Origin of the sequence: Amycolatopsis ultiminotia (genome assembly GCF_039536925.1) — a bacterium.
Classification (GTDB): domain Bacteria; phylum Actinomycetota; class Actinomycetes; order Mycobacteriales; family Pseudonocardiaceae; genus Amycolatopsis; species Amycolatopsis ultiminotia.
Genome location: NZ_BAAAZN010000015.1, coordinates 121514 through 177724, shown reverse-complemented (window position 1 = coordinate 177724; position 56211 = coordinate 121514). Strand labels below are relative to the sequence as shown.

Here is a 56211-nt window from a genome sequence, read left to right as displayed (position 1 = left end):
GCGGCGAGGGCGAGAGCTACTTTCACCGGAAACCGGAAAGCGAAACCGGCCCCGGTGCGCGCCCGGACGGCGACCTGCCCAGGTCGCCGTCCGGGCGTTTTCCTGCGCTCGGCATTCCGGGCCCCTTCGCCGGTTCCCCTTTCCCGGCAGGTCAGGGCAGACCCGGCAGCCCCGGCCCCCTCGGCGAACCGCGGACGTGCTCGGCCGCATTGGTGTGCCGCGGAGGTGCTTGGTTCCGTGGGCAACTCGTGGAGGTGCTTGGTCCTGTCGGTGAGCCGTGGACGTGCTCGGCTGCCCGTGCGCGTCGGCGGGTGAGGTCGGCTCGAGGGTCCTCTTTGGACGGACAGTCGGCGAGCGAGGTGCGGGCGGAGTCCCGGCCGCTGGCGTGAGCTCCTCCGCCGGCTTCTGGTCCAGACCTCCTTTCGCGCGCCGGTCGACCCCGGTGCATTTCGGGAGACGGCCCGGCCGGGACGCGACCGGGCGGTGCTGGCAGACTCACCGCCCGTGAGCGGAACGGTGCTGGTACTCGGCGGGCGCAGTGAAATCGGCACGGCGGTGGCAGTGCGGCTGGCCCGCGCGGGTGCACCGTCCCGTGGGACACGGTCTGGCGGGGCGCAGCCCGGCGGGACGCAGCCCGGCGGGACCCGGTCCGGTGAGGGGCCGCCCGCCGCAGTGCAGCCCGGCGGGCAACAGCCCGGTGCAGTGCAGCCCGGCGGGGCCCGGCGGTTCGTGCTGGCCGCCCGGCCGGGGACGGATCTGACCGGGCCGGTCGCGCAGCTGCGCGAGGCCGGCGCGGAGACGGTGGTGACCGAGGACTTCGACGCCGACGACCTCGACGGGCACCGCAGGCTGCTCGACCGCGTCGTGGCGGAGCACGGTCCGCTGGAGGTGGTCGTGCTGGCCTTCGGGATTCTCGGTGACCAGGCCCGCGCGGAAACCGACGCCGCGCACGCCACCGCGATCGTGCACACCGACTACGTCGCCCAGGTCTCCGTGCTCACCCACACGGCGGAACTGCTGCGAGCACAGGGTTCGGGCAGCGTGGTGGTGTTCTCGTCGGTCGCCGGGATCCGGGTGCGCCGCGCGAACTACGTGTACGGCTCGGCGAAAGCCGGGCTCGACGGATTCGCCGGCGGGCTCGCCGACGCCCTGCACGGCACCGGGGCGCACCTGCTGCTGGTGCGGCCGGGATTCGTGATCGGCCGGATGACCGAAGGCATGTCGCCTGCGCCGTTCTCCAGCACCCCGGACCAGGTCGCGGACGCGACGGTGGCCGCCCTGCACCGCCGCCGCGCGGTGGTGTGGGTGCCCGCGGTGTTGCGCCCGGTGTTCACCGCACTGCGCTTCGTACCGCGCGCGCTCTGGCGCCGGATGCCCCGATAACCCGGACCGCTCGGCAATCCCGGCGGTGCGGTGGTCCCGGTGGCGCCGTCGTCCCCGGTGCGGTGGTCCCGGTCGTGCCAGGGCTCCAGGCTTTCGGTAGCTGCTCGTGTCCGCACTGGTACCTGGGGTCGCGGATCTGCGCCGGAGCCTCGGCCGAATGGGCGCCATGACATCTTCACGACAGGTTTCTCAGGCTTTTCCCAGCTAACGCGGTGATCCTCGGAAGAGGGGCATCGAGACTCCGGCGGGAAGCGAGGGGAAACGGTCGTGCTGCGCACATCCCGGATACGCCGCGTGAGCGGGCGGGTCGTGCTGGGCGTGCTTTCGACGCTGGTGGTCGGGATCACCGGATACGCCTGGACCCAGCTGCACCGGCTCGACACCGGGCTCGTCACGGCCGACGTCATCCCGCCGTCCGCGCAGCTGCCCGGGGTTGCCGGGCAGCCACTGCAGGTCCCGCAGAACATCCTGCTGGTGGGTCTCGACTCACGCACCGAGCCGAACGGCGAAGCACTGCCCCAGAACGTGCTCGACTCGTTGCACGCGGGCAGCGACGACGACGGCGGGGACACCACCGACACCATGATCGTGGTGCACGTGCCTGCCGGCGGGACGGCCGCCACCGCCGTCTCCATCCCGCGGGATTCCTATGTGGACGTTCCGGGGTTCGGGAAGCACAAGATCAACTCCGCGTACAGCCGGGCCCGCGCGCAAGCACGCGGGCAGTTGCAGGCAAGCGGACTGCGCGGGCCGCAGCTGGAGGTGGCCGCCGACGCGGCGGGCGCGAAGTCCTCGATCGCCACCGTGGAGAAACTGACCGGGCTCACCATCAACCACTACGCCGCGGTCAACCTCGCCGGGTTCGCCGCGCTGAGCCAGGCGGTCGGCGGCGTTCCGGTGTGCCTCGAGGCACCGGTGCACGATTCCTACTCCGGCGCGAACTTCCCGGCCGGGGAGCAGACGCTCACCGGTGCGCAGGCGCTCGCGTTCGTGCGCCAGCGGCACGGGCTGCCGAACGGCGACCTCGACCGCATCGCCCGGCAGCAGGCGTTCCTGTCCGGGATGGCGAAGAACGTGCTCGGCTCCGGCATGTTCACCGATCCGGGGCGGCTGTCCTCGCTCGTCGACGCACTGCAGGGTTCGGTCGTGCTCGACCACGGCTGGGACCTGCTGGCTTTCGCCCGGCAGCTGCAGGGACTCACCTCGGGCTCGATCGCGTTCGCGACCATTCCGGTGCAGAGCCTGTCCCTGGCCACCCCGGGCGACGGCGACGCGGTCCAGATCGATCCGGCACAGGTGAAGGAGTTCGTGCGGCACCAGCTCAACTCCGCAGCGTCGTCGGCTTCCGGGGACACCACGGCGGGCACCCCGGCGCGCGGCGGCGTCCGGCCGATCGCAGTCACGAAACCCGCGGCGCCGCCCTCGTCCGGAACGCCGGAACCGCCGGTGGCCTCCGGTGCCATCGGCTGCGTGCACTGACCGGCCGGCGGAACGCGGCAGGCCGCTGGATCAGGACGCACCGAGCCGGTGCAGCACGGCGGCCGCCAGCGCGGTCCGCTCCAGCATCCCGGTCACGCTGATGTGCTCGTGCCGGGCGTGCGCGCCGTCGCCGATCGCCCCGAAACCGTCGAGCACCGGATGGCCCAGTGCGGCCACGAAATTGCCGTCACTCGCGCCGCCGACCGAGCATTCCCGCAGTGTGCCGCCGAAGCCGGCGGCGAGGTCCCTGGCGACGCCGTACAGTTCGGCAATGGCCTCGGAGCGCTCCATCACCGGCCGGTTCCAGCCGCCTTCCACCCGGATCGTGGAGCGCGGGTCGTGCGCGGTGAGCGCGGCGAGTCCGGCATCGATGCGATCGGCCTCCTCGGAGCTGGACACGCGTACGTCGATTTCGCCGGAGGCCGCGCCGGCGATCACGTTTTGCCTGCTGCCACCGGAGATCACGCCCACGTTGACGGTCGTGCCCGCGTCGCGATCGGACAGTGCGTGCAGTGTCAGGATCGCCCGCGCCAGTTCGTCGATCGCGCTCGCGCCCTTGGCCGGATCCAGTCCGGCGTGCGCCTCGACGCCGGTGGTGTGGACCTGGAACAGGCCGACGCCCTTGCGTGCGGTCTTCACCGCACCGTCCGCGCTCGCTTCGAACACCAGCGTGGCCCGTGTCCCGGCAGCGGCCTCTTCGATCACCGGGCGGGAGGCCGGGCTGCCCAGCTCCTCGTCGCCGTTGAGGACCAGCCGCACCGGCGGACGGGGGAGCCCGGCGGCGTCGAGTGCGCGCAGTGCCCACACCGCGTGCACGAGGCCGGACTTCATGTCGAAGATGCCCGGCCCGGTTGCCCGGTCACCGTCCACAGTGAACGGCCGGCCGGCGAGCGTGCCCAGCGGCCACACCGTGTCGTAGTGGCAGAGCAGGAGGATGGGCCGCTCGCCGTTACCAGGGTAGTCGTAGACCTTGATGTCACCGTGCGGGCCGCCGTCGACGTGCCGGGTGCCCGCCGGTTCGCCCAGCCGTTCCCGCAGCCATCCGTCCAGCCAGTACAGTCCGCGATCGAGGCTTTCCTTGTCGTCGCTGGGAGTCTCGATCCCCACGTAGGCGGCGAGGTCGGCCAGCAGCTGCTCGCGGTGGGCCCGCACCCACTCGTGCAGCTCGCGGATCCCGGTCACAGTTCGCCCTCCAGTTCCCTCAGGTGGTGCTCGGACATCGGCACCGCACCGGTTTCGACCTCGTGCAGCCGGTTCAGCATCGCGCGCAGCAAGCGAACCGGGACACCGCGGGTGTCGGCGTCGGCCAGCACCGGCGCGTAGTGGTGGTGCACTTCGACCGGACGGTGCCGTACCGCGATGTCCCGCCAGATGCCGCTGCGGTCCTTCGGCTGGGTGCGCAGCCAGGCCACCAGCCGGTCGGTCGCCGACTCGCGATCGGCTGCGTCCGGCAGGTAGGCGGCCGGATCGAACTGGTCGAACGGTTCGAGGACCCGATCGCCCGCGGCGGCGAAAACCTCCGCGGCCAGCGCGTACATGAACCGGCGGTGCCGGTCGATCAGGTCGGCCATCGGTGCGTCGGCCAGTGCGGTGGCGGTGAGCATCGCACCGAACCCCAGCTTCGCCCACAGATAGCCCTCGACGTTGGCAGTCGCCTTGGCCGGGCCCCAGGCCTGGAGATCCGCGACGACTTCTTCGACCCGCCCGCTGATCCGGCCGTCCGGTTCCCCGACCACGAGCGCGCCCGGCCCGCCGTCGCGCACCACGCCGGGCTCGGCCACGTCGGCGAACAGATTCACGAAGGCGCCCACGGTGCGGCTCTCGCCGACGAACGAGGCGATCAGCTGCTCGTTCAGGCCGTTCTGCAGGGAGACCACGAATCCGTCCGGCGCGAGCCGGGATTCGAGCCAGGGTAAGACGTCCTCGGTCGTCTGCGCCTTCACCGCGAGCAGCACCCGGCCCAGTTCCGGGGGCGCTTCGCCGGGGACGAACGCGGGCAGCTGCACGCTTTCGTCGCCATCGGCACGGCGCAAAGTGATCCCTCGGTCGTTGATCGCGGCGACGTGTGCGGCGTCGGCGTCGACAATGGACACTGGATGGCCTGCCCGCGCGAGGTGGAAGGCGATCGTGCCACCGATCGCGCCGCCACCGACCACAGTGTAGGTACGGCGGGCTTCAGGCTCGGGCATCCGTTTCCTCTCCTTGCTGCACGGGGGTTTCGCCGGGCCAATGCAGCGGAAGGCCGGCCGCGCCCGCGGTGGACCCGCCGTCCACACGCAGCACAGCGCCGGTGATCCAGGCTGCTTCCGGTCCGGCGAGCCAGAACACCGCGTCGGCGATCTCGCGTGGCTCACCGCGACGGCCGAGCGGGTTCACCGACACTGCCGCTGCGTAGTCGTCGGTGACCGGGTTCGCGGAACTGTCCACTGTGACGAAACCCGGGCTGACGGCGTTCACCCGGATCCCGTGCGCGCCCAGCTCTACCGCGCACGCCTTGGTGACCATCTCCAGCGCGGCCTTCGACGTGGCGTAGTGCGAGGCACCGGGTCGCGCCCGGGTGGCCGCTCCCGAGGAGATGTTGACCACGGTGCCAGTGCTCCCGGCGCGCACGTGGGACCGTCCGAACGCGACAGTCGTGAGCATCGCCGCACGCACGTTCACGTCCTGCACCCGGTCCCAGACCGCCGCGGTCATCTCCAGCAACGGCGTCGCCGGGTAGATCCCGGCTGCGTTGACCAGCACGTCGACCGTTCCCGCGCGGGGGACCAGTTCCTCGGCGAACTGCGCGCCGGCCAGGTTTCCGGGCAGCTCGGTGACCTCGGTGCCGTGGTGGTCCCGGAGCCTTCCGGCCACAGTGGACAGCTCGGCCGAACGGAGATCGGAGAGCACCAGACGCTCGCCTGCCGCGGCGAACCGCTCCGCGATCGCCGCGCCGATACCGCCACCGGCACCGGTGACGAGGACAGTGCGCACTACAGTTCCTTCCCCTTCGTCTCGGGCATGGTGAGGTAGACCGCGACGCCGATCACCGCGGCGACCGCCACGTAAACCCACACGAGATTGCCGAGGTCGTTGGCATTGAGCCAGGTGGTGACGTAGGGTGCGGTGCCGCCGAAGATCGCCACGGCCAGCGCGTAGGGCAATCCGATTCCGGTGGTGCGCACCTCGGCCGGGAATTGCTCGGCCATGATTACCGCGCAGTTCGCGGAGTAGCCCACGATCAGCACCAGCCCGATCAACTCGATCACGAAGACGCTCCAGAACCCGTTCACCAGGAAATGGAACGCGGGCCAGGCGAACACCACGAAGCCGGCCGCGAACGCGGTCATCGTCGCCTTCCGCCCGATCCGGTCGGACAGCAGCCCGCCGAAGGGCAGCAGCACGATGAACACGACCATGGCCAGGGTGTTGGCCAGCAGTGCGGTCTTCAGCGGGATCCCGGTGGCAAGGTGCGCGTACGTCGGCATGTAGGTGACCCACACGTAGTAGATCAGCGTGCCCGCGATGGTCACCCCGGCCACCCGCAGCGCGGCACCCGGGTGGTCACGGACCATCGCGACCAGGGGGTTGCGCCGCGGCCCGGAACCGATCCTGCCGAACGCTTCGGTCTCGTGCACCGAACGGCGCAGCCACAGCCCGACCAGCCCGAGCAGTCCGGCGGCGCCGAAGGCCAGCCGCCAGCCCCAGCCCTGCAGAGCCGGCTCCGGCAGCGTGCTGTTCAGGATCGTGCCCAGCAGCGCCGCGATCAGCGAGCCGAGACCCACCGAAACCTGCTGCCACGAACCGGCGAACGCGCGGCGCCCGGCGGCCGCCGATTCGATCAGGAACGCCGAGGACGAGCCGAACTCGCCACCGGCGGAGAAGCCCTGCACGAGCCGGGCCAGCAGCAGGACGATCGGCGCGGCCACGCCGATCTGCGCATAGGTCGGGCACACCGCGATGACGATCGAAGCCCCGGCCATCAGCGAGATGGTGAGGGTGAGGCCCTTCTTGCGGCCGTAGCGGTCGGAGTACGCGCCGAGCACCGCACCGCCGATCGGCCGCATCACGAATCCGACCGCGAACACGGCCAAAGTGGACAGCAGCGCGGTGGTCTGCCCGCCGCTGGTGAAGAACTGACCCGCGAAGATCGGCGCAAAGGTGGCGTAGACGGCCCAGTCGACCCATTCCACCGTATTGCCGACCGCGCCGGCGACGATCGCCTTGCGCTGCTGCGCGGTGAGGCGGTGCGAGACGACAGGGTCCGAAGTGGACGATGCGGTGGTCATGGCTGCTCCGCGGAGGCGAGGACGTGGTCCACGACCTGGGCGTGGGTGGCGAACCACACGCCGTCGTGGCCGCTGATGTGGTCGAGCAGTTCGGTGAGCACGGCGATCCGCGACCGGTGCCCGATGATGTGCGGGTGCATGGTGAGCTGGAACAGCCCGCCCTCGGCGTAAGCCTGGTCGAACTCGTCCTGCCACACCGAAAGCACTCCGCGCGGCGGCGTGTAGGGCCGCAGCGAGGCGAACCGGTCCATCATGAAGTACGGTGCGTCGTCGCGGATCCACTCCACCGGCAGCTCCACGATGCCGGTCGGTTCGCCGTTCTCCAGCAGTTCGTAGCAGTCGTCGTCGGCCATCAGCGACGAGTCGTAGGTCAGCCCCAGTTCACGGGTGATGGCCAGGGTGTGCGCGGAGAAGTCCCAGGACGGCGTGCGGATGCCGACCGGGCGGGTGCCGGCCAGTCGCTCCAGGACCTCGGCCGCGCGGAAAGCCAGGTCACGTTCCTCGGTTTCGGTCAACGCGGTGTTGCGCTCGTGGATCCAGCCGTGCAGCGCCACCTCGTGCCCGGCGTCCACATACGATCTGACTTCGCCCTCGTGCAGCAACGCGGAGACGGCAGGCACGAAGAACGAAGCCGGAGCGCCGTAGCGGGACAGCAGCCGCAGCAGCCTCGGTACGCCGACGCGGGCGCCGTACTCGCCTTGCGCGAGCTTGCCGGGCAGTACCTCGCCGTCACGCAGCGCGGGCGTCTCGTGGTCGGAGTCGAAGGACAGCGCGACGGCGACTTTCGCGCCGCCGGGCCAGCCGGACGGCCGCAGCGGACGGCCGGCGCGGACGTGTTCCACGTGTCCGCGCCAGGTCGCTTCGTCCCACAGCCACGGTTGTCCGGTCATGGTTCCTCCCTGCTGGGTGCGGAGACGGGGGTCGGTGCCCATGCGCGCTTGAGCGTCGAAACCTGCAAGGTCACGTCGGCCTCCCGCAGTCCGGGCAGTGCGCCGACGACATCGGTGGTGTGCCGGTACAGCTCGCCGTAGTGCCGGAGCACGAGCTGGCCGACGAGGTTGAACCGGCCGGTGGTGGCGGACAGGTATTTGGTGCCGGGGTGCGCGGCCAGCTGCTGCCCGGCCCGGTCCAGCTCGGCGGGCAGCACCGACAGCCAGAGCATGAATTCGACGGCGTAGCCGAACATCGCCGGCTCGGCCAGCGTGCGGAAGCGCAGGCAGCCGCGCCGGACCAGGGAATCCACCCGGCGGGCCACAGTGGACTCACTGGTGCCGGTATGGCGCGAGACCTCCTTGAACGACAACCTGCCGTCCTCACCGAGCGCGGCGCAGATCGCCAGGTCCAGCTCGTCGAGCTGCTCCGGCGGGCGTTCCCAGTGCTGCTCCTCGAACGGCCGCACGTCACCACCGCGCAGCTGCGCCACGGCGTCCGCGGTCAGTTCGCCGGAATCCCAGTCGTGGTTGGAGGTGAACGTGCGCATCACCGCGAACGTCTCCACCTCGAGCACGTCCGGTGCGGACGGCAACCCGGCGACCTGCAGCCGGGCCAGCTCGCGGTAGGACGGGAGCACGAACTCGGCCGAACAGTCCGCGCTGCCGGACAGCACGCTCGCGTAGCGCACCTCCGGCCGGGCGGCCAGCGCGTCGGCGACCTCGGGCGCGGTACCCGGACGGCACCGCAACCGCGCGAGCACCGGCACGCCGAGGCCGCAGCGCAGCACGTCGACCACGCCGATCACCCGCAGCTGCCCGCTCTCGGTGAGCTGCCCGGCCCGGCGCAGGACGGTGGACTCGCTCGCGCCCACCTGCCGGGCGATGGCACCCCACGAGGCGCGCCCGTTGAGCTGCAACGCCGCGACAATCCGCCGGTCGAGGTCGCTGCTTCGACCCTCGTTCTGCATGCGGCTCATCTTTGGTGGCGGAAATCGTCATGTCAATGGTGTCTTTTGCAGGAAATCTGCATCGACACCGATTTCTCACTGCTGGGCGGGCCTGTTACTCTCTATCGGAAAGCGAGGAGGTCGCCGTGCTGGGAAATCCGTACGACCGGGACTGCCCGACCCGTCAGCTGCTCGACCGGATCGGCGACCAGTGGACGGTGCTGATCGTCGGCGCGCTGCGGGAGGGTCCGCTGCGGTTCACCCAGATCGGCAAGCAGGTGGAGGGGATCTCGCAGAAGGTCCTGACCCAGACCCTGCGCAGCCTGGTCCGCGACGGCATCCTCGTACGCACCGCGTACCCGGTGATCCCGCCGAAGGTGGAGTACACGCTCACGCCGCTGGGTCGCGATCTGGCGGAGCCACTGGACATGCTGGACCGCTGGGCCCGCCACCACATGGACCAGGTGACCACGGCGAGGGCCGCTTTCGACGCGGAGCACACCCCGGCCTCGGCCTGACCCGGTTCCGGCTGCGTCAGGCCTGCCGGCTGCGCAGCAGGTTCGTGAGTGCGTGTGCCTCCTTCAGCAGCAGTGCGCCGAGTTCCCGGCGGCGGTCCGGGCGGAAGCGGGATTCCACTCCGGTCAGGGTGAGCGCCCAGGCCGGTTCGCCCGCCGGGGTGAAGACCGCGGCGGCCATGCCCCAGCTGCCCTCCACGACCAGTCCGGGGTTCGTCGAGTAGCCGTCTTCCCTGGTGCGCGCCACCCGGGCGTGGATCTCCGTGGCGCGGTGCGCCGCACCCCATTCCCCGGTCAGATCCACTGTGGACAGATAACCGTGCACCTCGCGGTCGGGCAGCATGGCGAGCAGGACCAGGCCGGCGGACACGACGCCGAGCGGGAACCGGGCGCCTTCGTAGAGCACGAACGAGCGGATCGGGAAGTCGCCGTCCTCGCGGAGCAGGCACACCGTCTCGTTGCCACGGCGGGCGGAGAAGAACGCGCTCTCGCCGGTCGCGGCGGCGAGCCGGTGCACGCTCGCCCGCGCCTGCTGGGTCACGTCGTAGCGCGGCGCCGCGGCCTCGCCGAGCAGGTACAGCTCCGGCCCGAGGTACCAGCGTCCGGTGTGCCGGTCGCGGTCCACGTACCCCTCTTCCGCCAGCGCGGACAGCAACCGGTGGACGGTCGGCCGGGCCAGGCCGCACAGCCGGGAGATGTCCGACGTCGACGCACCGTCGCCGCGGGTGGACAACGCGCGCAGCACCGTCGAGACGCGGCCGACGACGTGGTCAGGAGGAGCGGAAGCCATTCCAAGACGATACGTCCATTCAGTGAACGCTGATCCCGAGAGTGTTCGATGTGCGAGAGGTTTGCCCCACATTTTCGCCCATTCGTTGACCGGTGTGCCGTCCGATGGTTGGGATTCCAGTACTGACCACTCAACGGACGAAAGGAGCGGATGTCGTGCCGGTGGCCTACCGCGGCGCTGCGGAAGCACTCGACGGGGTCCTCACGGACGGGCTGACGATCGCGGTCGGGGGGTTCGGTCTCACCGGAAACCCGTACGACCTGATCGAAGCCGTCCGGGATTCCGGAGTCCGCGAGCTGACGATCGTGTCGAACAACATGGGCGTGGACGGCCTCGGGCTCGGGATCCTGCTGGAAAGCCGGCAGGTGCGCCGGGTGGTGGCCTCCTATGTGGGGGAGAACAAGCTCTTCGCCAAGCAGTACCTGGACGGCACCGTCGAGGTCGAGTTCGCGCCGCAGGGCACGCTCGCCGAGCGGTTGCGTGCCGGTGGTGCGGGCATCCCGGCGTTCTACACCCGGGCCGGCGTGGGCACTCCGATCGCCGAAGGCAAACCGCACGCCGACTTCGACGGCGTGACCTACGTGCAGGAGCGCGGCATCGTCGCGGATCTCGCGCTGGTGCACGCGCACACCGCGGACCGGGCCGGCAACCTCGTCTACCGCTACGCCGCCCGCAACTTCAATCCGCTCGTGGCCACCAGCGGCCGGATCACCGTGGCGGAGGCCGAGATCGTATCGGCGGACTACCTCGATCCGGAACGGATCGTCACGCCCGGCGTCTACGTGCAGCGCCTGATCCAGGCCATCCCGCGGGAGAAGCCGATCGAGAAACGCACGGTCCGGGAACGGGAAGGGGCGAGCGCATGAGCTGGACCCGAGACGAGATGGCCGCACTCGGCGCCGGTGAGCTGCGCGACGGCGATTACGTGAACCTCGGCATCGGCATCCCGACCCAGGTGGCCAACCACCTGCCCGACGGCGTGGCGGTGACCTTGCACAGCGAGAACGGCATCCTCGGCCTCGGCCCGTTCCCGTGGGCAGGCGAGGAGGACGCCGATCTGGTCAATGCGGGCAAGCAGACCGTGACCCTGCGCCAGGGCGCCAGCTTCTTCGATTCCGCCGAGTCCTTCGCGATGATCCGCGGCGGGCACCTCGACCTGGCGCTGCTGGGTGCGCTGCAGGTCGGGGCGAACGGGGATCTGGCGAACTGGACCGTGCCGGGTGCGCTGGTCAAGGGCATGGGCGGTGCGATGGACCTGGTCGCCGGTGCCCGGCGGGTGGTGGTCCTCACCGAGCACACCGCGCGCGACGGCAGCCCGAAGATCGTCGAGCAGTGCACGCTGCCGCTGACCGGGGCGGGCGTGGTGAACCGGATCATCACCGACCTCGCGGTACTGGAGGTCACGCCGGACGGCCTCCGCCTGGTGCAGACCGCGCCCGGCGTCTCGGCCGACGATGTCCGGTCCCGGACGGGCGCGCCGGTCACCGGGTGATCCGGGTGCCGGGCCGGCCGGGCCCGGCACCCGGATCAGCGGGCGGGCAGGATCCGGCCGCGGACTTCCCCGAAGCCGAGCTTCGTCCCGGAGCCGGTGGTGGCCGTGCCCTCGACGACGACCTCGTCGCCGTCCTGCAGGAACGTGCGGGATTCACCGTTGACCGTGAGCGGGTCGCGCCCGCCCCAGGACAACTCCAGGAACGAACCCCGTTCCGCCGGTTCCGGGCCGGAAATCGTGCCGGAGCCGTAGAGGTCGCCGGTGCGCGCGGAGGCGCCGTTCACCGTGAGGTGCGCGAGCATCTGCGCCGGCGACCAGTACATCTCGCGGTACGGCGGGCGCGCGACCTGCTGGCCGTTCCACCGCACCGCCAGTTCGATGTCCAGCCCCCACGGCCGGCTCTCGCGCAGGTAGGGCAGTGGTTCCGGATCGTGCTGGCCCGGCAGCGGGATCCGGGCCTCCGCCAGCGCGAGGATCGGCACCACCCACGGCGAGACGGAGGTGGCGAAGCTCTTGCCGAGGTTCGGGCCGAGCGGCACGTACTCCCAGGCCTGGATGTCGCGGGCGGACCAGTCGTTGAGCAGCACCGCGCCGAACACGTGCCGGGGGAACTCGTCCGGCGAAACCGGGGTGTTCGCCGGCGTGCCGGTGCCGACCACGAAGCCCAGCTCCGCCTCGATGTCCAGCCGCGTGCTCGGGCCGAACACCGGTGCCGGACCGTCCGGGCCCTTGCGCTGCCCGCTCGGGCGCACCACGTCGGTGCCGGAGGGATACACCGTGCCCGCCCGGCCGTGGTAACCGACCGGGAGGTGTTTCCAGTTGGGCAGCAACGGTTCCGCGTCCGGCCGGAACAGCCTGCCCACGTTGGAAGCATGGTGTTCGGATGCGTAGAAGTCCACGTAGTCGGCGACCTCGAACGGCAGGTGCAGCGTGACCTCGCCGACCGCGTGCAGTGCTTCGGCCGGAACGTCGCCGGCGATCAGCTCCTGGATCCGGCCGCGCACGTCGACCCACCGGTCGTAGCCCTGCGCCATGAACGCGTTCAGCGACGGCTCGGCGAACCCGGCGTCGCCGAGCGCGACGGACAGGTCGAGCACCTGCTCGCCCACGCGCACGCCGATCCGCGGGCTGCCGCCGCCGGTGGAGAACACGCCGTAGGGCAGGTTTTCGGGGCCGAAGGGGGAATCGGCGGGCACGATCATGCGGGGGCTCCGATCAGGCCGAGGTCGGTGAGGTCGATGAGCGGGTCGGTGATGCTACAGGTGCCGAACGAGGTGAACCGGGACCGGGCGAGCGCCAGCCGGTCCGCTGCCAGCTCGCGTACCCGGGTGGCGACCGTCGAGGCATCGCGTTCGGCAAGCAGGGCAAGGACTTCCTCCTCGCCGGCGGTGCGTGCGACGGCCTCGGTGGCGAGCAGCAGGTTCAGGAAACCGTGTTGTTCGAAGCCGGTTTCCGGATCGGTGTTGCGGACCGGATGGTGCAGTCCGGCAGTCGCCTTGAACGCGACGCCCGCCTCTGCGGCCGCACGGATCGCCGCGGCGAGTTCCGGTTCGTCCGGATAGGACTCCGGGGACGTTCCGCCGGTACGGAACTTCGCGCGGTGCGTGGTGCCGGACAACGCCTGCAGCAATGGGACGCGCCGATCGTCGCGCGGGATTTCGACGGCAACCGGAACCGGGCAGCTGTCCACAACGGACCGGAGCTCCGGCACGCCGACCTCCGGCGGCACGGCGACTTCCAACGCCGCCACGGTGACCGGCAGTTCGGCGGCAGCCGCGAGCACGGCCGGGATGCCGGCCGGACCCGCGGGCAGGGTGACCACGATCGGCAGCGGTGTCTCCCGTCCGGCGAGTACCCCGGCGAGGTCCCCGAGCGCGGTCGCGGAGATCACCAGCGGTCCCACCATTTCGGCGTACCACGAGGCGAGGTGCCGGTCGTGTGCGGCAACGGCCTCGGGCAACGGAGCAAGCCCTGGTGGGAACACTGCCGCGTCGTCGAACAGGCCGCGGGTCAGCGTGGTGACTTCGCCGGTCACTGCGGGCCCCGCCCGGCCCAGGTCCAGGCGTAGCCGGGGTCCTCGCTCGCGAAGCCGCCTTCGCCGAGTGCCAGCGGGCGGAACGTGTCGACCATGACGGCGAGCTCGTCGAAGAACTCGGCGCCGAGCGAGCGTTCCACCGCGCCGGGCTGCGGTCCGTGGCTGTGCCCGCCGGGGTGCAGGCTGATCGAGCCCTGGCCGATCCCGGAGCCCTTGCGGGCCTCGTAGTTCCCGCCGCAGTAGAACATCACCTCGTCGGAGTCCACATTGGAATGGTAGTACGGCACGGGTACCGCGAGCGGGTGGTAATCGACCTTGCGGGGCACGAAGTTGCAGATCACGAAGTTGTCGCCGGCGAAGACCTGGTGTACCGGCGGCGGCTGGTGCACCCGCCCGGTGATCGGTTCGAAATCGGCGACGTTGAAGGTGTAGGGGTAGAGGTGCCCGTCCCAGCCGGCCACGTCGAACGGATGCGTCGGATAGACGTAGCGGGTGCCGGTCACGCCGTGCGTACCGCGGTGCTTCACCAGCACTTCCACGTCCGTGCCCTCGGCCAGCAGCGGCTCGGCCGGACCGTGCAGATCACGTTCGCAGTACGGCGCGTGCTCCAGCAGCTGGCCGTAGCGCGACAGGTAGCGCTTCGGCGGGGCGATATGCGAATTCGCCTCGATCACGTAGGCACGCAACGGTTCCGGCCCGGTCGGCACCCAGCGATGGGTCGTGGCACGGGGGAGGAGCACGTAGTCCCCGGCGCGCGCGGTCAGCGTGCCGAAGACGGTCTCCACGATCGCCTCGCCGGACTCGACGTACCCGCATTCGTCGCCGATCGCGTTGCGGTACAACGGCGATGCCTCACCGGCTGCGACGTAGGAGATGCGCACGTCGCCGTTGCCCAGCACCAGCCGGCGCCCGGTGACCACATCGGCGCTCTTCCAGTCCTGGCCCGGGAACAGCGTGTGCAGCTTCAGGTGCCGCGGCTTCAGCGGACGGTTCTCGGTGAGCGTCTGGTCCGGCAGCTCCCAAGGGGTCGCGTCGACGATGGCCGAGGGCACCCCGCGGTGGTAGAGCAGGGACGAATCGGAGGAGAACCCTTCCTCGCCCATCAGCTCCTCGGAGTACAGCCCGCCCTCCGGGGTGCGGTGCTGGGTGTGCCGTTTCGGCGGGACACTGCCGACACTGCGGTAGTAAGCCATGGATCGCCTCCGCACGGAGATCCGGCCCGGGTGGATCCGAGCCGTAAACTAGTTAAAGTATGTACTAATTTTCGGGTTCAGCGTAGCTCAGCCCGCCGGTGCAGGGAAGGGCCGCGGACGGCGCACCCGGGTGCCGGAGCTCAGTGCCGGGTCTCGAACCCCGCCCGCGCGGTGATGAGCTTGTCCAGCAGCAGCACCAGTACCCGCTGCTCGGCCTCGGTGAGCACCTCCACCCAGCCCGCCTCGCGCTCGTTCTGCGCGGCGAAGACCTCGACCATCTCGCGGTGTCCGGACCCGGTCAGCGACAGCTGCACGGACCGGCCGTCGTGCTCACCGGGGGTGCGGGCCAGCAGTCCGTCCGCGACCAGCGTCTTGGCCAGGTTCGACACCGCGGCACGGCTCATCCCGGCCAGCCGCGCCGCGGCCGACGGCTCGAGCGGGCCCGCCAGCCACACCACGAACAGCACCCGGAACGCCGACCACGACCGCCCGCGCGGCCGGTGCACGGCCGCCTCCAGGTCGTAGGTCACCACGTTCGACGCCCGGTTCAGCGTGAGCAGCACCTGGGTGGCCAGCTGGTGGCGGAAGCCGTACTCCTGCGACAGCCGGTGGTTGGCCAGTGCGATGAACGACCAGAAGTCGAGCGAATCCGGATCCGGCCGGGCGGGCTCCTGCATGATCGGCACCCTAAACCGGCGAGGCGGAAAGTCAAAGTCGAAACTACTTTACTGCACCTCGCGTGCCGGCCTCGCGCGGCACCTTCAGGAACGCCAGCATGATCGCGGACACGATCAGGCAGCCGATCGGGAAGTACAGCCCGATCGTGACGTCCGAATCGGTGGCCGCCAGCCCGATCGCGTACGGCCCGAAGAATCCGCCCAGCGCGGCGATGGAGTTGATTGCGGCCAGCCCGACCGCGGTGTGCTCCTTCGACAGCACGCGGGCCGCCATCGCCCAGTACGGCGCGAGGTAGCCGAGCACCCCGATCGCCGCGAGCGAAAGGCTGATCAGCGACATCACCGGCACCGACTTGAACTGGATCGCGCCGAAGAACCCGAGCGCGGCCACCAGCACCAGTGCGATGACGTGCCCCTTCCGTTCGCCGGTTCGATCGGAACTGCGGGCCAGCACCAGCATGCCGACCGCGCCCACCAGGTACGGGATTGCGCCGAGCAGGCCGATGTTGGTGGCCGAGTACTTCGGGTCCAGCTGCTTGACGATCAGCGGCAGGAAGAAGGTCAGCCCGTACAGCCCGCACGCGATGAACAGGTTCGACACCGCCAGGTGCAGCACCGTGCCGTTGCGGATCGCGCGCAGCTGGCCGAGGAAGGTCTCCTTCTCCTCCGGCACGTATTCGCGGTCGATCTCCGCCTGCAGCCACGCGCTCTCCTGCCGGCTGAGGAACTTCGCGTCCGCCGGTTTGTCCGGCAGCCACCGGAAGGCGGCGATGCCGATCAGTACCGCGGGCGCGCCCTGCAGGATGAACACCCACTGCCAGCTGCTCATCCCGAACCAGTGCACGTGGTCGAGGATCCAGCCGCCGAACAGGCTGCCCAGGATCAGCGCGATCGGCTGGGCGAGGGCGAGCGTGGCGATCGCCCGGCCGCGTTCGCGGCCGCGGAACCAGAACGTGAGGTACAGCAGCAGCCCCGGGAACAGCCCGGCCTCGGCGATGCCGAGCAGGATCCGCGCGATGATCAGGTGGGTCACGTTCGCCACGAACCCGGTCAGCACGGTCACGATGCCCCAGCTGACCGCGATCCGGCTGAGCCACAGCCGGGCGCCGACCTTCTTCATGATCATGTTGCTCGGTACTTCGAACACCACGTAGGCAAGGAAGAAGATCGCGGACGCGACGCCGAAGGTGGCTGCGGTGATGGTCAGTTCGGTGGCCATGCCGAGCTGGGCGTAGCCGATGTTGGCCCGGTCCATGTAGTTGAACACGTACAGCAGGCCGATCAGCGGCATGATGCGGGCCCCGACCTTGCCGACGATGCGGCGGGCCGGCGCCGGATCCGCCGTGCCGGCGGCCGGTACTCCGGTGGGAACGGACATGGGGTTCTCCTCGGGCGGTGGGTGAAGTCCGGGACGCGGGTCAGCCCGCGGCGGCGCGGCCGGCGATCCGGCCCATGGTGACAGCGTTCGCGACGGCGTTGCCGCCGCCCACATAGCGCAGCCCGAGCACTCCGGCGCCGGCCTCGCCGGCGGCGAACAGCCCTGGCACGCGGTCGCCGAGTGCGTCGAGCACCGCCGCGCCTGCGTCGATTTCGAGACCGGCGTGCGTGCAGACCAGTTCGGCGGGCAGGGTGCGCGCGGCGTAGAACGGCGCGGTGGCAATTTCGTCGGGTGGCTCGGTGACACCCTTGGCGGCAAGGGTTTCGTGCCGGAGGAACTCGGGATCTCCGCGGCCGGCCGGAAGTTGCGTGTTCCAGCGGTCCACAGTGGCCTGCAGCGCGGACGCGGGCACCGCCATCTTCCCGGCGAGTTCGTCCAGTGAGTCCGCACGCAGCGTGCGGCCGGCGTCCGCTTCGGACCGGACGTGCTCGGCATCCCAGTGCGCATAACCCGGCGGCAGACAACGCCGGGCCAGGTCGTCGAAGACCATCCACACCGGACCGTCCTGTGCGGAGATGATCCCGCTGGACACGGCGTAGGAGGCATCCTCGTCCATGAACCGGCGGCCGTGCGCGTTGACCAGCACCCGGGAGCGCGGCGGGAAGCCGGACTGCCAATGGTGCAGGCGCTGGAAGTACGCCGTGGGCAGCAGCAGACCCCGGCCGTCGCCGGTGATCGAGGCGTGCACCTGCGCGCCGAAGGCGAAATGGTCGCCTCGCGAACCCGGTGCGGCGACGACGAAGAGATCCTCGCCCGCCGCGTCGGCATCCGGGTAGTACCGGCTGCGCAGTGCCGGATCCCGGGCGAAACCGCCGCTGGTCACCACCACCGCGCCCGCGCGCACCTCGATACCGTCGGCGACCACGCCGGCCACCCGGCCCGGTTCGACCAGCAGCCGTTCGACGCGGGTGTTCAGCACGGTCTCCACCCCGGCTCGCCGCGCGGCGCGGCCGAGGACTTGCACCAGCCCGTAACCCTGGTCCTTGGGTACGTGCCCACGCCAGACGTCCTCGACGCCCGCGCGGGTCAGACCCGGGGTGTGCGCGTCGTGCGAGAGCTTCGCCGGGATTTCCGCACCGAGCCCGATCAGCCATTCCACGGCCGCACCCGCCTGCGTGCAGAAAGCCCGCACCAGACCGGGTTTCAGCTGCCAGTGGTTGAGATCGAGGTAGTGCTGGAAGAACCGTTGCGGGGTGTCCTCGACGCCGAGCGCGGCCTGCACGCTGGTCCCTGCGGCGGTCAGCATGCCGGCGGACAGTTGCGTGGAACCGCCGAGTTCCTGTTCCGCCTCGAACAGCAGCACCGAAGCACCGTGCTCGGCTGCGGACACCGCGGCGGCCAGTCCCGCGCCACCGCCGCCGATCACCACGACGTCGGCCTGTTCGTCGTCCGTGCTCATCCGAGGTCACCTCCGGCGTCCGCGACGATGCGGTGGTAGAGCCCGTTGGAGACGAGGCCGCCGTCGACGGTGACCTCGCTCCCGGTCAGGTAGCCGGAGCGGTCCGACAGCAGGAACAGCACTGCGTCGGTGATTTCCCGCGGGGTGGCCATCCGGCCCATCGGGACGCTGTCCATGCAGGACTGGACGAAGGCGTCGGCGCCGGCGAGCAACCCGGTGTCCACGAGTCCAGGGTGGACGGAGTTGACCCGGATGCCCCAGCGCGCGAAATTGCCGGCGGCGGACTTCGACAGCCCGGTCAATCCCCATTTGCCGGACGAGTAGGCGGGGGAGAAGTAGCCGATCTGCCCGGAGATCGAGGAGATGTTCACGATCGAACCACCGCCGGAGTCACGCATCAGCGGTGCGAGCACGCGCATCCCGTGAAACGGCCCGGACAGGTTGACCGCGAGCACCTGGTCCCAGACCTCGGTGGTGGTGTCGAGGAATTCCAGCCGCCGTGAGATGCCCGCGTTGTTCACCAGCCCGCCCAGCTGCCCGTGTGCCGAACGGATCCGATCGGCGACGTCCGTCCACTGTGCTGGGTCGGTGACGTCGAGCCGGTAGGCGGTCGCCCGGCCGCCTGCCGCGGTGATCTCGGCGGCGACCTCGTCGCCGCCGGCGAGATCCGCCACGCATACGTGCACTCCGCGTTCGCCGAGGGCGCGTGCGTGTTGCCTGCCCATCCCGTTCGCCGCCCCGGTGACGAGCACGACGCCGGGGTAGCGCACGGCTTCGACGGTTTCAGACATGCCGGGAACCGCCGTCGACGGCGAGACTGTGCCCGGTGACGTATCGCGCGCTGTCGGAAAGCAGGAACAGCAGGGCGCCGAACACCTCCTCCGGCGAGCCGATCCGGTGCAGCGGGACCGCGGCCAGCGCCGTTTCCAGTGCCGGTGCGTCGTCCTGGATCCAGCGCGTCATCTCGGTGTCGATGTAGCCCGGCGCGATGGCGTTGACCCGGATGCCCCGGTCGCCCAGTTCGACCGCGAGCGATTCGGTGAGGTGCGCGACGGCGGCCTTGGAACTGCAGTACGCCGCCCGTCCTTTCCGGACCCGGACTGCGGAAACCGACGCCATGTTCACGATCGCGCTGCCCGGTTGCATGTGCGCGGCGGCGGCCTGCGCGCCGAAGAGCACCCCTTCCACGTTCACCGAAAGCGTCGCGCGGATCTGCTCCGGCGTGATGTCCGGGACCTCGGCGAACGGGAAGATGCCGGCATTGTTGATCCAGAAGTCGATCCGGCCGAACTCGTCGATCGCCCGCCGCGCCAGCACTTCGTGGTCCTCGGCGCGGGTGACGTCGAGTGCGTACGCCGCGATCCGGCCGGGCTTGTCCGCGACCGATTCCGCGGCGAGTGCGGCGCCGAGCTCGTCCGCGGTGGCGCTCATCGCGGCGGAGTCGAGATCGCCTGCCACCACGTGTACCCCGCGGGTGGCGAGGCCGGCGGCGAACTGCGCGCCCATCCCGCGGGCCGCGCCGGTGACCACGGCGACCTTGCCCGGCAGTTCCGGGTAGTGCGCGGTCATCTGCCGGTGCAGCACCCGGCCGGGGCCGGTGGGCTCGGGATTGTTCATGGTGCTCCTCTTTCGGTGAATTCAGCCGTCGCGACGCACGGTGCGGCGGCGTACGCGCCAACCGCCGGTGGTGCGGGCCAGTTCGTCGTCCAGCACGGTGATCCGGTGCAGCCGCGGGACGCCCCCGGCAGGGGTTCCCACGATCTGCAGGTAGGCCCGTGCGTGCAGGGTGTCCTGCGACTGTCCGGTTCGGACTTCCACTGTGGACACCACATGCCGCAGCTGTTCCCCGGACTCGACACAGCCGGCGTGGAACCGCCCGGCGAACGCGGTGAGTTCGACGGCTCCGGTGGCCGGCTCCGGGTAGCTGGGCGAATGGAACTGCCCGTCCGGTGTAAAGGTGGCGGCCCAGGCGACGGCCCGGCCGGAGTCGATTGCGTGACTCTGTCGTCCGTACAGCTGGTGCACGGCCGCGATGTCCGCGACGGAAACCTCCGCGCCGTCCGCAGCCGGAACGTTCCCGGCGGAGTTGTCCACAGTGTCTTTGGCGGGGTGTGCGATCGCCTTGGCTGGAACTTTCCTTGCGGAGTTGTCCACAGTGTCTTTGGCGGGGTGTGCGATCGCCTTGGCTGGAACTTTCCTTGCGGAGTTGTCCACAGTGTCTTTGGCGGGGTGTGCGATGCCCGTGGTCGGAACGGTTCGGGCGGAGTTGTCCACAGTTTCCTCGGCCGCAGTGTCCCCGGCAGTGACCTTCGCGTCGTCGCGTGGGCTCTCCGCCATTTCCGGAACCTCCGTTGTCCCGTTCTGGTGCGCGTGCTATATTCGCACGCACCGTGCGATATAAAGAAACAGTAGGTCGCGCGTCGAGTCGTAGTCAAGGGAGTGGTGTGTCCGAGACCGAAGTGCCCGTGCCGTCCGGCGGTCAGTCGAAGACGTTGCACCACGGGTTGCAGGTGCTGGAGTTGCTCGTGGATCACCCGCGCGGGCTCACGCTCACCGAGATCGCCGAAGGCATCGGGGTGCACCGCACGGTCGCGCACCGGCTGGTGCGCACGCTGGAGGTGCACCATCTGTGCCGGCGCGACCGGTTCAAGCGGATTTCGCTCGGCACCGGGCTGGTGCGGCTGGCCGAGCCGGTGGAACAGGACCTGCGCACGCTCGCGCGGCCGGTGCTGGAAGAACTGTCCGACGCCGGGGGTGCGTCAGCGCACCTGGTCGTGCGCGAGAACGCCGAGCAGGTACGGATGCTGATGATCGTGGAACCGAGACAGGCGCGGATGCACGTGTCGTTCCGCAGCGGTCAGCTCGATCCGATCGGCCGCGGTTCGGCGGGTCTCGCGATGCTCGCCGCCGAACCGCCGTCAGCCGGGGAACGGGAGGAGGTCACCCGCGCCCGCGGCCGTGGTTATGCCGTGTCGAGCGGGGAAATCGCCCCGGGTATCACCGGGATCTCCGCAGTGGTCCCGGCCGGCCGCGAGGCACCGGCCACGAGCATCGGGCTGTCGCTGTTCGAGGCCACGGACGCGGCCGGGCTCGGCGCACTCGTGGTGGCTGCGGCCCAGCGGCTCGGGACCTTGCTCCGATAACCGGCGGTCAGACGGTCGGGAGGATTCCGCCGTCCACCCGGAATTGCGCCCCGGTCAGCCAGCCGGCGCGGGCGGAGGCGAGGAATGCGATGAGTTCGGCCGCGTCCTCCGGTGTGCCGGGGCGGGCCATCGGCACGTCGAGCGTGGTGGCCAGGTCGCGGTGCACCTGCTCCAGGCTGACGCCCCGGTTTTCGGCCATTTCCCGGTGGTGCGCGAGCGCGCCGGGGGTGGGGATGAACCCGGGCAGCACGCAGACCACCCGCACGCCTTGCGGGCCGACTTCTGCGGCCAGTGCACGGCTGTAGGCGTTGAGTGCGGCCTTGGCCGCTGCGTAGGACGTCTGGCCGGGCCGCGGGAAGTGCGAAGCGATCGAGGAAACGTGCACGACGACGCCGTCTCCGCGCTCGGTCATCCCGGGCACGAGGTGCTGGTCGAGCCGGACCGCGCTGAGCAGGTTGATCTCGAGATCGGCCGTCCAGGAGGAGCCGGGCCGTTCGAGTGTGCTCGCCGGAGCCGAGGCCGCACCGGCGTTGTCGACCAGGATGTCGATGCCGCCGACGCGCTCGGTGACCTCGCGGGCGAGGTGCGCGGCGCCTTCCTCGGTGGAGAGATCGGCCGGTACGAAGGTGGCAGGCAGGTCGTCGGGTGGCTCGGAGCGTGAGGCGGCCAGGACCGTGGCGCCCGCGGCGGCGAACCGGCGCACGGTGGCTTCGCCCAGTCCGCGGCTTCCGCCGGTCACCAGGACCCGGCGTCCGGAGAGTTGTTCGGTGTCCATACCGGCCAAAGTACCTTACTTACGTGTAAGTCAGCTATCCTGGGTGGCATGGCACCCACGGCGGACGGCAGGCGCACCGGCACCAGGGCCCGCATCCACGCGACCGCACTGGAGATGTTCACCACCCACGGCTACGAGCGGACCACCCTGGCCCAGGTCGCGGACCGGCTCGGCATCACCCGGCCCGCGCTCTACCACCACTTCCGCAGTAAGGAAGACCTGCTCACGAGCGCCTACGACCGGCTGGTGCCCGAACTCGACGACCTCACCGGGCGGCTCCGCCCGGCCCCGGCGCCGTGGCGGACCCGGCGTGCGGCGCTGGACCGATTCGCCACACTGCTGTCCGGTGCGGACGGTGCAGTGCTGGTGTGCGCGCGGGTGAACGAACACGCGCTGCAAGGCTTGCCCGCCGCGGCGGAGGTGCTGAGCCGGCTCGACGAGATCGCGCAGCTGCTTGCCCCGGGTGCGGACGTGGAAAGCCGCATGCGCGCCCGTCTGGCACTGAGCGCGCTGACCATGGCCGCCGCCAGAGCTCCCCAGCTGGGCGGCACCGACGAAACCCGGCACCTGGCCGCCAGGACCGTCGCCCGCGAACTGCTCGCCGCGAACCGGAAGCCCGATGACGGCTGAGCGCGGTCCCCGGATTCACCCGGGGACAGCTGCGTATTCGGCTTTGCCGCAGGGAAACCGACGAGTCCAAGGGCCGCTCGCCACCAACGACCAACGACCGACCACCGCCACCGACCACCACCGATCGCCACCGACGACCGACCGCCGCCACCGACGACCGATCACCACCACCGACCGCCAACGACGACCGACCACCGCCACCGATCGCCGCCACCGACCGCCAATCACCGCCACCGACCACCACCGACCGCCAACGTCGGCGGCCGCCGCCCCCGCCCGGCGGCCGGCGGGCGAGGGCGGGGTTCTACCCGCCGCCGGAGGTTCGCTGCCTCCCGCGCGATCCCGCGCCGGGTCGGCCGTGGTGTCCGTCTCGTTCAGCCGACCAGGCCGGCCTCGTGGGCGAGGAGGCCGGCCTGGGTGCGGTTGGTGCAGCCGAGTTTGACCAGCATCCGCGACACGTAGCTCTTCACCGTCGCCTCGGCCAGGTGCAGCTTGTTCGCGATGTCCGCATTGGACAGTCCTTCGCCGAGGCCGGACAGCACGTCTCGTTCGCGTTCGGTCAGGCAGGCGGTGCGGCGGCGGGCGTCGTCGCTGCGTTCACGGGTGTCCGAGGACAGCGTGACCAGCCGGCGGGCCGCCGAAGGCGACAGCACGGTGTGCCCGTCGGCGGCGACCCGGACCAGGCCGATCAGGTCCTCCGGCGGGGTCGACTTCACGAGGAAGCCCGAGGCTCCGGCACGCAGCGCGCGGATCACGTACGTATCCGCGTCGAACGTCGTCAGCGCGACCATCGCGGGCGGTTCCGGCAGTGCGGCGATGCGCTCGATTGCGGCCAGCCCGTCGACACCCGGCATCCGCAGATCCATCAGCACCACCGCGGGACGGTGCCGGACCACCGCCTCCACCGCTTCGGCACCGTCCTGGGCCTGCGCGACCACCTCGATGTCGCCGGACGAACCCAGGATGGTGCGCAGGTGCGCGCACACCATCGGCTCGTCGTCGGCCACCACGACCGTGATCACCGGGCAGCACCTTCCGTGGTCGGGACGTAGGCGGGCAGTATCGCACCGATCCGGAACCCGCCGCCCGGCGCGGCGCCCGCTTCGAAGGTCCCGCCGACAAGTTCGACCCGTTGGCGCAGCCCGTTCAGCCCGGCACCCGAGCCGCTGCCGGCCAGCGCCGGATCCGGCGGACCGACCGCGCCCGTATCGGCCACGCACACCTCCAGCCCGCCCGGGTGGTAGTGCAGCGAGACGGTGGCCGACGAGCCCGGTGCGTGCTTGCGCACGTTGGTCAGCGCTTCCTGCACCACGCGGTACGCCGTGCGCGCGACGGTCGGCGACACCACGGCCGGATCACCGCGCACGGAAAGCTCGGTGCCGATGCCGACCGCGGTGGACTCCGCGACCAGGTCGGCCACATCCCCGGCCGGCGGCGGGTTCGGTGCCTTCGGTTCGCCGGTGGAGTTGTCCCGCAGCACGCCGACGAGGTCACGCAGTTCGTCGAGGGCGTGCGCGCCCTCCCGCCGGATGTTCTCGGCCGCGGAGCGGACCTGCTGATCGGCGGAGGTCACGCCGAGCGCGCCCGCGTGCAGCACCATCAGGCTCAGCCGATGGGTCACCACGTCGTGCATCTCGCCCGCCAGACGACGGCGTTCGGCCGCGCGGGCCCGTTCGGCGAGCAGGTGCTGTTCGCGTTCGGCGCGTTCGGCCCGGTCGCGCAAGGACCGCAGCAGCTGCTTGCGCGCCTCGAAGTACAGCGAGATCGCCACCGGCAGCGCGGTGCTCAGCAGCCCGAACGGGGTCGTGTTCCACGCCGGGTCCCACGGCCGGGCGGCCAGCAGCGCGAGAAGCCCGGCGATCCACAGCAGCCGTCGCCGGTCCAGCAGCCGCGCCAGCTGGCTCAGCACCACCGGGGTGATCGTGGGCACGGTCATCAGCGTCGGCTTCTCGACCGGGAGCAGCAGTCCCGGCGCGAACAGATCGGAGGCAAGCATCGCCAGCGCCGCCGCGACGAGCAGCCCGGCGACCGGATTCGGGAACCGGAACAGGAACAGCAGCGCCAGATCGCAGGCGACCATCAGGGTCAGCGCGGCGTACGGGCCGAGGAACCCGGTCGTCGGACCGGCGGCGAGGAACAGGCCGACGTCGATGCCGATGAACAGCAGGGAGCTCGCCGTCAGCCAGACCCCGTCGGACGGCTGCCGCCAGAGGCCGCTCCTGCCCGCGGGTCCGGTCATCAGGCCACGGTAACGGCTCGGACGGCCGATCGTGGCGCAGAGCGCATCACCCGGGTAGCGGACGTCGACGAAAGTTGCGGCGCCGCGCCTCGGCACTCACTTTCGTCGCGCCGGAGGGCTACTGATCACGCTTACCCGCGCCCGTTCCGGCGCGGTGGACTGAGCACCATGACGAGCCAGACAGCCACCGGCACCGAAACCGGGGACACCCCACCGTTCGCGCGGGTACCGGTACTGGCGGTCGCGGTGTGCCTCGCCGCGGTGCTGGTGGCCACGAGCGTGCGCTACGCACACGGGTTCGACGAGTTGTATTTCCTCGTGGCCGGTCGAGATCACTTGACCTGGGGGTATTTCGACCAGCCACCGCTCGTCCCGCTGCTGGCAGGCACGCTGGAGCGCTGGTTCCCCGGTTCGCTGCTCGCGTTCCGGCTGCCGATGGCGATCGCTGCCGCCGCGGGTGCGGTGGTGACCGCGCTGATCGCCCGTGAACTGGGTGGCGGACGCGGGGCGCAGGTGATGGCGGCCGGGGCGTACGCGACGTCCGGGCTGGTGATCATCAGCCACTGGGTCGCCACCTACGGGCTGGACCCGGTCTTCTGGACGCTCGTGGTGTTCCTCCTGGTCCGCTGGACCCGCACCCGGCGTGACGGGTTGCTGGTCTGGGCCGGGGTGGTCACCGCGGTGTCACTGGAGACGAAGTTCCTCATCCCGGCGTTGTGGGGCGCGGTGCTGGTGTCCGCGCTGGTGCTCGGCCCGCGGCAGCTGCCCGGCCGGCCGAAACTGTGGCTGGGCGCGGCGATCGCGGTGGTGGTGACGATTCCGGCGCTGGTCTGGCAGGCCACGCACGGCTGGCCGTATGCGCAGATGGGGAACGTGGTCGCGGCCGAGTTCCCCGGGTACCTCGCCTTCGCGCGGGACGGGCTGCTCGGCGCCGGCATCGGGATCGGCGTACTGGCCCTGCTCTACGGCGTGTGGCGGCTGCTGCGATCGGCGGAGCTGAAGCCGTACCGGTACCTCGCGGTCGCGCTGCTGCTCGTGGTCCTCGTCGTGGTGCTCACGCACGGGCGGTCGTACTACCTGACGAGTCTTTACGCGTTGCCGTTCGCCGCGGCCGCAACCGAACTGTCCCGGCGGAACCTGGTGTGCTGGTGGAAGATCCCGGCCTGGCTCGCGTTCGCGGTCTCCGCGGTGATCACCGCGGCCGGGCTGCCGGTCTGGCCGTCTTCGGTGCAGGCGACGTCGTTCGGGCCGATCCCGCTCGGCACGACGTTCGCCGCGGGGGAGACGGTGGAACAGCAGCTGGCCGGCGGGGTCGGGCAGACCTACCGGTCGCTGCCGGAACCGGTGCGACGGCAGACCGCGGTGTTCGCCGGGATCTATCCGTTCGCCTCGGCCGTGGAGTATTACGGTGCGCAGTACGGCATCGACGACGTCTATAGTGGACACCGGGGGTACTGGTACTTCGACCGGCCGCCGGAATCGGCGCGGAACGTGCTCTACGTCGGCGACGAACCGGAGGCGCTGCGCCGGTACTTCTCCTCGGTGACCGAAGTGGCGCCGGGGCTCATGTGGCTGTGCACTGGGCGGAAACAGTCCTGGGAAACGATCTGGCCCGAGGTGAAGACACAATGACGCTTTCCCTGCCCGCGGGTGCCTACCTGCTGGCGTGCGATCCGGACCGGGGCCGGATCCGCAACCGCCGCGGTACCGCGCTGCTGATCCGCGCGGCGGCGGCCACCGATCTCGTGCTGCGGGACCGGCTCCGTGACACCGGCGGGCACGCCGAATCGACCGGTCTCGGCCCGACCGGCGACCTGGTGCTCGACGATCTGCTCACCGAGGCGGCCGAACGCGGGCCGTGGTCGTGGCGTGCCCTGCTGCGGCGCGACGCCATGGACACCTTGCGGTCACTGGAACTCCAGATGTCCGCGGCCGGGCTGCTGAGCGAGCAGACCACCGCGCTGCTGCAGCGGAAGGTACTGGTCGCCGACGACCTGACGCGGGTACAGGCGGTGCACGAGCGGGCGACTGCCGCGCTGACCGCTCCACTGTCCGAAGTAGACGCTTCGGATGCCGCGCTGGTCTCGCTCGCCGCGGCCGCGCAGATCGGCGTGCGACGGCGTACCACGCGCCGGTACTCGGCGCGGCTGGACGAACTGGCCGAGCGCGCCGGTCCGATGGTCCCGGTGCTGCGGAAGCTGGTCCGCAGCCTGCGCGCCGCCCGGATCGCCGCGGCGAGCAGCGGAGGCGGCTGATCGACACTTCCACCGTGGTGGAAGTGTCGCGGCGGTAGGTTCGCCGGATGACCTTCGCTTCTCTGCATGTACCGGGCCGGCCGTTGTTGTTGCCGAACGTCTGGGAGTTCGGCCTGGCCGCCGCACTCGCCGCAGCCGGGTATCCGGCCGTCGGGACGACCAGCCTGGGGGTGTCCGCGGCCGCCGGATTCGCCGACGGAGCACCGGGTACGCGCGCGGCGACGGTCTTGCTCGCACGGCGCCTCGCGCCGCTGGACGTGCTGGTCAGCGTCGACCTCGCGGACGGCTTCAGCGCCGATCCGGCCGAGGTGGCGGACCTGGTCGCGGAACTTGCCGAAGCCGGGGTGGCGGGGGTGAACCTGGAGGACGGCCGCGCCGACGGCACCCTCGCACCGGCAGACGTCCAGTGCGCCCTGCTGCGGACCGTGCGGGAGAGGGTGCCGTCGGTGTTCCTCAACGCCCGCACCGACACGCATTGGCTGGGCGCCGGTACGACGGCGGACGCCGCCGATCGAGCCCGCGCGTACGCGAACGCCGGTGCGGACGGGGTCTTCGTGCCGGGGATCGCCTCGCCGGAGGACGTGTCGGCGATCGTGGCCGCGGCGGAGGTGCCGGTGAATGTGCTGTACCTGCCGGGCAAAGTCACCCTCTCGGGCCTGGCTTCCCTCGGGGTCGCGCGGGTGAGCCTGGGATCCACGCCGTACCGGGTCGCGCTGGCCGCGGCGGTGGCGACCGTGGACGCGGTACGAGACGACGGGCCGCTTCCCCTGCAGCCGCCGTCCTACGGTGCCGTGACTGAGCTGCTGCCGGAGCACGGGTGAGCTGACTGCGCGGCTGCCGGAATGCGCTGCCGCGTCCCGGTAATACCGTGCCGTGCCCCGGTAATGTCGGCGCCATGCTTGCCTTCGGAGCCGAGTTCGCCGCGCCCGCCGGATATCTCAACACGCCCAGCATCGGGGTACCGCCCGCGCCGGTGGCGGACGCGGTCGAGCGGGCGGTACGGCGGTGGCGAGGTGGGCAGGACACCCCGGGCGGGTTCGACGACGTCGTCACGCGGTCGCGCCAGGGGTTCGCCCGGCTGGCCGGGGTGCCTGCCGAACGGGTCGCGATCGGCGCATCGGTGTCCCAGCTGGTCGCCTGCGTCGCCGCCGGGCTGCGGCCGGGGGCGCGGGTGCTGACCGCCGGCCGCGAGTTCACCAGTGTCACGTTCCCGTTCGCGCAGCGTGGCGAGGTCACCGAGGTACCGCTCGATGACCTGCACCGGCAGGTGGCCGGCCACGACCTGGTGGCGGTGAGCCTCGTGCAGTCCGCCGACGGCGCGATCCTCGACGCGGCCGCGCTGCGGGCCGCTTCCGAGGCGGCCGGGGTGCCGGTCCTGATCGATGTCACCCAGGCCGCCGGATGGCTCCCGCTCGACGTCGCGTGGGCCGACTGGATCGTCTGCGCTGGCTACAAATGGCTGTTCTCGCCCCGCGGCTGCGCCTGGCTCGCCGTGCACCCGCGCGCACACGAGCGGACCCGGCCGGTCGCCGCGAACTGGTACGCGGGCGACGACCCCTGGTCCACTGTGTACGGAATGCCGCTGCGGCTGGCCGCGGACGCGCGCGCGTTCGACCTCTCGCCCGTCTGGCTGGCGCACACCGGAGCTGCCGAAGCACTGGACTACCTGGGCAAGCTGGACCTCGCGGCGGTGCGTGACCACAATGTCGCCCTCGCCGACACCCTGCGCACCGAGCTCGGACAGCCACCGCAGGGGAGCGCGATCGTGGCGCTGGAGGCCGACGCCGCGCGGATCGCCGAGACCGGCGTCGTGGCGAGTGTGCGCGACGGCCGGGTGCGCGTCGGTTTCCACCTCTACAACGGGCCTGACGACGTCAAACGGGTTCTCCGTGCATTCGGCTGAGCGGGCCGGCAGCGGTGAACTACCGTATGTGCCCGTGGCCAACCCGCAATACCCCGCCAGTCCCTCGGACACGGCTCCGCTCGCGGCGGTGCCCGCCCGGCCGGGCCCGCCGCCCGGTCCGCCTCCCCGGGACCCCCGCACCCCGCTGCTGCGCGGTGCGGGCCTGGTCGTGATCGCCGTCGTGGCCGGGCTGGTCTGGTACCTGATCCGGCACGACAGCACGCCGGCGGAGCCGGCCGCCCAGCCGCCCTCGGCGAGCTCGGAATTCGCCTTCAAACTCGCCGAAGGCCCGGTGAAGGCCACCGACTGCGCGGCGAACTCGTACTCGGGTGCGCAGAAGTACTTCCAGGGCAACCCGTGCACCTCGCTGTCGCGCGCCCTGTACACCGTGCAGTCCGGCACCGCCAAGACACTCGTTTCGGTGGCACTGGTCACCATGCCCACCGCCGCACAGGCCGTTTCGCTCAAGCAGCTGACCGACCAGGACGGCACCGGCAACGTGAGCGACCTCGTGCGGGACGGCACCTACCACGCCGCCGGGGCGCCGAAGCTCAGCAGCGCCGACGCCGAGTACGCATCGGAGGTCACCGGGACCGACGTGACCATCGTGCTCGCCGACTTCTACGCCGGGCACAAGGATCCGGCCAAGCTGCAGCGCATCGCGAAGGACGCGCTGAAGCTCTCGGCCAAGCAGCGCTGAGCGTCAGGAGGCCTGGCCGGGCATCGCGATCGCGGTCGGCTTCTCGCCCGCTTCCTGGCGCCACGGCGTGCCGCGACGGGCGGCGGCCACCAGCGCCTGCGCCGCCACGGTACGCAATCCGCTGTCATCCGTGCGGGTGATGACGCCCTGCCAGGCGGCTGCCGAATCCGCTTCGGCGCTCGCCACCAGCGCGGCCGCGGACGCGGTGTCCGTGACCGGCTTCGGCGGCACGTACGCCGCTTCGGGAGCGACCGGAGTGCCCTTCGCCGCGGTGATCATCTGCGTGACGACGTCGCGGCGAGCAGTGTGCTCGGCACGTCCGGCTTTCAGCGCGTCGCCGAAATCGCCCGGCAGGAACGCCGTGACCAGCCCGTACACCCACAGTGCGGCGTGTTCGGTGGCCAGTGCCTTCTGCAGGGGGTCGACCGCTTCCTCGGGCACGGTGCCGGACGGCGCCGCGATCGGCTTCGCGTCGTCGCCTGGTCCGAGCGACGGGGCGAGCCGCTGCAGGCTCGCGCAGCCGGCCGCGACGGCCGCGACCAGCCCGGCCCGGTAGGCGGGCAATTGGGGGACGAGGCTCTCCGCCTGGACCCGGGCCGACGCCAGCCGCTGCTTGAACCCGGCCAGGTCGGCAGGGGCGGGTGCGGGGGCGGCGTTCGCCTTCGGCCGGTTCAGCCGGTCCACCTCGGCTTTGAGCGCGCTCGCCTGCGCCGCGCGGGCGTCCGCGAGCTCGCCCGCGGTGGCCCCGCCGGAGCCGCCGGCCAGCTGCCGGGCCGCGGCGGCGCCGGCGTCCGCGGCGGCCAGCAGCGGCGCGAGCGGATCGGGGTCCTGGTCGTAGCCGCCGGAGCAGGCGGTGAGCCCCGCGGCGGCGACGGCGCTCAGGGCACCCAGGCGCAGCACGGCACGCCGGGAGAGGTCGGTCGGTGTTGCGGTCACGGCGGACCATCCTGCCAGGCCCGCCCACGGCGCTGCCGCTCGCGCGTCCCGGCGGGGGCGCAGGATAAGCTGGTCCCTCACCGACCACAGTCGTGACCAGCCCGTGTCACCTCGGCCGAACAGGAGTGCTCCACGTGCCCAACGAACTCGCCAGCCGGTTGGAGCCGATAGTGGCCGCAGCCGTCACGACCGCGGGTTTCGACCTCGACTCGCTCGAGGTGCAGCAGGCAGGCCGCCGTCAGCTGGTGAAGGTCGTCGTCGATTCCGACGACGGGGTCGGGCTGGACGAGGTCGCCGAGGTCAGCCGCACGGTATCGGCGGCGCTCGACGAGAACGAGCACGTGCTGGCGAGCGCCTACACGCTCGAGGTCACCTCGCCGGGACTCGACCGGCCGCTCACCCAGCCGAGGCACTGGCGGCGCGCGCGGTTCCGGCTGGTGCGGATCACCCCTGCCGAAGGCGCCGAGTACGTCGCGCGGGTCGGGCCCGCGGGCGACCGGAGCGTGCGGGTGCTGGCCGACGGCCGGCTGAAGGACGTGTCCTACCAGTCGGTCGCGAAGGCGGTCGTGGAGGTCGAGTTCAAACAGCCGCCCGCCGACGAGCTGAAACTGCTGACCGCGCAGGAGCCCGGCCGGACCGAGGCGGAAACCCAGGGGGAGGAGCAGAAGTGAACGTGGACATCGCCGCACTGCGGACGATCGAGCGGGACAAGGACATCCCCTTCGACACGGTGATCGAGGCGATCGAGACGGCGCTGCTCACCGCGTACAAGCACACCGACGGGCACCAGCCGCACGCCCGCATCGACATCGACCGCAAGACCGGGCTGGTCCGGGTGCTCGCGCACACCCTCACGCCGGAAGGCGAGGTCGACGAGGAGTGGGACGACACCCCGGAGGGCTTCGGCCGGATCGCGGCCACCACCGCCCGCCAGGTCATCCTGCAGCGGCTGCGCGACGCCGAGCACGAGAAGACCTTCGGCGAGTTCTCCGCCAAGGAGGGCGAGATCGTCGCGGGCGTGGTGCAGCGCGACACGCGGGCCAACGCGCGCGGCATGGTCGTGGTCCAGGTCGGGGACACCGAGGGTGTGCTCCCGCAGGCCGAGCAGGTCGCGGGGGAGTCCTACGAGCACGGCACCAGGGTCAAGGCGTTCGTGGTCGGCGTGTCCCGCAGCAACCGCGGCCCGCAGATCATGCTGTCGCGCTCGCATCCGAACCTGGTGCGCAAGCTGTTCGCGCTCGAGGTCCCGGAAATCGCCGACGGCACGGTCGAGATCGCCGCGGTCGCCCGCGAACCGGGGCACCGGTCCAAGATCGCGGTGCGCTCCACGGTCGCCGGGGTGAACGCCAAGGGCGCCTGCATCGGCCCGATGGGCGCGCGGGTGCGCAACGTGATGAGCGAGCTGGCCGGCGAGAAGATCGACATCATCGACTGGTCGGAGGATCCGGCCAGGTTCGTCGGGAATGCGCTGTCGCCGTCGAAGGTTGTGTCGGTCACGGTCGTGGACGAGCGGGCGAAGACCGCCCGCGTCGTCGTGCCGGACTTCCAGCTCTCGCTCGCCATCGGCAAGGAGGGCCAGAACGCCCGGCTCGCGGCCCGGCTCACCGGCTGGCGGATCGACATCCGCAGTGATGCCGCGCCCGGCGAGCCGCAAGGTGAGCAAGACCACGCCGGTCCGGTGCGGCCCGCCGCGGCCACCGGTTCTTCCGAGTGAAGACGCAGGCGCTAGACTCGACAGTGGTTCAGCGCCCGCGGCGGGCAAGCGTCAGCACAGCCGAGCACCAGCGTGACCGGTCTTTCCCGGTACGTACGTGTATCGGTTGCCGGCAGCGGGCACTGATCGGTGAACTGCTGCGCGTGGTCGCGGTGGACGGACGGCTGGTCCTCGACGAACGTCGGCGGCTGCCGGGCCGGGGAGCTTGGCTGCATCCCGGACCGGGCTGTCTGTCCCGGGCCGAGCGGAAACGGGCGTTCCCCCGGGCCCTTCGGGCCACGGGCACGCTCGAGGCCGCCGGCCTGCGCGAGCATCCGGCGTTCACCGCGGACATCGGCTCCGGGACCTCCCCGGGGCCGTGGGAACAAGGAAGCAGGTCGACCCGTCATGAGTCAGCCGTGAAGCTGAAGCCATGAACGCGCGACGATAAGGACGAGGTCAGCGGGTCCCACCGCCTGGCCTCCCCTAGATGAGGAGAGCTGTGCCAGGCAAGGCCCGTGTACACGAGCTCGCGAAGGAGCTCGGCATCACCAGCAAGGAAGTTCTCGCGAAGCTCAAGGAGCAGGGCGAGTTCGTGAAGTCCGCGTCGTCCACCGTCGAGGCGCCGGTCGCCCGGCGGCTGCGGGACGCGTACCCCGCCAAGGGCGGGAAGAAGTCCGGACCCACGCCGGGACCGCGGCCGGTGCCGCCGCCCGCCCCGGCCCCGCCTCCCGCTGCGGCGCGCACGCCTGCGCCGCAGCAGGACACGACGCAGGCACCGGCGGCGTCGGCCACCCCGGCCGAGCCCGCCGCGAAGCCCGCTCCGCAGGCGGCCAAGCCGGCCGGACCGGGCGCTCGCCCCGGCCCGCGTCCCGGCCCCCGGCCGGCCACGCCGTCCCCGGCCGAACAGGCCCCGGCCGCGCAGTCCGGACCGGCCCCGTCGAAGCCGGCCCCGGCGCCTGCCTCGAACCCGGCCGACGCGAACCCCGGCGGTTCGGTCGTGCCCCCGAAGCCGCAGGGCCCCAAGCCCGGCGGTCCGAAGCCCGGTCCGCGCACGCCGCGGGTCGGCAACAACCCGTTCGGCGTCGGTTCCGGTTCCCCGGCCCCGCGTCCGCCGTCCTCGCGTCCCGGACCGGGGCAGGGTGGCGACACCCGGCCGCGTCCCGGTGGTTCCGGCGGCGCCGACCGTCCGGCCCCGCGTCCCGGCGGTGGTGCGGGCGGCAACCGGCCCAGCCCCGGCAACATGCCTCCCCGGCCGAACCCCGGCATGATGCCGGGCCGCGCCCGTCCGGCCGGTCCGGCCGGCGGCCGTGGCGGTCCCGGTGGCGGCGGTGGCGGTCGTCCCGGTGGTGGCGGCGGCGGTCGCCCCGGCGGCGGTGGCGGCGGTTTCCGCGGTGGTCCCGGCGGCGGTGGCGGCGGTGGCGGCTTCCGTCCCGGTGGCGGCGGTGGCGGCGGCGGTTTCCGTCCCGGTGGTGGCGGCGGTGCCCCTGCCGGTGGCGGCGGCTTCCGCGGTGGCGGCGGTCGCGGTGGACCCGGTGGCCGTGGTGGTACCGCGGGTGCCTTCGGCCGCCCCGGTGGACCCTCGCGCAGGGGCCGCAAGTCGAAGCGGCAGAAGCGCCAGGAGTACATGGACAACATGCAGGCGCCCAGCGTCGGCGGCGTCCGCCTGCCCAAGGGGCAGGGCGAGACGATCCGGCTGCCGCGCGGTGCCTCGCTGACCGACTTCGCCGAGAAGATCGACGCCAACCCGGCTTCGCTGGTGCAGGTGCTGTTCCACCTCGGCGAGATGGTCACCGCGACGCAGTCGGTGTCGGACGACATCCTCGAGCTGCTCGGCGGCGAAATGAACTACACGGTTCAGGTCGTCTCGCCCGAGGAGGAGGACCGCGAACTGCTGGAGACCTTCGACATCACCTACGGCGAGAACGCCGGTGACGAGGAGGACCTGCAGGTCCGGCCGCCGGTCGTGACCGTGATGGGTCACGTCGACCACGGTAAGACCCGGCTGCTGGACACGATCCGGAAGACGAAGGTGCGCGAGGGCGAGGCCGGCGGCATCACCCAGCACATCGGTGCCTACCAGGTCGAGACCGAGCTCGAGGGCAACCCGCGGCTGATCACCTTCATCGACACCCCCGGTCACGAGTCGTTCACCGCCATGCGTGCGCGTGGTGCGAGCTCCTCGGACATCGCGGTGCTCGTGGTCGCGGCCGACGACGGCGTCATGCCGCAGACGGTCGAGGCGATCAACCACGCGCAGGCGGCGAAGGCGCCGATCGTGGTGGCGATCAACAAGATCGACAAGGAGGGCGCGAACCCGGACAAGATCCGGCAGCAGCTCACCGAGTACGGCCTGATCGCCGAGGAGTACGGCGGCGACACGATGTTCGTGGAGATCTCCGCACGCGAGAACATCAACATCGAGGGCCTGCTGGAAGCGATCCTGCTGACCGCGGACGCCGCACTGGACCTGCGGGCCAACCCGGACATGGAGGCACAGGGCGTCGCGATCGAGGCACACCTCGACCGCGGCCGCGGCCCGGTGGCCACCGTGCTGGTGCAGCGCGGCACGCTGCACGTCGGCGATTCGGTCGTGGCGGGCGACGCCTACGGCCGCGTGCGCCGGATGGTCGACGAGTACAACGAGGACGTCACCGAGGCAACGCCCTCGCGTCCGGTCCAGGTCATCGGGTTCACCTCGGTGCCGGGTGCGGGCGACACCTTCCTGGTGGTCGACGAGGACCGCGTCGCGAGGCAGATCGCCGAGCGCCGGTCGGCCCGCACCCGCAACGCGCTCAACGCGGCGCGGCGCAAGCGGGTCAGCCTCGAGGACCTCGACTCCGCCCTGAAGGAGACGAGCAGCCTCAACCTGATCATCAAGGGTGACAACTCGGGTACCGTCGAGGCGCTCGAGGCGGCGCTGCTGCAGCTGGACGTCGGCGACGACGTCGAGCTGAACGTGGTGCACCGCGGTGTCGGTGGAGTGACCGAATCGGACATCGACCTGGCGACCGCGTCCGACGCGATCGTGCTCGGGTTCAACGTCCGTGCGCAGGGCAAGGCAACCGAGCGGGCCACCCGCGAGGGCGTCGACGTGCGCTACTACACGGTCATCTACCAGGCGATCGAGGAGATCGAGCAGGCCCTCAAGGGCATGCTCAAGCCGGAGTACGAAGAGGTCGAACTGGGCCGCGCCGAGGTGCGCGAGGTCTTCAAGTCCTCCAAGTTCGGCACGATCGCCGGTTGCCTGGTGATGTCCGGGGAGATCCGGCGCAACGCCAAGGCCCGCCTCCTGCGCGACGGTGCCGTCGTCGCGCAGAACCTGCCGATCAGCTCGCTGCGGCGGTTCAAGGACGACGCGGTCGAGGTCAGGGAAGGGTACGAGTGCGGTCTCACGCTGGGCTCGTACAGCGACATCAAGGTCGACGACGTGGTTGAGACCTACGAACAGCGGGAGAAGCCGCGTGCATAGCGGCTAGTCGGAGAGTGCTCGTCGGAGGAAGAGGCGTGCTCGCAGGCTGTGCTCGCCTCTTCCTCCTTCGCGGTGTCTCTTGGGGGTCGAACCCCCAAACCCCCGCCAGGGGGCAAGCCCCCTGGACCCCCGGCGGTCGTCGCGGTTGGCTCGGAGGGTCACCATGTTCGTCGGAGCTCTCGAGCTCGATCTGCTGCTCGACGATGTGCATTCGTTGAAGGAGAAGCGGTCTGTGGTTCGGCCGGTGGTGGCCGAACTGCGGAAGCGGTTCGCGGTGTCGGTTGCCGAGGCCGGGTATCTGGACCGGCATCGGCGTGCCCTGATCGGGGTCGCCGCGGTGGCTGCCGGTGGCGAGCACGTCCGGGACGTGCTCGACTCGTGTGAGCGGTTCGTGGCCTCGCGGCCGGAGCTCGCGCTGCTCTCGGCGCGCCGCCGGCTGCTCGGCCCGGACGATGAGAACTAGGGATTTCGAAGAAGGAGACCTCAGCCATGGCCGATCCCGCTCGGGCCCGCAAGCTCGCCAAGCGGATCTCGCAGATCGTGGCCTCGGCGATCGAACACGACGTCAAGGACCCGAGGCTGGGTGCGGTGACCATCACCGACGCCCGCGTGACCGCGGATCTGCACGACGCCACGGTGTACTACACGGTGCTCGGCGAAAGCCTCGAAGCCGCACCCGACTTCGCGAGCGCCGCGGCCGCCCTCGAGGCCGCCCGCGGAGTCCTGCGCACCAAGGTGGGACAGGGTACCGGCGTCCGCTACACCCCGACGCTGACCTTCGTCGCCGACAGCATCCCGGACGACGCCCGCCGCATCGAGGAACTGCTGGCGAAGGCCCGCGAGGCCGACGCGGAGGTGGCCCGCCGGGCAACCGGTGCCTCGCCCGCGGGAGAAGCGGACCCGTACAAGCCACCGCGCACCGCGGAGGACGACGAGGAACCCGCAGAAGAGGAGACCAGGGGCTGACGGACGGCAACTGGGGCCCGAGGTCACCCGGCGCGGCACGCTGTCTGGTGGTGCCGCGGCGCTCGTCGCCGCCTGCTCCGGGCGCCCCGCCGCGCTGGGTCCGCCGCCCCCGCATGCCCCGCCCACCCGGCGGCCGACCTTAACCGGACCGCTGACCCTGTGGTCGGCCGTGTCCGGAGCTGCGTGCCTGGTGGTCCGCGGTATCCGGATCGTTTACCCGACGGTCGCCGCAACCGGGCCCGCCCTGGCGGTCGGCGTAACCGGACTGCTGACCCTGCGGTCGGCCGTGTCCGGGCCCGCCCGCCTGGCGGTCGGCGTAACCGGACCGCTTACCCCTGCGGTCGGCCGTGTCCGGAGCTGCGTGCCTGGTGGTTGCCGTATTTGGATTGCTGACCCGGCGGTCCGCCGTGCCCGGACCTGCCTACCCGGTGGTCGCCGTAGCAGGACGCGTACGCCGGACAGTGTCGTCAGGCGCTGCGTACGGGGACCGGCAGGTCGGCGCGATACCGGGCAGTGCTCCAGCCGCGGGGTGCGCGGGGGCTCAGGCCGGTTTCGCCGCCACCACGAGATCCCGCACGATCGCCTGGTCCACCCGGTGCGCGAGTTCCTCGTACGGGCCACCTTCGCGCACCTGCAGACCGGCGTGCGTCAGGATCGCCGTCAGCTCTTCTCGCGGCAGCACATGCGTGTTCCACGAAATCCCCATCGCACCGCCAGGGCGCAGAACGCGAGTCCACACCGGAACCGCGGCGGCGAGGAGGTCGCGCGGGCTGCGGGCGAGCCCCGCGTCGCGGTGGCTGCCGTGTTGCACGCCGTACGGGGCGTCGGTGACCACGAGATCCACCGAAGCCGGGCGAAGCAGTTCGTCGGTGGTGAGGGTATCGGCGTTGAAGTAGCTGACCCGGCGGGTCCGTCCGGCCTTGTAGTCGTCCTTGTCGAAGGCGTACTCGACGTCGAGGCGACGGCCCAGGCGCACCTTGTTGCGACGCAGCTGGCCGGAGTCGGCCGTGTGCTTCACCCGCTTCGTGCGCAGCCAGGTCTTCAGGAACTGTTCGTAGGCCTCGAAATCGCGGCTGTCGACGTCGAGTCCGGTCGCGTCGAAGCCGTACATCATCGCCTGGTTCAGCGTGGTCCCGCGGCCGCACAGCGGATCGAGCAGGTGCTGTGGCCGTCCCGGCCAGTCCCCGGGTGCCGAGGTGGCGAGCAGGGTGAGATTGAGCAGCAGCTTGGTGAACTGCTCGTTGGTCTTGCCCGGGTACTTCTGGATGGTGAGCAGGTCCGAGTCCGTCTCCGCGAGCGGTCGCACGGGTACCGGAGCCAGCAACCCGTCGCGCAGTTCGAAGAGCGCGTACAGCGACGACAAGTTCGACAGCAGCGTGAGGTCGGCTTCGTCCAGTGGCTCGGCGCAGGAGAACCGCACGTAGCTCACGCCGCCCAGCTCGGCCTCCCCGATGTCGGACACGGTGGCGCGCAGTCCGGCCGCGCCGAACACCGCCAGCTCGGCGCGCAGCAGCGCCGGTGACGACGCGGCGTACACGCGGTTGGCGGAGGGAAGAACGAGGATCGCGTACTCAGGCATCCCGCAGAGCGTAGCGTGACGCACTGTGACAGCTTCTCTGGTGCAGGACATCGAGGCCGCCGCCGTGCTGCTGGCCGAGGCAACAGACGTGACTCTGCTCGGGCACGTACGCCCGGACGCGGACGCGCTCGGCAGCGCGCTGGCCCTCGGCCATGTGCTGCACCGGCGCGGGGCGGCGGTGCGGGTCTCCTTCGGCGAACCGGACGAGACGCCGGAAACCCTGGCCTGGCTCGACGAGGACGGCTTGCTGACCCGGGTTGCCGACCTGCCGCCGTCGGACGGCCTGCTGGTCGCCCTCGACACCCCCGTCCCGGCGCGGCTGGGCAGGCTGGCACCGCGAGTGGCCACGGCCGGTTCGGTGCTCGTCGTCGACCACCACGCGACCAACACCCGTTACGGCACCCACCACGTGGTCGACGAGACCGCGGAGGCGACGGCAGTGCTGGTCACGCGGATCATCGAGGCGATGGGTGCCGAGCTCGACGAGCCTGCCGCGCGCTGTCTGTACGCCGGGATCGTCACCGACACCAGCGGCTTCCGCCGGGCGAGCCCCGGCACCCACCGCATCGCCGCCCGGCTGCTGGAAGCAGGCGTCGATCCGGCGGAGGTGGCGCGGCGGATCATGGACGACCATCCGTTCGCCTGGCTGCCGATGCTGTCGGCAGTGCTCGCGCAGGCCCGGCTCGAACCGGAAGCCGCGCAGGGCCTCGGTTTCGTGCACACGGTCGTGCCCGTCGCGGCCGCGGCGACGGTGCGGAGCGAGGAAGTCGAATCGGTGATCGACGTGGTGCGCGGCACCCGGGAGGCCGGTGTGGCGGCCGTGCTGAAGGAAACCGGGTCCACTGCGGACGGTCCGGTGTGGACGATTTCGCTGCGCTCGGCGGGCGGGATCGATGTGTCCGCGGTGGCGACGGAACTCGGCGGCGGCGGGCACCGGATGGCGGCCGGCTGCACCGTGGCCGGCGCCGCGCAGGACGTGCTGGATCGCCTGCGGGAAGCGCTGGAACGGGCACCGTTGCTGCGCGTGTCCTGAACCGGCGGTGCCCGCGCGGCGGGAATTGTCGGGGGTGGTCGTTAGGCTGCTGCGGTGTCCGAAAACGCCCCGCCCGCCGTGGAATCCGGTGAACGCGTCCCTGCACGCCGAGTGCTCGGTCTCGCCGTGCCCGCGCTCGGCGTGCTCGCCGCCGAGCCGTTGTACGTCCTGGTCGACACGGCCGTGGTCGGGCACCTCGGCGCGCTGCCGCTGGCCGGGCTCGCGCTCGGCGGGGTGGTGCTGTCGCAGATCTCCACGCAGCTGACCTTCCTGTCCTACGGCACCACCTCGCGCACCGCCCGGCTGCACGGCGCGGGCCGGCGTCCCGAGGCGGTCCGCGAGGGGGTGCAGGCCACCTGGCTCGCCATCCTGGTCGGGCTGGTGTTGCTGGTGGCAGGGCAGGCGCTGGCCGGGCCGATCGCCCGCGCGCTGTCCGGCAGTGACGAGATCGCCGCCGCCGCGGTGTCGTGGCTGCGGATCGCGTTGTTCGGTGCGCCGCTGATCCTCGTCACGATGGCGGGTAACGGCTGGATGCGCGGGGTGCAGGACTCCGCTCGTCCGCTGCGGTATGTGCTGGCGGGCAACGGGATCTCCGCCGTGCTGTGCCCGCTGCTGGTGTACGTGGCGGGGCTGGGGCTGGAGGGCTCCGCGATCGCGAACGTCGTCGCGCAGGTCGTGTCGGCCGTGCTGTTCTTCGCCGCGTTGGTCCGGGAGCGGGTGCCGCTGCGGCCGGATTTCCCGGTCATGCGGGCGCAGCTGGGCCTCGGGCGGGATCTCGTGCTGCGGAGCCTGGCGTTCCAGGCGTGCTTCGTGTCCGCCGCCGCGGTCGCCGCCCGCACCTCCACCGAGGCGGTCGGTGCGCACCAGGTGGTGCTGCAGCTGTGGACGTTCCTGTCGCTCGTGCTCGATTCGGTGGCGATCGCCGCGCAGTCGCTCGTGGGCGCGGCACTCGGCGGCGGAGCCGCGCGGCAGGCGAGGGGAGTCGCCGGGCAGATCACCGCCTACGGTTTGGCATTCGGCTGTTTCCTGTGCGTGGTGTTCGCCGCGCTGTGGAACACCCTGCCGCACGCGTTCACCTCGGATCCGGGAGTGCTCGGCGAAATCCCGCACGCATGGTGGTTCTTCGTGGCACTGCAACCGATCGCCGGAGTGGTCTTCGCACTGGACGGCGTACTCCTCGGCGCAGGCGACGCCGCGTTCCTCCGCACCGCGACACTGGTCAGCGCAGGCCTGGGATTCCTGCCGCTGATCTGGCTGTCGCTCGCCTTCGACTGGGGCCTGACCGGCATCTGGAGCGGACTGTCGCTGTTCATGGTCTTCCGCCTGGCCACCGTGGTCGCCCGGTGGCGCTCCGGCCGCTGGGCCGTGACCGGCGCCGTCCGCGCACCCTGACCGGCACCGCACCGCCCATCCCGGCCCCGGCTCGGCTTCGCGGCAGCGAGTCGGGAGATCGCCGGGCTCCCGCGGCAGACCGTGCCTGCCGGGCGGGACCGCGTCTGCTGGCTGGACCTTGCCTGCCGGGCGGACCGTGTCTGCCGGGCGGGACCGCGTCTGCCGGCTGGACCGTGTCTGCCGGGCGGGATCGTGCCTGCCGGGCGGACCGTGTCTGCCGGGCGGGACCGCGTCTGTCGGCCCGGCCGCGTCTGCTGGCCTGACCGTGTCTCCCGGGCCGATCGTGCCCCACCGCGGCGACCCGCCTCGCCGGGGCCGGGGAGGCGTTGCCCGGCGGATCGCTGCCGATCCGGCGGCCGGGCCGGGGCATCCGGATCCGGGTTGTCCCCGCTGTCCGGTGCCGGCCGGCGGGGCTGCCGGATCGTCCGGGCCGGGGTGGTGCGGTTCTGCGCTCGTCCGGTCCGGGAAGGTCCGGTCTGCCGCTGATCCCGCCCCCGATCCCGGGTGGCTGCTGCCGATTCCGGGGCCCGGCCGTCCTCCTCGGCCCATGCGGCCCCGCTGCCGGGATGACGGCGCACCCGGCCGGCCGCCGGGATTCCCGCCTGCTGCCGGGAATCCGGCTTGCCGCGGCCGGGCTGTGGTGAAGAACACCCAGGTAACGGCTATGTATCGCGGTTGCCGAGGCGATACAACCATCGAGGCGGCAGCGTCGTCGTCTTCTTGTGTCCGACGCCTGTCTGCTTCCTGGAGGAACCCTTGTCGCCCGCCGGTCGTGCTTCTGTCCGGTCCTGGCTGATCTGGCTCACCGCCGTCTTCGTCTACCTGCTCGCGGTGTTCCACCGGACTTCGTTCGGGGTGGCCGGGCTGCAGGCAGCGGATCGGTTCGGGGTCGGCGCCGCGGCTCTCGGTACCTTCACCGTCCTCCAAGTGGGCGTGTACGCGGCCATGCAGATCCCCACCGGTGTACTGGTCGATCGCTACGGTCCCCGGCGGGTGCTTCTCGTCGCTGTGGTCGTGCTCGGCAGCGGGCAGCTCCTGCTGGGTGTCGCGAGCACCTACGGTCTCGGGTTGCTCGCGCGCGGGGTGCTCGGGCTCGGCGACGCGCTCACCTTCGTCAGCGTGCTGCGTCTTGTCGCCGCGCATTTCCCTGTGCGCCAGTACGCACTGCTGACCTCGTTCACCTCGGCCGTCGGCTACGTCGGCAACCTCGCCGCCACGGTTCCGCTCACCCTCCTGCTGAACGGTCCCGGGTGGACCTTCACGTTCGTCGCCGTCGGAGCGATCACCCTGCTGTACGCGGTGCCGGTCGCGGTGCGCGTGCGGGACATCCCGGCCGGTGAACCGGAACCGGTGCGGGAGCCGGTGCGAACGGCCGAACTGGGCCGGCAGGTCCGCGCCGCCTGGGCGGTGCCCGGCACCCGGCTCGGCTTCTGGGTGCACTTCACCACGATGTTCGCGCCGAACGTGCTCACCCTGCTGTGGGGAGTGCCGTTTCTGGTGCAGGGACAGGGATTGCCCCCGGCGACCGCGAGCGCGCTGCTCAGCGTGTTCGTCTTCGGCTCGATGGCGGGCGGCCCGGTGCTGGGCACGGTGATCGGCCGCCACCCGTCGCTGCGGATGCCGCTGGTCGGGGCTTACCTCGGCGGTGCGGCGGTGGTCTGGGCGGTGCTGCTCGGCTGGAGCGGCCCGGTGCCGACCGGGGTGCTGGTGCCCGCGTTCGCGTTCCTGTCGCTGGGCGGTCCGGCGTCGATGATCGGCTTCGCGCTGGCCCGTGACTACAACCCGCTCGCCCGCGTCGGCACCGCGACCGGCGTGGTGAACGTGGGCGGTTTCGTGGCCACCACGGTCACCGCGCTGGTGGTCGGCGTCCTGCTCCAGCTCACCGGCGGCAACTTCCGGCTGTCGCTGCTCGCCGTGGTCGTGGTGCTCGCGCTGGGCACCTGGCGGATGCTGACGTGGTGGCGCCGTGCCCGTGCGCACCTGTTCGCCGCCGAAGCACGGGGCGAGTCCGTGCCGGTCCGGATCCGGCGGCACCGCTGGGACCGCACCCCGGTGGCGGCTTGACCGGATCGCCCGGTCGGTAGGGTTCCGGCCGTGTCTCGCCCGAAGGAACCGCGCCGCCCCGCGCCGCCGCCAGGACTGCTCGTCGTCGACAAACCGGCCGGGATGACGTCACACGACGTGGTGGCCAGGGCTCGCCGGATCATGGGCACCCGCAAGGTCGGGCACGCCGGCACCCTCGACCCGATGGCCACCGGCGTGCTGGTGCTCGGCATCGAGCGCGCCACCAAGCTGCTCGGCCACCTCGCGCTCGATCGCAAGACCTACCTGGCCACGCTGTCGCTCGGGCAGTCCACCACCACCGACGACGCGGAGGGCGAAACCCTTTCCGCCGCCACCCCGGACGCCGTCGCCGCGGTCACCGACGAGCAGATCACCGGTGGGGTCACCGCGCTGACCGGTGACCTGCAGCAGGTGCCCAGTGCGGTGTCCGCGGTGAAGATCGACGGCAAGCGCGCCTACGCCAGGGTGCGTGCGGGGGAGGAAGTGGTCCTCCCGCCGCGGCCGGTGACCGTGCACCGTTTCGACGTGCTGGCCGTGCGCCGCGAGGACGACCGGATCGAACTGGACGCCGTGGTGGAGTGCTCGTCGGGCACCTACGTCCGCGCGCTCGCTCGTGATCTCGGTGCCGGTCTCGGCGTCGGCGGGCACCTGAAAGCCTTGCGCCGCACCACAGTCGGACCGTTCACGCTGGCAAGGGCACGCACTCTCGACCAGCTGGCGGCCACCCCGGAGCTGTCGCTCGACCTCGACGAGGCGGTCGCCACGGCCTTCCCGCGCCGCGATCTCGACGCGGTCACCGCCAAGGCGATCCAGTACGGCCGCCGCATCCCGGCCGCCGGGATCGAGGGCACCTACGGTCTGTTCGCCCCGGACGGGCACGTGCTCGCGCTGGCCTCGGACACCGACGGAGTGACCCGTTCGGTAGTGGTCCTGCTGCCCGCATAAGGTGGGGCCAAAGGGTACCGGTGCGGGGAGAGTTGACGGCAGTGCAGCGGTGGCGTGGGCTCGGGGATCTCCCGGGCGGCTGGGGACGATGCGTGGTCACCATCGGCGTGTTCGACGGCGTGCACCGCGGGCACCAGGAACTGATCGCCCGCACGGTGGAAGCGGCCGCCGGGCGCGGCGTGCCGAGCGTGGTGGTCACCTTCGACCCGCATCCGTCCGAGGTGCTGCGCCCCGGTACCCATCCGGCGCAGCTGACCACCTTGCGGCGCAAGGCCGAACTGGTCGAGAGCCTCGGCGTGGACGTGTTCTGCGTGCTGCCCTTCACCCTGGAACTCTCACGGCTGAGCCCGCACGAGTTCGTGCACGAGGTACTGGTGGACCGGCTGCACGCGGCCGCGGTGCTGGTCGGTGACAACTTCACCTTCGGCGCCAAGGCGGCAGGCAACGTCGCACTGCTGCGCGAGCTCGGCAGGCGCTTCGGATTCGTCGCCTACGGCGCGGAGCTGCAGGGCCGGTCCCTCGCCGGGCACAGCGACGACCCGATCAGCACCGACATCACCTTCTCCTCCACCTACGTGCGCTCGTGCATCGACGCGGGTGACGTGGTGGCCGCGGCCGACGCGCTCGGCAGGCCGCACCGGCTGGAGGGCATCGTGGTCCGCGGCGACCGCAGGGGACACGACCTCGGCTACCCGACGGCGAACCTCTCCACGGCCCGGTTCGCCGCGGTCCCCGCAGACGGCGTCTACACCGCGTGGTTCACCCGGTTGTCCGATCCGGACCGGCGGTTGCGTGCGGCGGTGTCGGTGGGCACGAACCCGACCTTCTCCGGCCGCGAGCGCACCGTGGAGGCGTTCGTGCTCGACGTGGACGAGGACTTCTACGGGCAGCACGTGGCGCTGGATTTCGTCAGCAGGCTGCGCGATCAGGAGCGGTTCGGCCGGTCGGCGGACCTGGTCAAGCAGATCGACGAGGACGTGGTGCGCACCAGGGACGCGCTCGGGTGAACCGCCCCCCGGACGGACCGCGAGGACCGGATCAAGGGGTGGAAAAGGACGTTCCGGCCCGCGCAGCGGGGTCCGGATGGCAAGATGACCCGGGCGGCACCGACCGCACGGGCCGGTGGCGAGCACCGCGGACACGGGGCTAGGGGAGCGGAACTGGTGGAGGACCACAAGATCGTCCAGCGGAACATCGCGCTGCAGCGGGAGTGGTACGGGGAACCGCTGGGGGATCGGGTGCGCCGGCTGGTGGTGGCCTTCGACGTGTCACAGGCCTTCCTGGCCGAGGTGCTGGGGATCAGCGCGCCGATGCTGAGCCAGGTGATGAGCGGGCGGCGGGCGAAGATCGGCAATCCGGTGGTGCTGGCCCGGATGATCATGCTGGAGCGCAAGATCCTGGTACCCGAGGTGGCCGCGGGCGACCGCGACGCAATGCAGACCGCACTGGAGGACGTGCGCGACTCCCGGCCCACGGTCGGACGCGACAACATCCCGGTGGGCTCCGACGAGCAGGCCGTACTGGCCGTGCTGCGCGATATCGCCGAGGACGAGAACCTCGGCGAGGCCGCCAAACTGCTGGACGAGGGCTTCCCGGCGATCGCCGACCTGCTGCGCCGCGCCGGCGCCGCACAGTAGGCGGCGTGCGGCTGTTCTCCGCGCTGCGCCCACCGGCCGATGTGATCGCGGCGGTGCTCGAAGCACTGGGCCACCGCGCGGAATCCGGGCCGGACCGACCCGCCGATGCCGGCTCCGACCCGCGCGGAACGACCCGCCCGGCCGGTGCCGGACCGGGCCCGCTTGCCGGTGCCGGGCCAGGCTCGCTTGCCGGTGCCGGACCGGATCCGCTTGCCGGTGCCGGGCCAGGCCCGCTTGCTGATGCCGGGCCGGATCCGCTTGCCGGTGCCGGGCCAGGCCCGCTTGCTGACGCCGGATCGCATCCGCGCACCGGTGCCGGGCCAGGCCCACTTGCCGGTGCCGGATCGCATCCGCTCGCCGGGGCCGAAGCGGCGGAGGCGTCCGGACCAGGACTGCGCTGGACCGAACCGGCAGGCTGGCACGTGACCCTGGCTTTCTACGGCGAAGCCGATCCGGCCGAGCGCGCCGCGTTCCTCGGCGCGGCGCTGGACGGCTGTGCGCCGATCGACCTCCGGCTGGGTGGTTCCGGAACCTTCCCCGGCGTGCTGTGGCTGGCCGCCGAAGGGGAGGGGCTCGCCGAGCTCGCGCGCGTCGCGGGGGCCGGGGACGAGCGGCCCTACCGTGCGCACCTGACCCTGGCGCGCCATCCCCGCGACCGGCCCGGCCCGGCGCGGCCGTGGGCGGAACGGCTGGCCGGTTTCCGCAGCCGGGTGTGGTCCGCCCGCGAGGTGGTCCTGATGTCCGGTGGCGGGCAGCCGTACCGCACGGTCGGCCGGTTCGGCCTGCACCGCGCGTGCGGACCGCCCCCGTACGGCTGGTAACCTCGGCGAACGGGTCCGGCTGCAGTCCGTGGCGGCCGTGACCGTCTACCCGGCCGCGTGGCGCGGTGCGGGCCCCACGGCACTGAACACACAAGGAGCACCACCAGTGGCGCTGTCCACCGAAGAAAAGAAGACGATCCTTTCCGAGTACGGCTTGCACGACTCGGACACCGGATCCCCCGAGGCCCAGGTCGCCCTGCTGACCAAGCGCATCACCGGCCTCACCGAACACCTCAAGACGCACAAGCACGACCACCACTCGCGCCGTGGTCTTCTGCTGCTGGTCGGCCGTCGCCGCCGGTTGCTGAACTACACCGAGAAGGTGGACGTGGCGCGCTACCGGGAGCTGATCAAGCGTCTCGGCCTGCGCCGATAGCGTCCTGACGAGGGGGAGTGACCGTTCGGTCGCTCCCCCTCGCTGCACTACGACCACAACGGCGTGAGCGCGCTGGAGGACCCGTCCGCCGGTCCTCGGTAGTGGTTCCCGGGTGTGTACCCGGGGGCTTCGATCGAAGACCGGCCTGCATCCTCGAGCGTCCTCGGGCGAACCGGGTCCCAGGGTGGGAGACTCGCGCCTTACGAAGGCAACAAAGAGGAGAATGACCCCATGACCGACTCCACCGGAGTCACCGTGCACGAAACCGAGGCCGTGCTCGACAACGGCCGGTTCGGCACCCGCACCGTGCGGTTCGAGACCGGCAGGCTGGCCAAGCAGGCCGCCGGCGCGGTCGTCGCGTACCTGGACGAAGAGACCATGCTGCTCTCGGCGACCACGGCGTCGAAGCACCCGAAGGACCACTTCGACTTCTTCCCGCTGACGGTGGACGTCGAGGAGCGCATGTACGCCGCCGGGCGTATCCCCGGCGCGTTCTTCCGCCGCGAGGGCCGCCCCTCGACCGACGCGATCCTCACCTGCCGGCTGATCGACCGGCCGCTGCGCCCGTCGTTCGTCGAGGGCCTGCGCAACGAGATCCAGGTCGTCATCACCGTGCAGAGCCTCAACCCGGACGACCCGTACGACGTGCTGGCGATCAACGCCGCGTCCGCCTCCACCCAGATCTCCGGTCTGCCGTTCTCCGGCCCGGTCGGCGGCGTGCGCGTCGCGCTGATCGAGGACCAGTGGGTCGCGTTCCCGACCTGGTCGCAGCTGGAGAAGGCCACCTTCAACATGGTGGTGGCCGGCCGGATCGTCGGTGCGGACGTCGCGATCATGATGGTCGAGGCGGAGGGCACCGAGCACACGCTCGACCTGATCGCCGACGGCAGCAAGGCGCCGGACGAGGTGTCGGTCGCCGAGGGCCTCGAGGCTGCGAAGCCGTTCATCAAGGTGCTGTGCGAGGCGCAGCAGCGCCTCGCCGCGGACGCCGCCAAGCCGACCGGCGAGTTCCCGCTGTTCCCCGCCTACGAGCAGGACGTCTACGACGCAGTCGCCGCGATCGCCACCGACGACCTGGCGAACGCGCTGCAGATCGCCGGCAAGCAGGACCGCGACGCCGCGACCGATCAGGTCAAGGCCGCGGTGCTGGAGAAGATCGGGCTCGGCGAGGGCGAAGCCTTCGAGGGCCGGGACAAGGAGGTCGGCGGGGCGTTCAAGGCGCTGTCGAAGAAGGTCATGCGCAAGCGGGTCCTCACCGACAAGATCCGGATGGACGGCCGCGGGCTCACCGACATCCGCCAGCTCTCGGCCGAGGTCGCGGTGATCCCGCGGGCGCACGGCTCGGCGCTGTTCGAGCGCGGTGAGACCCAGATCCTGGGCGTCACCACGCTGAACATGCTCCGCATGGAGCAGCAGATCGACTCGCTGTCCCCGGAGACGCACAAGCGCTACCTGCACCACTACAACTTCCCGCCGTTCTCCACCGGCGAGACCGGTCGCGTCGGCTCGCCGAAGCGGCGCGAGATCGGCCACGGCATGCTCGCCGAGCGTGCGCTGGTGCCGGTGCTGCCCAAGCGCGACGAGTTCCCGTACGCGATCCGCCAGGTCTCCGAGGCGCTGGGCTCCAACGGCTCCACCTCGATGGGCTCGGTCTGCGCGTCCACCCTGGGCCTGTACAACGCCGGTGTGCCGCTGAAGGCGCCGGTCGCGGGCATCGCGATGGGCCTGATCTCGGACGAGGTCGACGGCGAGGCCCGCTACGTCGCGCTGACCGACATCCTCGGTGCCGAGGACGCCATGGGCGACATGGACTTCAAGGTCGCCGGCACCAAGGACATCATCACCGCGCTGCAACTGGACACCAAGCTCGACGGCATCCCGTCGGAGGTGCTCGCGGCCGCGCTGAAGCAGGCCAAGGACGCCCGCTACACCATCCTGGACGTGCTCGCCGAGGCGATCGACGGCCCGGACGAGATGAGCCCGTTCGCCCCGCGCGTGACCAGCGTGAAGATCCCGGTGGACAAGATCGGCGAGGTCATCGGCCCGAAGGGCAAGATGATCAACTCGATCACCGAGGAGACCGGCGCGGACATCTCGATCGAGGACGACGGCACGATCTACGTGGGCGCGGCCGACGGCCCGTCGGCGGAAGCCGCGATCGACAAGATCAACGCGATCGCCAACCCGCAGCTGCCGAAGGTCGGCGAGCGTTTCCTCGGCACCGTGGTGAAGACGGCCGCGTTCGGCGCGTTCGTCTCGCTGCTGCCGGGCAAGGACGGCCTGGTGCACATCTCCAAGCTGGGCAACGGCAAGCGGATCGCCAAGGTCGAGGACGTGGTCAACGTGGGCGACAAGCTCCGCGTCGAGATCGCCGACATCGACAACCGCGGCAAGATCAGCCTGGTCGTCGTCAAGGACGACGAGGCGGAGCAGCCTGCCGACGGCGCGGACCAGTCCGAGCAGGCGGATCAGGCGGACAAGGCCGAGGCCAAGTAGGACCGGGTTCGCCCGGCGAATCCGGCAGGCCCGCAGCAGAAGGCCCCCTCTCCGCCGGGGAGGGGGCCTTCCGCGCACGTACAGCGAAGGAATCCATGGCACGGCAGGTTTCCGGGCACGAGCAGCCCGTCGGCAGCACCCGCACGCTCGAGTCCACTGCGGACGGTGCGATCGTCCGGCGGAGCGTGCTCCCCGGCGGGCTGCGGGTGATCACCGAGCACGTCCCTGCCTCGCGTTCGGCCACGGTCGGGCTGTGGGTCGGCGTCGGCTCGCGGGACGAGCCGCCTGCGGTCGCCGGTGCCGCGCACTACCTGGAACACCTGCTGTTCAAGGGAACCCGCACGCGCGACGCCACCGGGATCGCGGAGGAGATCGACGCGGTCGGCGGCGAGTTCAACGCGTTCACCGCGAAGGAGCACACCTGCTACTACGCGCAGGTGCTCGATGCGGACCTGCCGCTCGGTCTCGACCTGGTCACCGACGTGGTCTTCGAGGCGCTGTGCACCGATCAGGACATGGACACCGAACGCAGTGTGGTGCTCGAAGAGATCGCGATGCGCGACGACGATCCCGAGGATCTGCTGCACGAGACGTTCGTGACCGCGATCCTCGGTGACCACCCGCTCGGCCGCCCGGTGCTGGGCACCGAGAAATCCATCACCACGATGTCGCCGGTGGCGCTGCGCGGGTTCTACCGGCGCCGCTACACCTTGCCGCGGATGGTGCTCGCGGTCGCCGGGAACGTCGAGCACGGCCAGGTGCTGCGGCTGGTCCGGCGCGCGCTGCGGGACCGGCTCGGCGGTACCGGCACCCCGGTGGCGCCGCGGTCCGGCCGCGCCCGGGTGCGCACGGCGCCGAAGCTGGTGCTGCATCCGGACGACACCGAGCAGGCGCACGTGATGCTCGGATTCCACGCGCTGGCCCGGCACGACGAACGGCGGTTCGCGCTGTCGGTGCTGAACGCCGCGCTCGGCGGCGGCATGAGTTCGCGGCTGTTCCAGGAGATCCGCGAACGGCGCGGGCTCGCCTACCAGGTGTACTCCTCGGTCGCGAGCTACGCCGATATCGGCCACCTGTCGGTGTACGCGGGCTGTCAGCCGGAGCGGCTGGGCCAGGTCGCCGGCGTGATCAGGGAGGTGCTCGACGGGGTCGCCGCGGACGGGCTGAGCGAAGCCGAGGTGGCGCGCGCGAAGGGCCAGCTGCGTGGCGGGCTCGTGCTCGGCCTGGAGGACACGTCGTCGCGGATGTCCCGGATCGGCAAGAACGAGCTGAACTACGCCCGGTACCTGGGCGTGGACGACACGGTCGCCAGGATCGACGCGGTGACCACCGAGGACGTGTGTGCGCTCGCTCGCACTCTGCTGCGGCGTCCCGGCGGGGCGCCCGCCGCCGCCGTGGTGGGGCCTTACGCTCACGCCGACGACCTGCCCGACGATCTGCACGAGGTGATTGCGTCATGACCGAGTCCCCGATCCGCGTCGGCGTGCTGGGTGCACGCGGCCGTATGGGCGCCACGGTGGTGAAGGCCGTGGAGGGGGCGCCGGGCCTGGAGGTGGCGGCCGCGCTGGACGCAGGCGACGACCTGGCCGGCCTCGGTGCCGCACAGGTGGTCGTGGACTTCACCCACCCGGACGCGGTGATGGGCAACCTGCGGCACCTGATCGCCCACGACGTGCACGCCGTCGTCGGCACCACCGGCTTCACCGACGAGCGGCTGGCCGAGCTGCGGGAGCTGCTGGCCCCGAAACCCGGGCTGGGTGTGCTGATCGCGCCGAACTTCGCACTCGGCGCGGTGCTGGCCATGCGCTTTGCGGCGCAGGCGGCGAAGTTCTACGCCTCCGCCGAGGTCATCGAGCTGCACCACAACCGCAAGGCGGACGCACCGTCGGGCACCTCGGCGCACACCGCGCGGGCGATCGGCGAGGCCAGGGCGGCGGCCGGCCTCGAACCGGGACCGGACGCCACCACGTCCGAAGTGGACGGTGCGCGCGGCGCGAGCGTCGGCGGCGTCCGGGTGCACTCGGTCCGGTTGCCGGGACTGGTGGCGCACGAGGAGATCCTCTTCGGCGGCGAGGGTGAGACGCTGACCATCCGGCACGACTCGATCGACCGCTCGTCGTTCATGCCAGGGGTGCTGCTCGCCGTGCGCACCGTGGTGTCCCGCCCCGGCCTCACGGTCGGCCTGGAGAACGTGCTCGAGCTGTGAGGGCCCGTAACGTCGCGCTGCTGCTGACCGCGGCGCTGGTGGTGTACCTGGTGCTGCTGGCCGACCGGGCGGTGGCGCTGATCGGCACCGGTACCGCGGCCGGGATCGCGCTCGGGATCGGGGTTTTCCTGCTGCCGCTGCTCGGCGTGTGGATCATCGTGGTGACCTGGCGCTCCGGAACGCAGATCCAGCGCCTGTCGCGGCGGCTCGACGCCGAGGGCGCTCTGCCGGACGTGTCCGACCTGCCGCGCCGCCCGTCCGGCCGGGTCGACCGCGAGGCCGCCGACGCGTGGTTCGACCGGCGCCGGGCCGAGGTCGAGGCCGACCAGGACGACTGGCGCGGCTGGTACCGGCTGGCCTACGCCTACGACATCGCCGGGGACCGCCGCCGCGCCAGGGCCACCATGCGCAAGGCGCTCGAACTGGAAGCTGCGGAACGGAACCTGACGGACCGGAAGTGAGGGGTACCGCGCGGAACAGGGGTTGACGCGCGGCCCGGTCGGTGCGGGTCCGGGTAACCGCAGGTCACGCGGGTGCCAGTCCCCGGCAGGCTCGGTCGGGCTCAAGTGGCGCCGTGGTGGTGCCACGCAGCCTGGGCAGCGCTGTCCGGTGGCGTGCAGCCGGTTCGGCACCGTGCGGTGAGTCCGGCGTCGCGGAGTGAGTCCGGCGTCGCGCAGTGAGTCCGGCGTCGCGGAGTGAGTCCGGCGTCGCGGAGTGAGTCCGGCGTCGCGGAGTGAGTCCGGTGCCGTGCAGTGAGTCCGGCGTCGCGGAGTGAGTCCGGCGTCGCGCAGTGAGCCCGGTGCCGTGCAGTGAGTCCGGTGTCGCGCAGTGTCGACCGGACCCGTCCCGCGCTGCTCAGGGCTGTACCGCCCCGTTCAGTGCAGCCAGCCGGCGAACACCGCGGGCGCCGCGGCGAGCAGGCTGAACCGCACCCAGCGGCCGGCCAGCCCGGCCGCGAGGAACGTGGCCAGCCGCATCCGCACCACGCCGGCGAGCACGCTGGTGGCCATGAACGGCGGCAGCCCGACGATCGAGCTGACCCCGTAGGTGGTGGCCATCCAGTGCGGATGCCGCTGGCAGCGCTCGCGCAGCGCCTCCACCTTCGACCGGATCACCTTGGTGCGCCGTTGCCAGCGGACGCGCCGCGGGGTGAGCGGGCGTTCCCGGTGCACCCGGTCGTGCAGGAACTGCGGCAGCCGGATGCTGCCGCGAGCGGCCAGGTAGTACAGCAGTTTCCCGGCGATCTGGCCGATCGCGACCGCTCCGCCGAGCCACAGCCAGTGCGGGTTGTGCTGGCTGGCGCACAGCCCGAGCACGAACAGCTCGGCGTTGACCAGCGGCACCAGCGCGGAGCCGAACGCGACGCCGAACGTCACGAGCAGCCAGCCCATCGCGCCTCCCCCCGCCGAGTGATCCTGGTCATTCACGCTAGCAGCTGTCACGAAAAGGTCACGGGGGCTAACCCCCGTATTCCGGCGGCGGCAGACCCCAGAAGATCACCTGCCCGTCCGATCCCGGACACCTTCCGCTGCCAGGATCGTGGCGTGCCGGACGTGCGCCTCGCCGATCGCTTCGCCGGATTCTGCGCGGCTGTCGTACGGATCCTGCCTTTCGGACTCTCCCGGATCGTCGCGCCGAGCTTCCTCGGCTTCGCGCTGATCAACGGCTGCACCTTCGCCGTCGACCTGGTGCTGCTGACGCTGTTCCACGGCGGGCTCGGCTGGCCGGTGTGGCTGGCCATCAGCCTGTCCTACGTGCTGGCGTTCGGACTCAGTTTCCTGCTCAACCGCGCGCTGAACTTCCGCTCGCACGCGCCGGTCGGCCGGCAGGCGGTGCAGTACGCGGTGGCGATCGGGGTGAACTACGCGGTGTTCCTGCTCGGGCTGGGTGCCGGGCTGTCCGCGCTCGGGATGGAGTACCGCCTGTCGCGGCTCATCGCCGGCGCTTGTGAGGGTGTGTTCATGTACTCGGTGATGCGCTGGGTGGTGTTCGCGAAGCGGGAGGAGCCGGTCAGCGCGTGAGCTCCAGCTCGAGCGTGCCGGTGAGCCGGACTTCGCGCAGCGTGCCACGGCCGGTGTCGAGGGTCCGGACGGTGCCGTCCGGAGCCCAGCCTGCCCGGCGGTAGAAGCCGAGTGTGGCGTGGTCGGACTGGGCGACCCAGGTGATGCCGCGGGACAGGCCCTGCGCGCGCAGTCCGTCCGCGGCGGTGGCGAGCAGCCGCCCGGCGTGTCCACGGCGGCCCCAGCGCGGTTCGACCACCAGCGAGGCGATCAGGCCGGTCGCGCCGGCGTCGGTGGGCAGGCTGCCGTCGGCTGCCGCGGCCTCGTCCTCCGGTGCCGGGCCGGCCACGCAGTAGCCGACCGTGAACGAGCCTTCGGTGGCCAGGTACACGGCCGAGGCCGGGTAGCCGATCGTCTCCGCCCAGGTGCCCTCGAGATCCGCCGCGTCGAGGCTGTCGATGGCTTCGGCACCGAGCAGATCGGTGTAGGCCTCCCGCCAGGCGATTCTCTGGATACGGGCGATCTCGGCGGCGTCGGATGGACTCGCGGGACGGACTTCGGCGGCACTCACGCCGGGCAATGTACCGAAACTGTCGGGGGTGGCTGGCACCATGGCGGCACCATGCAGACGATCAGCCTTCCCCTCAGTCTTGCTGCTGCCCGCCGCACTGCGCTGGCCGCCCAGGGGTTCGCCGACCCCCGGCCCGCCTCGCCCCCGACCCGCAGGCACCTGTCCAGGGTGCTGTCGCGGGTCCAGCTGCTGCAGCTGGATTCGGTCAACGTCGCCGTGCGCGCGCATTACATGCCGTTGTTCTCGCGGCTGGGTGCCTATGAGCCGGCACTGGTCGACGACGCGGCGTGGGAGCACCGGCCGCGCCGCCCGCGGCTGCTCGTGGAGTCGTGGGCGCACGAGGCGAGCCTGTTGCCGGTCGAGGACTGGCCGTTGCTGCGTTCCGGCGCGAAGCGCGACGGCTGGTGGCGCCACTACGCCCAGGAGGTGGAGACCGTGCCGGGGCTGGTCGAGGACATCCTGGCGGTGGTCAAGGACCAGGGCCCGATCGGTGCCGGGGCGATCGAAAAGGCGCTGGAGACCGAGGCGGTACGACGCGGACCGGGCGCATGGTGGGAACGTTCGCTGGTGAAGAGGGCGTGCGAGTACCTGTTCGGGCTCGGACAGCTCACCACCGGTACGCGCCGGTCGTTCGAGCGGTTGTACGACCTCACCGAACGGGTGATTCCGCCGGAGGTGCTGTCCCGCCGGGTGAGTGTGGAAGAGGGCGCACGGGGTCTGATCGAGCGTTCCGCGCGGGCGTTGGGCGTCGGTACCGAACCGGATCTGCGCGACTACTACCGGCTGGGCCCGGACGTCAGCCGCCGGGCGGTCGCCGATCTCGTCGAGGCAGGCACCCTGGAACCGGTCCGGGTCGACGGCTGGCGCGCGGTCGCCTACCGGCACAGCGCGGCCCGCACCCCGCGCACCATCCGGGGGAGGGCACTGCTGTGCCCGTTCGACCCGCTGATCTGGGAACGCGCCCGCACCGAGCGGCTGTTCGGATTCCGCTACCGCATCGAGATCTATGTACCGGAACCGAAGCGGGAGTACGGGTACTACGTGTTCCCATTCCTGCTCGACGGTGCCCTGTGCGCCCGTGTGGATCTCAAGTCCGACCGGGCGGCCGGCGTACTGCGCGTGCAGGGCGCCTTCGCCGAACCGGACGTCGACACCCCCCGGGTGAGCGCCGAACTGGCCGCGGAACTCCGGCATATGGCGGAATGGCTCGGCCTGGACGGCGTCGCAGTAGGAAAACGAGGCGACCTGGCAACCCCGTTGCGTCGCGCGCTCGCCTGACCCCGGCTGCGCGCGACGGCAGCGCGCGACGGCAGCGGGTTTTGGCGGCCGGATAGCGGGTGTGCACAGGGGAGGGGCCGTCGGTCGGGCACTTGAGCCGGTGACCGTGGTGAGGAGTCTTTGGCGGGCAACGGGTTTGGCGGCCGGGTACACGCAGTGGTCGGACCTCCGAGCCGGCAACCGTGCCGATGGGTTGAGGGCCGGGTGCCTGTCTGGTGCCTGGACACCCGTTGGCGACCGCCCGGTTGCTGACCGGATAACGCCGGTGTGCCGGTATACCGGCAGCCACTGCGGTCGTGGGCCTCGCGGCCGGCAGGCCCACGACCGAGCGGACTCGGCGGAGAAGGCGGCTGTCCGGCCGGATTCCCCTGCTGTGCGGACGTTTCCGGAGACCGGCGGGCGAGGCGGCCACCGGTACCGTCACTCCTGCGACTGCGACTGCGACTGCGACTGCGACTGCGACTGCGACTGCGACTGCGACTGCGACTGCGACTGCGACTGCGACTGCGACTGCGACTGCGACTGCGACTGCGACTGCGACTGCGACTGCGAC

General features: G+C 71.4%; 55 protein-coding genes. 32 read left to right on the top strand and 23 right to left on the bottom strand.

What is annotated here, in order from left to right:
* Positions 1-504: 504 nt before the first annotated feature.
* On the top strand, positions 505-1383 hold the full coding sequence (gene dprE2 / locus ABD793_RS30060; protein ID WP_344866049.1) for a decaprenylphospho-beta-D-erythro-pentofuranosid-2-ulose 2-reductase: 879 nt from the start codon (positions 505-507) through the stop codon (positions 1381-1383).
* A 267-nt stretch (positions 1384-1650) separates the two neighbouring features.
* Positions 1651-2862: an LCP family protein gene (locus ABD793_RS30055; protein ID WP_344866048.1), complete on the top strand. Its 1212-nt coding sequence runs from the start codon at positions 1651-1653 to the stop codon at positions 2860-2862.
* A 30-nt stretch (positions 2863-2892) separates the two neighbouring features.
* On the opposite strand, the gene ABD793_RS30050 is transcribed toward ABD793_RS30055, so the two are convergent.
* The 6 genes from ABD793_RS30050 to ABD793_RS30025 are packed head-to-tail and all read right to left on the bottom strand — an operon-like array spanning position 2893 to position 9030.
* Positions 2893-4044: a M20 family metallopeptidase gene (locus tag ABD793_RS30050; RefSeq protein WP_344866046.1), complete on the bottom strand. Its 1152-nt coding sequence runs from the start codon at positions 4042-4044 to the stop codon at positions 2893-2895.
* Entirely contained in the window at positions 4041-5051 is a 1011-nt protein-coding gene (locus ABD793_RS30045) for a ketopantoate reductase family protein (RefSeq protein ID WP_344866044.1), read from the bottom strand. Before ABD793_RS30045 ends, ABD793_RS30050 begins: the two co-directional genes overlap by 4 nt.
* Entirely contained in the window at positions 5038-5835 is a 798-nt protein-coding gene (locus ABD793_RS30040) for an SDR family NAD(P)-dependent oxidoreductase (RefSeq protein WP_344866042.1), read from the bottom strand. Before ABD793_RS30040 ends, ABD793_RS30045 begins: the two co-directional genes overlap by 14 nt.
* Complete coding sequence (locus ABD793_RS30035; RefSeq protein WP_344866040.1) at positions 5835-7130, bottom strand: MFS transporter; 1296 nt, start codon at positions 7128-7130, stop codon at positions 5835-5837. Before ABD793_RS30035 ends, ABD793_RS30040 begins: the two co-directional genes overlap by 1 nt.
* Complete coding sequence (locus tag ABD793_RS30030; RefSeq protein ID WP_344866038.1) at positions 7127-8020, bottom strand: polysaccharide deacetylase family protein; 894 nt, start codon at positions 8018-8020, stop codon at positions 7127-7129. Before ABD793_RS30030 ends, ABD793_RS30035 begins: the two co-directional genes overlap by 4 nt.
* Positions 8017-9030 carry an Lrp/AsnC family transcriptional regulator gene (locus tag ABD793_RS30025; protein WP_344866036.1) on the bottom strand — a complete coding sequence of 338 codons (1014 nt, stop codon included), beginning with the start codon at positions 9028-9030 and terminating at the stop codon, positions 8017-8019. Before ABD793_RS30025 ends, ABD793_RS30030 begins: the two co-directional genes overlap by 4 nt.
* A gap of 125 nt (positions 9031-9155) precedes the next feature.
* On the opposite strand from ABD793_RS30025, the gene ABD793_RS30020 reads away from it, so the two are divergent.
* Positions 9156-9527 carry a winged helix-turn-helix transcriptional regulator gene (locus ABD793_RS30020; protein WP_344866034.1) on the top strand — a complete coding sequence of 124 codons (372 nt, stop codon included), beginning with the start codon at positions 9156-9158 and terminating at the stop codon, positions 9525-9527.
* Between the two features lie 16 nt (positions 9528-9543).
* Here the strand turns inward: ABD793_RS30020 and ABD793_RS30015 are convergent, their stop codons facing one another.
* Positions 9544-10314, bottom strand: a complete 771-nt coding sequence (locus ABD793_RS30015) for an IclR family transcriptional regulator (RefSeq protein ID WP_344866032.1) — start codon at positions 10312-10314, stop codon at positions 9544-9546.
* Between the two features lie 155 nt (positions 10315-10469).
* Here ABD793_RS30015 and ABD793_RS30010 point away from each other — a divergent pair, with 155 nt between their 5' ends.
* Together ABD793_RS30010 and ABD793_RS30005 are read left to right on the top strand one after the other, a co-directional pair.
* A complete protein-coding gene (locus ABD793_RS30010; RefSeq protein WP_344866030.1) occupies positions 10470-11180 on the top strand; it encodes a CoA transferase subunit A in 711 nt (236 codons plus the stop codon).
* Positions 11177-11806, top strand: coding sequence for a 3-oxoacid CoA-transferase subunit B (locus ABD793_RS30005; RefSeq protein WP_344866028.1), 630 nt, complete (start codon positions 11177-11179; stop codon positions 11804-11806). Before ABD793_RS30010 ends, ABD793_RS30005 begins: the two co-directional genes overlap by 4 nt.
* A 35-nt stretch (positions 11807-11841) precedes the next feature.
* Here ABD793_RS30005 and fahA read toward each other — a convergent pair whose 3' ends face one another.
* The 9 genes from fahA to ABD793_RS29960 form a co-directional block, all read right to left on the bottom strand.
* On the bottom strand, positions 11842-13008 hold the full coding sequence (fahA, locus tag ABD793_RS30000) for a fumarylacetoacetase (RefSeq protein ID WP_344866026.1): 1167 nt from the start codon (positions 13006-13008) through the stop codon (positions 11842-11844).
* Complete coding sequence (locus tag ABD793_RS29995) at positions 13005-13868, bottom strand: hypothetical protein (protein WP_344866186.1); 864 nt, start codon at positions 13866-13868, stop codon at positions 13005-13007. Before ABD793_RS29995 ends, fahA begins: the two co-directional genes overlap by 4 nt.
* A complete protein-coding gene (locus ABD793_RS29990) occupies positions 13838-15034 on the bottom strand; it encodes a homogentisate 1,2-dioxygenase (protein ID WP_344866024.1) in 1197 nt (398 codons plus the stop codon). Before ABD793_RS29990 ends, ABD793_RS29995 begins: the two co-directional genes overlap by 31 nt.
* 140 nt (positions 15035-15174) lie before the next feature.
* Complete coding sequence (locus ABD793_RS29985) at positions 15175-15711, bottom strand: MarR family winged helix-turn-helix transcriptional regulator (protein ID WP_344866022.1); 537 nt, start codon at positions 15709-15711, stop codon at positions 15175-15177.
* Between the two features lie 43 nt (positions 15712-15754).
* Positions 15755-17089 carry an MFS transporter gene (locus ABD793_RS29980; RefSeq protein ID WP_344866020.1) on the bottom strand — a complete coding sequence of 445 codons (1335 nt, stop codon included), beginning with the start codon at positions 17087-17089 and terminating at the stop codon, positions 15755-15757.
* A 40-nt stretch (positions 17090-17129) separates the two neighbouring features.
* Positions 17130-18548 carry an FAD-dependent oxidoreductase gene (locus ABD793_RS29975; protein ID WP_344866018.1) on the bottom strand — a complete coding sequence of 473 codons (1419 nt, stop codon included), beginning with the start codon at positions 18546-18548 and terminating at the stop codon, positions 17130-17132.
* Positions 18545-19339 carry an SDR family NAD(P)-dependent oxidoreductase gene (locus tag ABD793_RS29970; protein ID WP_344866016.1) on the bottom strand — a complete coding sequence of 265 codons (795 nt, stop codon included), beginning with the start codon at positions 19337-19339 and terminating at the stop codon, positions 18545-18547. The genes ABD793_RS29975 and ABD793_RS29970 overlap by 4 nt, the downstream gene beginning before the upstream one ends.
* A complete protein-coding gene (locus ABD793_RS29965; RefSeq protein ID WP_344866014.1) occupies positions 19332-20165 on the bottom strand; it encodes an SDR family NAD(P)-dependent oxidoreductase in 834 nt (277 codons plus the stop codon). The genes ABD793_RS29970 and ABD793_RS29965 overlap by 8 nt, the downstream gene beginning before the upstream one ends.
* A 21-nt stretch (positions 20166-20186) precedes the next feature.
* Positions 20187-20885 (bottom strand): nuclear transport factor 2 family protein, encoded by a 699-nt coding sequence (locus ABD793_RS29960; RefSeq protein ID WP_344866012.1) that lies wholly within the window; start codon positions 20883-20885, stop codon positions 20187-20189.
* A gap of 107 nt (positions 20886-20992) precedes the next feature.
* On the opposite strand from ABD793_RS29960, the gene ABD793_RS29955 reads away from it, so the two are divergent.
* Complete coding sequence (locus ABD793_RS29955; RefSeq protein WP_344866010.1) at positions 20993-21691, top strand: IclR family transcriptional regulator; 699 nt, start codon at positions 20993-20995, stop codon at positions 21689-21691.
* Between the two features lie 7 nt (positions 21692-21698).
* Here ABD793_RS29955 and ABD793_RS29950 read toward each other — a convergent pair whose 3' ends face one another.
* A complete protein-coding gene (locus ABD793_RS29950; RefSeq protein ID WP_344866008.1) occupies positions 21699-22466 on the bottom strand; it encodes an oxidoreductase in 768 nt (255 codons plus the stop codon).
* Between the two features lie 48 nt (positions 22467-22514).
* Here ABD793_RS29950 and ABD793_RS29945 point away from each other — a divergent pair, with 48 nt between their 5' ends.
* On the top strand, positions 22515-23096 hold the full coding sequence (locus tag ABD793_RS29945) for a TetR/AcrR family transcriptional regulator (protein ID WP_344866006.1): 582 nt from the start codon (positions 22515-22517) through the stop codon (positions 23094-23096).
* A 374-nt stretch (positions 23097-23470) separates the two neighbouring features.
* On the opposite strand, the gene ABD793_RS29940 is transcribed toward ABD793_RS29945, so the two are convergent.
* Together ABD793_RS29940 and ABD793_RS29935 are read right to left on the bottom strand one after the other, a co-directional pair.
* The gene (locus tag ABD793_RS29940; protein WP_344866004.1) at positions 23471-24118 is read right to left on the bottom strand and encodes a response regulator; all 648 of its coding nucleotides are present in this window, start codon (positions 24116-24118) and stop codon (positions 23471-23473) included.
* Positions 24115-25335: a sensor histidine kinase gene (locus ABD793_RS29935; protein ID WP_344866002.1), complete on the bottom strand. Its 1221-nt coding sequence runs from the start codon at positions 25333-25335 to the stop codon at positions 24115-24117. Before ABD793_RS29935 ends, ABD793_RS29940 begins: the two co-directional genes overlap by 4 nt.
* Positions 25336-25503: 168 nt before the next feature.
* On the opposite strand from ABD793_RS29935, the gene ABD793_RS29930 reads away from it, so the two are divergent.
* The 5 genes from ABD793_RS29930 (at position 25504) to ABD793_RS29910 (ending at position 30193) form a co-directional block, all read left to right on the top strand.
* Entirely contained in the window at positions 25504-26967 is a 1464-nt protein-coding gene (locus ABD793_RS29930) for an ArnT family glycosyltransferase (protein ID WP_344866000.1), read from the top strand.
* A complete protein-coding gene (locus ABD793_RS29925) occupies positions 26964-27590 on the top strand; it encodes a GOLPH3/VPS74 family protein (protein ID WP_344865998.1) in 627 nt (208 codons plus the stop codon). Before ABD793_RS29930 ends, ABD793_RS29925 begins: the two co-directional genes overlap by 4 nt.
* Before the next feature lie 47 nt (positions 27591-27637).
* The gene (locus ABD793_RS29920) at positions 27638-28411 is read left to right on the top strand and encodes an isocitrate lyase/PEP mutase family protein (RefSeq protein WP_344865996.1); all 774 of its coding nucleotides are present in this window, start codon (positions 27638-27640) and stop codon (positions 28409-28411) included.
* A 74-nt stretch (positions 28412-28485) separates the two neighbouring features.
* A complete protein-coding gene (locus ABD793_RS29915) occupies positions 28486-29493 on the top strand; it encodes an aminotransferase class V-fold PLP-dependent enzyme (RefSeq protein WP_344865994.1) in 1008 nt (335 codons plus the stop codon).
* Between the two features lie 34 nt (positions 29494-29527).
* Entirely contained in the window at positions 29528-30193 is a 666-nt protein-coding gene (locus ABD793_RS29910; RefSeq protein ID WP_344865992.1) for a hypothetical protein, read from the top strand.
* Positions 30194-30196: 3 nt separating this feature from the next.
* Here ABD793_RS29910 and ABD793_RS29905 read toward each other — a convergent pair whose 3' ends face one another.
* Positions 30197-31129, bottom strand: a complete 933-nt coding sequence (locus tag ABD793_RS29905; protein WP_344865990.1) for a ferritin-like domain-containing protein — start codon at positions 31127-31129, stop codon at positions 30197-30199.
* A 134-nt stretch (positions 31130-31263) separates the two neighbouring features.
* Here ABD793_RS29905 and rimP point away from each other — a divergent pair, with 134 nt between their 5' ends.
* The 6 genes from rimP (at position 31264) to rbfA (ending at position 37260) form a co-directional block, all read left to right on the top strand.
* On the top strand, positions 31264-31800 hold the full coding sequence (gene rimP / locus ABD793_RS29900; RefSeq protein ID WP_344865988.1) for a ribosome maturation factor RimP: 537 nt from the start codon (positions 31264-31266) through the stop codon (positions 31798-31800).
* Positions 31797-32843 (top strand): transcription termination factor NusA, encoded by a 1047-nt coding sequence (nusA, locus tag ABD793_RS29895; protein WP_344865986.1) that lies wholly within the window; start codon positions 31797-31799, stop codon positions 32841-32843. The genes rimP and nusA overlap by 4 nt, the downstream gene beginning before the upstream one ends.
* The gene (locus ABD793_RS29890; RefSeq protein ID WP_425548793.1) at positions 32840-33259 is read left to right on the top strand and encodes a YlxR family protein; all 420 of its coding nucleotides are present in this window, start codon (positions 32840-32842) and stop codon (positions 33257-33259) included. The genes nusA and ABD793_RS29890 overlap by 4 nt, the downstream gene beginning before the upstream one ends.
* A 65-nt stretch (positions 33260-33324) precedes the next feature.
* A complete protein-coding gene (infB, locus tag ABD793_RS29885; RefSeq protein ID WP_344866184.1) occupies positions 33325-36294 on the top strand; it encodes a translation initiation factor IF-2 in 2970 nt (989 codons plus the stop codon).
* 163 nt (positions 36295-36457) lie between these two features.
* Complete coding sequence (locus ABD793_RS29880) at positions 36458-36757, top strand: DUF503 domain-containing protein (RefSeq protein WP_344865984.1); 300 nt, start codon at positions 36458-36460, stop codon at positions 36755-36757.
* A gap of 26 nt (positions 36758-36783) precedes the next feature.
* Positions 36784-37260, top strand: coding sequence for a 30S ribosome-binding factor RbfA (gene rbfA, locus ABD793_RS29875; RefSeq protein WP_344865982.1), 477 nt, complete (start codon positions 36784-36786; stop codon positions 37258-37260).
* 541 nt (positions 37261-37801) lie between these two features.
* Here rbfA and ABD793_RS29870 read toward each other — a convergent pair.
* Positions 37802-38839 carry a TRM11 family SAM-dependent methyltransferase gene (locus ABD793_RS29870; RefSeq protein ID WP_344865980.1) on the bottom strand — a complete coding sequence of 346 codons (1038 nt, stop codon included), beginning with the start codon at positions 38837-38839 and terminating at the stop codon, positions 37802-37804.
* Positions 38840-38864: 25 nt separating this feature from the next.
* On the opposite strand from ABD793_RS29870, the gene ABD793_RS29865 reads away from it, so the two are divergent.
* From ABD793_RS29865 to ABD793_RS29810, 12 genes are all read left to right on the top strand, one after another.
* The gene (locus ABD793_RS29865; protein ID WP_344865978.1) at positions 38865-39872 is read left to right on the top strand and encodes a DHH family phosphoesterase; all 1008 of its coding nucleotides are present in this window, start codon (positions 38865-38867) and stop codon (positions 39870-39872) included.
* Positions 39873-39926: 54 nt separating this feature from the next.
* Complete coding sequence (locus ABD793_RS29860) at positions 39927-41264, top strand: MATE family efflux transporter (RefSeq protein ID WP_344865976.1); 1338 nt, start codon at positions 39927-39929, stop codon at positions 41262-41264.
* A gap of 756 nt (positions 41265-42020) precedes the next feature.
* Complete coding sequence (locus tag ABD793_RS29855; RefSeq protein WP_344865974.1) at positions 42021-43328, top strand: MFS transporter; 1308 nt, start codon at positions 42021-42023, stop codon at positions 43326-43328.
* A 30-nt stretch (positions 43329-43358) separates the two neighbouring features.
* Positions 43359-44273, top strand: a complete 915-nt coding sequence (gene truB / locus ABD793_RS29850) for a tRNA pseudouridine(55) synthase TruB (RefSeq protein WP_344865972.1) — start codon at positions 43359-43361, stop codon at positions 44271-44273.
* A 41-nt stretch (positions 44274-44314) separates the two neighbouring features.
* A complete protein-coding gene (locus ABD793_RS29845; RefSeq protein WP_344865970.1) occupies positions 44315-45280 on the top strand; it encodes a bifunctional riboflavin kinase/FAD synthetase in 966 nt (321 codons plus the stop codon).
* A 156-nt stretch (positions 45281-45436) separates the two neighbouring features.
* Positions 45437-45910, top strand: a complete 474-nt coding sequence (locus ABD793_RS29840; RefSeq protein ID WP_344865968.1) for a helix-turn-helix transcriptional regulator — start codon at positions 45437-45439, stop codon at positions 45908-45910.
* Between the two features lie 5 nt (positions 45911-45915).
* On the top strand, positions 45916-46731 hold the full coding sequence (locus ABD793_RS29835; RefSeq protein ID WP_344865966.1) for a 2'-5' RNA ligase family protein: 816 nt from the start codon (positions 45916-45918) through the stop codon (positions 46729-46731).
* Between the two features lie 106 nt (positions 46732-46837).
* The gene (gene rpsO, locus ABD793_RS29830) at positions 46838-47107 is read left to right on the top strand and encodes a 30S ribosomal protein S15 (protein ID WP_344865964.1); all 270 of its coding nucleotides are present in this window, start codon (positions 46838-46840) and stop codon (positions 47105-47107) included.
* 231 nt (positions 47108-47338) lie between these two features.
* Positions 47339-49603 (top strand): polyribonucleotide nucleotidyltransferase, encoded by a 2265-nt coding sequence (locus tag ABD793_RS29825; RefSeq protein WP_344865962.1) that lies wholly within the window; start codon positions 47339-47341, stop codon positions 49601-49603.
* A gap of 95 nt (positions 49604-49698) precedes the next feature.
* On the top strand, positions 49699-51063 hold the full coding sequence (locus ABD793_RS29820) for a M16 family metallopeptidase (protein WP_344865960.1): 1365 nt from the start codon (positions 49699-49701) through the stop codon (positions 51061-51063).
* Positions 51060-51809: a 4-hydroxy-tetrahydrodipicolinate reductase gene (gene dapB / locus ABD793_RS29815; protein WP_344865957.1), complete on the top strand. Its 750-nt coding sequence runs from the start codon at positions 51060-51062 to the stop codon at positions 51807-51809. The genes ABD793_RS29820 and dapB overlap by 4 nt, the downstream gene beginning before the upstream one ends.
* Positions 51806-52270, top strand: a complete 465-nt coding sequence (locus tag ABD793_RS29810; protein WP_344865955.1) for a tetratricopeptide repeat protein — start codon at positions 51806-51808, stop codon at positions 52268-52270. Before dapB ends, ABD793_RS29810 begins: the two co-directional genes overlap by 4 nt.
* 414 nt (positions 52271-52684) lie before the next feature.
* Here the strand turns inward: ABD793_RS29810 and ABD793_RS29805 are convergent, their stop codons facing one another.
* On the bottom strand, positions 52685-53200 hold the full coding sequence (locus ABD793_RS29805; protein WP_344865953.1) for a hypothetical protein: 516 nt from the start codon (positions 53198-53200) through the stop codon (positions 52685-52687).
* A 153-nt stretch (positions 53201-53353) separates the two neighbouring features.
* On the opposite strand from ABD793_RS29805, the gene ABD793_RS29800 reads away from it, so the two are divergent.
* On the top strand, positions 53354-53830 hold the full coding sequence (locus ABD793_RS29800; RefSeq protein ID WP_344865951.1) for a GtrA family protein: 477 nt from the start codon (positions 53354-53356) through the stop codon (positions 53828-53830).
* Here the strand turns inward: ABD793_RS29800 and ABD793_RS29795 are convergent.
* The gene (locus ABD793_RS29795; RefSeq protein ID WP_344865949.1) at positions 53820-54380 is read right to left on the bottom strand and encodes a GNAT family N-acetyltransferase; all 561 of its coding nucleotides are present in this window, start codon (positions 54378-54380) and stop codon (positions 53820-53822) included. The genes ABD793_RS29800 and ABD793_RS29795 overlap by 11 nt on opposite strands.
* A 51-nt stretch (positions 54381-54431) precedes the next feature.
* Here ABD793_RS29795 and ABD793_RS29790 point away from each other — a divergent pair, with 51 nt between their 5' ends.
* Complete coding sequence (locus tag ABD793_RS29790) at positions 54432-55658, top strand: winged helix-turn-helix domain-containing protein (RefSeq protein WP_344865947.1); 1227 nt, start codon at positions 54432-54434, stop codon at positions 55656-55658.
* Positions 55659-56211 lie beyond the last annotated feature (553 nt).

What these genes read in the sequence shown, in the direction of transcription:
- ABD793_RS30035 (WP_344866040.1), bottom strand. Translation starts at nt 7,130, where the DNA reads ATGACCACCGCATCGTCCACTTCGGACCCTGTCGTCTCGCACCGCCTC.
- ABD793_RS30045 (WP_344866044.1), bottom strand. Translation starts at nt 5,051, where the DNA reads ATGCCCGAGCCTGAAGCCCGCCGTACCTACACTGTGGTCGGTGGCGGC.
- ABD793_RS29930 (WP_344866000.1), top strand. Translation starts at nt 25,504, where the DNA reads ATGACGAGCCAGACAGCCACCGGCACCGAAACCGGGGACACCCCACCG.
- ABD793_RS29945 (WP_344866006.1), top strand. Translation starts at nt 22,515, where the DNA reads ATGGCACCCACGGCGGACGGCAGGCGCACCGGCACCAGGGCCCGCATC.
- ABD793_RS30015 (WP_344866032.1), bottom strand. Translation starts at nt 10,314, where the DNA reads ATGGCTTCCGCTCCTCCTGACCACGTCGTCGGCCGCGTCTCGACGGTG.
- ABD793_RS29970 (WP_344866016.1), bottom strand. Translation starts at nt 19,339, where the DNA reads ATGTCTGAAACCGTCGAAGCCGTGCGCTACCCCGGCGTCGTGCTCGTC.
- ABD793_RS29925 (WP_344865998.1), top strand. Translation starts at nt 26,964, where the DNA reads ATGACGCTTTCCCTGCCCGCGGGTGCCTACCTGCTGGCGTGCGATCCG.
- ABD793_RS29935 (WP_344866002.1), bottom strand. Translation starts at nt 25,335, where the DNA reads ATGACCGGACCCGCGGGCAGGAGCGGCCTCTGGCGGCAGCCGTCCGAC.
- ABD793_RS29990 (WP_344866024.1), bottom strand. Translation starts at nt 15,034, where the DNA reads ATGGCTTACTACCGCAGTGTCGGCAGTGTCCCGCCGAAACGGCACACC.
- fahA (WP_344866026.1), bottom strand. Translation starts at nt 13,008, where the DNA reads ATGATCGTGCCCGCCGATTCCCCCTTCGGCCCCGAAAACCTGCCCTAC.
- ABD793_RS29825 (WP_344865962.1), top strand. Translation starts at nt 47,339, where the DNA reads ATGACCGACTCCACCGGAGTCACCGTGCACGAAACCGAGGCCGTGCTC.
- ABD793_RS29920 (WP_344865996.1), top strand. Translation starts at nt 27,638, where the DNA reads ATGACCTTCGCTTCTCTGCATGTACCGGGCCGGCCGTTGTTGTTGCCG.
- ABD793_RS29975 (WP_344866018.1), bottom strand. Translation starts at nt 18,548, where the DNA reads ATGAGCACGGACGACGAACAGGCCGACGTCGTGGTGATCGGCGGCGGT.
- ABD793_RS29980 (WP_344866020.1), bottom strand. Translation starts at nt 17,089, where the DNA reads ATGTCCGTTCCCACCGGAGTACCGGCCGCCGGCACGGCGGATCCGGCG.
- ABD793_RS29820 (WP_344865960.1), top strand. Translation starts at nt 49,699, where the DNA reads ATGGCACGGCAGGTTTCCGGGCACGAGCAGCCCGTCGGCAGCACCCGC.
- ABD793_RS29960 (WP_344866012.1), bottom strand. Translation starts at nt 20,885, where the DNA reads ATGGCGGAGAGCCCACGCGACGACGCGAAGGTCACTGCCGGGGACACT.
- dapB (WP_344865957.1), top strand. Translation starts at nt 51,060, where the DNA reads ATGACCGAGTCCCCGATCCGCGTCGGCGTGCTGGGTGCACGCGGCCGT.
- ABD793_RS29985 (WP_344866022.1), bottom strand. Translation starts at nt 15,711, where the DNA reads ATGCAGGAGCCCGCCCGGCCGGATCCGGATTCGCTCGACTTCTGGTCG.
- ABD793_RS29880 (WP_344865984.1), top strand. Translation starts at nt 36,458, where the DNA reads ATGTTCGTCGGAGCTCTCGAGCTCGATCTGCTGCTCGACGATGTGCAT.
- ABD793_RS29950 (WP_344866008.1), bottom strand. Translation starts at nt 22,466, where the DNA reads ATGGACACCGAACAACTCTCCGGACGCCGGGTCCTGGTGACCGGCGGA.
- ABD793_RS29915 (WP_344865994.1), top strand. Translation starts at nt 28,486, where the DNA reads ATGCTTGCCTTCGGAGCCGAGTTCGCCGCGCCCGCCGGATATCTCAAC.
- ABD793_RS29790 (WP_344865947.1), top strand. Translation starts at nt 54,432, where the DNA reads ATGCAGACGATCAGCCTTCCCCTCAGTCTTGCTGCTGCCCGCCGCACT.
- ABD793_RS30005 (WP_344866028.1), top strand. Translation starts at nt 11,177, where the DNA reads ATGAGCTGGACCCGAGACGAGATGGCCGCACTCGGCGCCGGTGAGCTG.
- ABD793_RS30030 (WP_344866038.1), bottom strand. Translation starts at nt 8,020, where the DNA reads ATGACCGGACAACCGTGGCTGTGGGACGAAGCGACCTGGCGCGGACAC.
- ABD793_RS29965 (WP_344866014.1), bottom strand. Translation starts at nt 20,165, where the DNA reads ATGAACAATCCCGAGCCCACCGGCCCCGGCCGGGTGCTGCACCGGCAG.
- ABD793_RS29870 (WP_344865980.1), bottom strand. Translation starts at nt 38,839, where the DNA reads ATGCCTGAGTACGCGATCCTCGTTCTTCCCTCCGCCAACCGCGTGTAC.
- ABD793_RS29805 (WP_344865953.1), bottom strand. Translation starts at nt 53,200, where the DNA reads ATGGGCTGGCTGCTCGTGACGTTCGGCGTCGCGTTCGGCTCCGCGCTG.
- ABD793_RS30025 (WP_344866036.1), bottom strand. Translation starts at nt 9,030, where the DNA reads ATGCAGAACGAGGGTCGAAGCAGCGACCTCGACCGGCGGATTGTCGCG.
- rbfA (WP_344865982.1), top strand. Translation starts at nt 36,784, where the DNA reads ATGGCCGATCCCGCTCGGGCCCGCAAGCTCGCCAAGCGGATCTCGCAG.